The organism is Lachnoclostridium sp. An14, assembly GCF_002160755.1.
Taxonomy (GTDB): domain Bacteria; phylum Bacillota; class Clostridia; order Lachnospirales; family Lachnospiraceae; genus Lachnoclostridium_A.
This window is the reverse complement of sequence record NZ_NFLE01000005.1, coordinates 57,672-115,342: the sequence shown is the minus strand read 5'-3', so window position 1 is coordinate 115,342 and position 57,671 is coordinate 57,672. Positions and strand designations below refer to the sequence as shown.

The following is a 57,671-nucleotide window of genomic DNA, read 5'->3' as shown; positions in this document are numbered from 1 at the left end:
AATTATGAATGGCATGGCTGAACGGTTACATTTTCTGCAAAAAAAGGCTGAAATATGTATTGACAGACCGGGACAGATTGGATAAAATACAATAGTATGTTTACATTGAACTGTCCGTGTCCAGGTTTCGATGCAAACCGAAGATTAATGAAAATGAAAATAATTGGAGGTGTACAGATTGGCTAACATTAAATCCGCTAAGAAAAGAATCTTAGTAAACGAGACGAAGGCTGCTAGAAATAAAGCTATCAGATCCAAAGTAAGAACTGCTATCAAGAAGGTAGACGCTGCTATCGCTGCTGGTGACAAGGCTGCTGCACAGGCTTGCTTAGTAGCTGCTACCGCTGAGATTGACAAGGCTGAGACCAAGGGAGTTTACCACAAGAATACGGCATCCCGTAAGGTATCCCGTCTGGCTAAGGCTGTCAATGGCATGGCTTAAATTATAGACGAGAGAATATGAATGAGGACTCTTATTCGCTGGTGTGACGGATAAGAGTTCTTTTTTGTGTTATGGGAAGTTTCTTTCCCTGTTGCGCAAAAGGCTCCGGCGGAATGCCTGTTCTCCGCAGTGAAAAAAGGTCGCTGGCTAAAATGGGGACTGGGCGCTCTACGGTTTCCTGAACCGAAGGGTTTTCCCAGCGTTTTTCCCAGACTCCTCTGGCCCAAAAACCAGCGGCCGTTTTCTCTCCTGCCGCAGCGCATCGGCGCCGCAGTATATTAACGCCGCGGTACATCTGCATTACGGTGCATCTGCATTGCAGTATATCAGCATTGCGGCATATCAGCATTGCGATATATCAACATTATGGCATATCAACATTACAATATATCAACATTGCAGCATATCAACCACGCAACGGATCAACAACGCCGCCTATCTGCGCGCCGCCGCTTAGCAAAGCCGCAGTTTATCAGCCAATCTACTGAGTCATCGCCTCCAAAAACCACAGCGTTTTCTGATAATGCTCCAGCTGTTCCTCCATCATAGCCACCAGTCCATAAAGCCCTTCGCTGTCCGCCTGGGCGCGGATGGTTTCCGCCTGCGCCTTCATCGCTCCCATATCCTGCTTTACCACATCCAGCGCCTCCACGGAACGAATCACGGCAGAATCCAGCTCCTGGATCGTAGCTGTCTCCATATATGCTTTCATAGAGGCCAGGGGGAACTCCCCATTCATCTTCAGGCATTCCGCCACGGAGTCCAGCGTCCCCGCGAAACCGTCATACAGCGTCTCCAGATATTCGTGAACCGGCTTAAAGTCTCTCCCCACCACATTCCAGTGCAGGTTGTGCAGTTTCACGTAAAGAACTGCCACGTTGGCCAGATACTGATTTAATGCAGCTGTCATCTCTTTTTTCATGTCTGATACCTCCTGTGTAAATGATGAACTGTTTGTTGTTTTTAGTTAGTTGTTCCTAACTTATCATTTACTATACCATGGGAGCGACTATTTGTAAAGCAATTCGGGGAAAATAGAGAGTCCGTCTCCCTTTTTTTAAAATGAGGGAAAACAGATGAGAAAAATGAGAACGAAGAAAACGACTGCGTCAAAAACCAAAGGCCCACCGATGAGAAAGGTAGCCGCCGGTTTTGCCCTCGCTGGCGCGCCTTCTATCTGAGGCAAACTGCCAGGATTTATTTTCCCGTTTCAGCCGGAGCGCCGGCGCCTGGCCTGTCAAAGGCAGACCGCGGCAGCCGTTTCCGGCGGGAGAGGGCCTTCCCGCCGTCTGCCATGCCGGTCAGCGGTATTTTTTCGCGATTAAAAGCTCCACTGCCAGCCGGTCCTGCAGCCTTCCCGACTTTACCGCCTCCTCCGACGACACGCACAGCTCCACATAGGAGAGGATCTGCTCTCTGGTAAAGGCCCTGGCCTGAGGCATGGTCCGCCCCACCACAAAGGGCTGCATCTTTAACTTTGAGGCGATGGAGGATTTGTCCAGCCCTTTTCCCATCAGCTCCTTCACCTGCAAAATCTGGTTGAACTGACGGGCGATCAGGTACAGGATCCTCATGGGCGGCTCCTTGAGGGTCAGCAGGTCCTCGTAAAGGTCCATGGCTTTCTTCGTATCTCCTCCCACGATCGCTCCCACCATCTCAAAGATCTTGCTGGTGACGTGAACGGTACAGATGGCACGCACATCCTCGTCCGTCACCACCTCCCGGTCTCCCACATAGCTCACCAGCTTTTCCAGCTCCATGCGGATATTTTCCATATCGTCCCCGGCGGAGGCCAAAAACAGATCCATGGTCCGCCCGGTGATCCGCTTTCCGTCCTTTGCCAGGATCCCTCCGGCCCAGCGGGCCAGCTGGGAGGCGTCCTGGCGGGACAGCTCCGCCGCGTAGCCCAGCTCCTTCACCTTTTTATAGAGACGGTTCCGCTTGTCCACCTCCGACTCCACAAAAACCATGCAGGTGCTGTCCGGCATCTGGGGCAGATAGCTCACCAGCTCCTCCCCGGCGGCGCTTTTAAAAAATCCCGTATCCTCCAGAAGGATCAGGCGGCGGTCCGCAAAAAAGGGCATGGTGTCCGCCAGGTTCATGACCTCCTTCACATCCACGTTCTTTCCCTCGAAATAGTTGTAATTCATGGTATCCCCGCCGGTAATCCCGTCCTTCAGCCGGTTTTTATAGCTTTTTTTCAGAAAATCCTCCTCGCCAAAGAGAAGATACGTCCGTTTAAAATTCTGTTCCTTTAAATCCTTATTCAGCGTCTGCATCTGCCATTTCCTTTCTAAAGGGATGGATCCGGATCCGCGTTCCGTCCGTCCACACCGTCACCGCTCCCAGTTTTGCCGTTTCCAGAAGGCGGGCTCCCGTCTGCTCCAGCCGCTCCACCGCCTCCGGAGCCGGATGGCCGTAGGAGTTGCCCTCGCCGTAAGACAACACGGCAAAGGCCGGACGCACCAGCTCCAGAAATTCTTCGCAGCTGGAGGAGGCGGAACCGTGGTGGGCAGCCTTCAGCACCGTCACCTCTCCCAGTTTCGCCCTGGTGTCAGGACGTGCCGCCATCTCCCGCTCACACTCCTCCCCCGTATCCCCGGTAAATAAAAAAGAGGCGTCTCCGCAGTCCATCCGCAGGATCAGGGACTGATCGTTCCGGTCCGGCGGTGGCTCACTGTCCCGGTAAGGGTAGAGGCAGGAAAGGCTCATGTTCCCCGCCTGCAGCCCATCCCCCTGAGCCATCTGCGCCACCCGGATTCCCTTTTCTTCCGCCAGACGGGCCAGCTGCCGCTGGGCCTCATCCCCGGCCCCCAGAGCCGGTAAAATCAGCGTATTCACCTCCACAGCGCCGTTTTCCAAAAGCTCCTTTAGCCCGCTTATATGGTCATTGTCACAGTGGCTCACCACCGCATAATCGACGCGGCGGATTCCCTCTGACAGCAGAAACGGCTCCAGGATCTGGACCCCCACCTTCTTTTTATCCGTGCTGCCGCCGTCCAAAAGCAGGGTGACGCCTTCCGCCTCCACCACCATGCCATCCCCCTGACCCACGTCCAGGTAAGTGACCCGGACCCCTCTCTCCGGCAGGGGAAAGAGCGTCAGAAACAGGACGGCCGTCACCGCGGCAAAGCCCAGTTTCTTATGTTTCATCCGCCCGGCGTTCCAGGCAAAGAACGCCAGCAGCGCCCCGTAGGCCGCCACCTGCCAGAGCGCCGGACGGCCGATCACCAGACGGTTTCCAGGCAGCTGGCCGCAGAGGCCGCACAGAAACTCATAAAGTTCCAGAATGTAACAGCCGCTCCCGATACAGACCCGTCCCAGAGGCAGGCAAAACGCCCCCGTTCCCAGACACAGCAGGCCGGAAATCATGGCGTAGGTCATCAGAGGGATGACCAGAAGATTCAGCAAAATCCCGTAAGGCGGATAGACGAAAAAATGATACAGCACCGCAGGATAGGTGGCCAGTTGCACCGCCAGAGAACTCACCGCCAAGGCTCCCAGCCGCCCTTCCCAGATCCCGGCCCTCTCCAGGGCCTTTCCCAGGACGCCGATGCCTCCCACCGCCAGAAAAGAAAGCTGGACGCCTCCCTGAGCCAGCGAAAGAGGCTCTCTCCAGGCAATCACCGCCCCCGCCAGCCCCAAAGCCGACGGCAGGTCATACACTCTCCCCAGGCAGCCGGAGCCGACGGAAACCAGAAACATGATCACCGCCCGCTGGGTGGAAGGAGAAAAGCCAGTCATCAGCCCGTAGCAGGCCATCAAAGCGCCGCCGGCGGCGGCCGCGCCCCGTTTTCCCGCTCCCAGCCGTCTTAACAGGCCGTACAGCCCCATCCCCAGCATGGACACGTGAAGGCCGCTGATCGCCAGCAGATGGGAAATCCCATTCTCCTGGTACAGGGCGTAAATCTCGTCGGGAATATCTCCCTTCATCCCCAAAAGCATAGCCTTAAAAATCCCGGCCTTCTCCCCGCCGCAGGCCTCCAAAATCCGTGCGCAGCCTTCCCGCAACTGCCCCAGGACTCTCCGCAGGGGATTTCCTCCAGGCAGCTGTCCCCACTCTTTTGCCGACAGTTTCCAAAAGCTGCCGCGGGACTCATAGTAATCGCGATAGTCAAACTCTCCCGGGTTCGTGGCCGGGCTGTACTGGCTGTACCGGCCGGCGGCCCAGACGCGGTCGCCGGCCTGAAACCGCGGCTTTTCCTCAAAAAACACCGATACGGTGCCCACCGGTTCTCCGCCGGGCTCCAGGCGGCAGCCAGTCAGCTCTGCCCCGTAGCCGCCGCTCTTTGCCTCCAGGCTCTTGACGGTGCCCGTCACCCGGCTGCCGCTCTCCGGCGCCAGATTCCGTGCCGTTTCCGCCTGCCTTCCAGCCATTTCCGCCCGGAACAGGCCAAAGGCCACAGAAAGCGCCAAAAGCAGCGCCCACAGGCTCTGTCTCCGTTTGCAATCCCAGAGAAGTTTCAGCAGCAGACCGGCTAAAAGCACCGCCATCTCCGCCGTACGCAGGGCCAATACCTCTCCAAGTACCAATCCCCCTGCCAAAAATACCAGCGGCCGTCTGATGGTTATTTTCCTCCTATATAGTCCAGGTTTCTCTCAAACTGGGTGTCCAGAGAGATAGAATCCCGAAATTTCACATTTCCCGAGCCATTTACGGAAATCTGCACCCGGTTGATCCCAGCGGCCTCCGCCAGGGAATTCACAATGGAATAGATGGGGATGTAATCCGCCACCGCCAGGGTTCCGCTTCCGCTCAGGAAATCCTCGTCAAAATTGATATAGCACACGTTGTCATTTACGGAGACGTTTAGCAGCTCCGTAGTGGGCGGAATGGTGGGACAAAGGCGAAACGCCTCCGGCCCGGCGATCAGCTCCTCCAACACCAGCTGGGCCATGGAGGTATTTACATTGTGTACCACCTCCCTGGTCTCCGGGTATAAAAGTTCCCCCTTCTCGTCTGTAAAATACAGGGTCAGAGTCGTTTTCTCATAGGCGTTCACGTCGCTGATGCTGTCTATGAAATCGTTTCCGGAAATGACTCCCACCGGCTGCCCCTTAGAGTTCAAAAGCGGCTGCTCCCCGGCGAGAATGCTGATGTAGTTCACGCCCTCCGCCTGAGTGAGCGTCCTGGCCAGAGCCGCCCGGCAGAGGATTTCCTGATCCGCCTTCATGCTGTTGTAGGAGTCGCTGAAGGTAAGGTATACCACCGTCTCCTCCCGATGAAAGCCGCGGTACTCCACTTTTTCCGGGATCGCCGACTGGCTGTCCAGCTCCTGGGGAACAGAACGCAGCTGCCCCATTAACTCCTCCACCAGCTGATCCGTGTCCGTGGTCTCCGTTTGGTACGCATTGGGCGTGAGCCTGGTCCCGGACGCGTCCAGGTAGTAAATCCAGTACTCTCCGTCCTCTCTCGTCCCCGCAGGAGCGGATTTCCTTCCGCAGCCGGCGGCCACGCAGGCCAGGAGGAAAAGAAGGCAGAGAACCGGCAACCATATTCGCTTTTTCTCCATTCTCATCTCCTCCTCTATGAAATATAGGTGAGGGGAACCTGCACGGTAAACACAGTCCCCTCCCCCTCCACACTGCTCACCTGGATGGTGCCGCGGTGCATCTGAATCACGTTTTTCGTGATGGCCAGACCCAGGCCGGTGCCTCCCGTCTCCCGGGAGCGGGCCTTGTCCACCCGGTAAAAACGCTCGAAAATCCGGGACTGGAACTCCTCCGGGATTCCGATGCCGGAGTCTGCCACCTTAATGGTAAACAGCTTGTGATCCGCATCCAGGGTCACCCGGACCCAGCCGTCCTCCCGGTTGTACTTTACGGCGTTTTCCACCAGGTTGTTGAGCGCCAGGGAAATCTTTACCTCGTCCACCTCGGCGGTCACCTCCCGGATCGTCTCCAACGTCAGCTCGATGTTGCGTTTTTTCGCGATGGGCCGCAGCCGCTTTAAAATCAGCTCCAGCAGGCTGCCGATATTGACCTGGCTGATATTCATCACCTCTGCCGCCGATTTGTCCATCTTTACCAAAGAGAGAAGATCGTCGATAATCTTGCTCTCCCTGTCGATCTCGTCAGAAATATCCACCATAAATTCCTGGTACAGCTCCACCGGGGCATTCTCCATGGACATGAGGGAGTCTGCCAGCACCCGGATCGAGGTGATGGGGGTTTTCAGCTCGTGGGACACGTTGGAAACAAACTCCTGTCTGGAATTGTCCACCTCCCGCAGCTTGGTGAAAGCCTGGCTGACCGCCGCGGACATCTCCTTCGTCTCCTTATAGGCATCCACCTGGATCTCGTCCATATCCCCCGCCGCGAACCGTTTTAATGCCCGCCGGAAATCATAAATCGGGCCCATATAGAGCCGTACGGATGCCAGGATCCCAATGACCATAAGGATCAGGGCCATTCCCTCAAACATGGTCGTTTTCTCCCCTACCATGTTCGTCAGGCTCAGGATGGGGGCCGTAGAGGCCGTCACCACCATAACCCCGTCGATGGCCCCGTTTCCCGCGCGGTAAACGGGAAAGGTCTGGATGATATAATGCTTGTCCCGGTTGTATTTATTGCTGCTCTCCCCGCGGAAACAGCGGAGGATTTCCTCGGAAATATAGTATTTCCCCTCAGACAGGTTAAAGGTATCCCGGACAATCCGGTACGTCCCGTCCACAATCACAATCCGGCCGTTGAACACGTCCGCCAGCACATCCATCTGGCTGTCCAGGATCGTGTCCGTCACCTCCCCGTTTAAATAGCCCGACTGGGTCAGGCGGTTACTCAAAATCAGGGACTGATTCTGGATCTCCAGCGTCCTGGCCTCGATCTGATTCTGGCGCAGGGACGTCAAAAGCAGCCTCCCCTGAAGAAACATGGGCAGAAACCCAATGACAAACAGCATGATGACCAGGGGCGTCCTCATGCTCACTGTACGTCTGAATTTTTTCCACATACTTTAGCCTTCCAGCATTTTTGTGCAGGCCACGGCCAAAGCGCCCGGGCCTATGTGACAGGCAACGCTTAAGGACAGGGGATCCGCGTGAATGGGCGCGCCGGGATACAGCTCTGCCAGCTCCTGTTTCAGCTCCTCCGCCGCATCAAAATTGGCCGTGTGGGCGATCTGAAGGAAGGAATGGCGGGCCTCCCCGTCAGAGAAACGCTCCTCCAGGTCTTTTTTTAAGGCCGAAAGCATAATGGTCTTGGCCTGTTTCATGGTGCGGGCCTTGGCAAAAGCGTCCAGTTTCTCTCCCTGGATGGTGAGCACCGGCTTGATCCGCAAAAGGGTGCCCAGAGCAGCGGCCGCAGGGGTCACCCGTCCGCCCTTTTTCAGATATTTCAGAGTATCCACCGTAATGTAAATGCTGGAGTCATACCTCGTCTCATAGAGAAGGGACGCGATCTCCTCCCCAGTCTTTCCTTCCTCCGCCAGCCGCTTGGCATCCAGGGCAGACTGCCTCTGGGTCACGGAAATACGGTGGTTATTCACCACAAACACCTTTCCCTCATAGTCCTGGGCCAGCATCATAGCCGTCTGGCAGGAGCCGCTTAAGCCGCTGGACATGGGGATGTGGACAATCTGGTCGTACTCCTCAAGTAGCCTGTCCCACAGGCCGGTCACTGACTCCGGCGTAGGCTGAGAGGTGGAAATATCCGCCCCTTCCGCCAATTTCTCATAAAACTGTTCCTGGGTCAAATCTATATCCTCGTAGTACGTCTGCCCGTTAATCATGAACGGCATGGGAACCACAAAAATCCCTTCCTGTTCCGCCTGCCGCTGGGTAATCCCGCTGTTGCTGTCGGTTACGATCGCAATCTTCATTTCCCTTCTCCTTCCTGTAAACTGCCCCATACGCCGGCGGCGGTCAAGGGCATACCTGAATTTCATTTTAGCTTATTTCCTGAGAAAAGGGAAGTGTAAAATTCCGGAGAAACAGGAAGATAGGATGGACGAACCCACCGGTTTCAGAGTATAATGGGAACACCAGCTCATTGGAGCGGAAAAGGGGGAGAACAATATGCCTTATTGTCCAAAATGTGATATGGAATTTGTAGAGGGAGTGACGGTGTGCACCGACTGCGGCCGGCCGCTTTTCCCAAGCCGGGAGGAGGCCATGGCAGCCCAAAAGCAGGAGGAAGAAATGGCCGGGGAGCTAAAATCCCAGGCTCTGGCTGCCGCCCTCACGGCCTCTGAAGGGAACACCCGGGAAACGCCCCGCGTCCACGCCTACGTAAAGAAATCTCAGAAACGGGAGGATCTGAAATCCTCCGCCGCGGCCTTCGCCCTGGTAGGCGCCGCGCTGGCCGCCGCGTCCCTGGTGCTGTGGACCGGAATCTTAAACGTCTCCATCTCCGGGGCGTCCCGGATGATCGTGCAGTGCATGACCACTGCCATGGCCGTAGGCTGTCTGCTGGTGGCTGTCCGTTCCTTTCAGTCCGTAAAAACCGTGGCCGCCCAGGTGGACGAGGAGGAGGCCCGCACAAAAGACATCATTGACTGGTTTTCGCGTACCTACACCGGGGAAACGCTGGACGGGGAACTGGGTGCGGAACGGGAGGAACTGTCACCGGAGGAACTGAGCCTGAAACGGTTCGAGCTGATCCAGGATATTCTGGTCACAAACCACGACCTGCCGGATCCTTCCTATGTAGATGCCTTAAGTGAGGAAATTTACGGGAAACTTTACGAGGAACTGTAATTGAAAAAGTGTGCGCTTGGCAAACACGCGCGCCGGAGCGCGGCTGCGTCAGCAGCCATATTCCTCTGCGCGGAGTGCGCCTCCCGCCGGAGGCTTTTGTGTCATAGGGAACGCAGTTTCCTATGACATGAAAAAGTGTGCGCTTGACAAACACGCGCGCCGGACTGCAGAAATGCGGAAAACTGATGGGGTTTTATCCAGAATAACAGATCACCTTCCGGATGTCCAATAAAATTTTTATAAAATTAGCTTTTTATAAACCGGCAGGAAACAGCTGCCGGCGCCAAATGGCCAGGGAGCACGTTTCCCGTTTCCCTATCTGAAATGAAATCAAAACAATTTAAAACGGACACCTTCCCGGTATGTTTCTGGGAAAGTGTCCGTTTCTCTATGGTTTACCTGTCCGTTTCCGGCTCCTAGTAAAGCTTCGCACCTGCCGGGATCCGGCTGTCCACCATGAGAAGATTCAGGCCCTCATGGCCGTCCTCCTCGTGTACGGCAGAAATCAGCATTCCGCAGGAATCAATGCCCATCATCTTTCTCGGCGGCAGGTTCACGATGGCGATGCAGGTTTTGCCGATCAGCTCCTCCGGCTCGTAATACTCGTGAATTCCGCTTAAAATCGTGCGGTCCGTGCCGGTTCCGTCGTCTAAGGTGAACTGGAGCAGTTTCTTGGATTTGGGCACTGCCACGCAGTCCTTTACCTTCACGGCGCGGAAATCGGACTTGGAGAAGGTCTCAAAATCCACCATCTCCTCAAACAGCGGCTCGATCTTCACCTTGGAGAAGTCAATGGTCTCCGGCGCTGCCGCAGGGGCCGCTGCCGTCTCCGCCTTCTTCTGGCTGTCAGAACCGCCCAGACTCTTGAGAGTGGGGAATAATCATCAATTTATTTTCATAAACCACTTTTTTCGTTATTAACAACTTTTTTAGCTTTTCATATCAACTACAAATTTCCTATAAAATCGTTGAAATCTCTGCAATTCGTCGTATCACTGTCGTACTCTTCAAAATTTGTCGTACGCATAAAATCATAACAAATGGGGCTTTTTCTAAAATATATCCAATCTGGATAAATTCTCCATTGCCTCCATTTTTTTCTTATTAGTTACCTCCGCATAAATATCCATCGTTGTCTCAATATTAGCATGACCCATAATTGTCTGTAGTACCTTCAGGTTTGTTTCACATTCACAAAGCCTAGAACAAAACGTATGCCTTAAATGATGGCAAGAAAAGTGTGGTATTAAAATTGGCTCTCGATGCTCTTTTGCCGCTTTAACAATTTCTTCCGCATTGTGAGCTTCATATATGCGTTTAATCGTCCTGTTAATCGTTTGTGGATTATGAACATTGCCAAAACGATTTGTAAACACAAATCCGCTCATACCATCAATTTCTACATCACTAAATCCATTTTCCTGCTGTTCGGCATATTCCTGCTGCAATGCCTCATAAACAATATCCATCATAGGAATCGTTCGGATGCCTGCTTCTGTTTTCGGCAATGATATTGCAAAGGTACACATCGGATGGTCTTTGTACCTCGTGCTGTAATAAATTAAGCTGTGATTAATACTAATCAAACGCTTTTCGAAATCCAGATCTTCCCATCGAATTCCTATCGCTTCGCCTATACGACACCCTGTACCAAGCAAAAACTTAAAAATAGATGACCAGTGATTATACGTTATACTATTTTCTATATAATCCATAAAGGCTTTTTGCTGTTCTGGTGTCAAAGCATGTCTTACTCCATGATTTTTTCCTGGTAATTTCTTCACTTGTTTCATCACTCCATCACTCGGATTTATTCGAATAACATTATCCTTCACTGCCAATTGAAATGTCGGGTGCAACACCGTATGGATTGTATCCAATGTATTAAGCTGTAAGTTTTTATCCTTTAACAAGGTTTGATAAAACTGCAATACATCTGAATATTTTACGGCCGCAATTTTCTTTTTTCCGAACCCATCTCTTACAAAATGATTATACATATATATGTAGTTCTGCCTGGTCGTATCTCGAAGTTCCGACTTTGTTGACATATATCTGTCAAAAACAAAATTAATTGTCGCAGTCCCCGCCGTATATGTATCTAAACCATCGAGCTGGTCCCGGATAAGTTGAGTTTCCCGTTTCCGCAGTTCCAGAATGTCTTTGGAGTAGATGCTTCGCCGTTTTCCTTCCGGATCTGTATAGGTATATACGTATTTATTATCACAACTACGCTGCGTTTCGCCTTTTCTTAATACTCTGCCCTTATTGTCTTTCCTTGAACCGGCCATATCCGCTCCTTTCCAAGGAAAGGGCTTGCACTTGTTACTGTTCTGAGATTGTATCCAACTCGTATTGCATATCAATCCCTCTTAGCAGCACCTGTGATATAGTCATGTCATGTTTGGAGGCATAGTTTCTAAGCTTCGCTGATTCCTCCGCAGTCATCTTTAATCCAATAAAATTATTTTTAGGATTATCTGATTTTGGTCTCCCAGTTCTCGCCATCCTATGCACCTCCATCCATTACATGACTATTATACCTTTTGGTTAAACAGTAAGTCAATCACAATTTTTCATGCAAATCCTTTTCCTTATTCCTGCTCTATTTATCTCACACGGAATGATTCAAGATATTCGTCAAATACGTCTAAATCAACCAAAACCAATCGGTCAATTTTTAAAGTAGCTCCCGCGTCTTTTGCAAGCGTTTGAAATTTATTCATGCCCATACTATACATTTCGGCGCCGTCCTTATATCTGACAAGCCGTTTTTTGTTAATTGCTTTTGCGTTTCTCTGCATAATTTTATCCTCCTCTACTTTTAATCCCACTTCTGGACATAATGTCCAGAAGTGAAGGAATCTTTAACCTGTTTTCAATATTTTTTAATCCCGCATATTAAATCTTAGTATTCAGTTGTCAATGTACATATGCTTTAAAGGCCTTTCATAATAATAAATAGCGGCTGTTAAAGGGAATTTGAGAAATATATGAGATATTTTTGAAATTTTATCAAATTTTATCCTCATATAATGCCTCTACCGCCAGACGCATCCCTGTCATAAATCCCTGTACATAGGTTTCCTCTGCCATCTGCGTATCCAGCAAACAGTGGTTTTCACACATTTGATAAAATTCTTCTCTATGTTCTATCGGAATTAAATTTCGCATACGTTCCTGACAGTGAACCAATTCATATAAAAGTTCTTTCCCTCTAGCATTGAATTCTTCTGGGAGTTCCTGAAATAAAGAGTCCCCCCGATATAATTTTAAAATAGTTTCTTTATTCATTTTCTCGCCCCCGTAGCCTGCAAGATTTCTAGATAATTTTCATACCCATCCGGATCTGCCTCTTTTAATGCACTGTCCCGAAAGCGAAATTCCGGATAAACGCAGTAACCGCTTCGGCCCAGCACACCGGTCGGCACAGCCAGTCCATTTCGCACCAGCCAGGGCAGAATACTATCGCCGTTATTATTGGTATCTATAAATGCACAGTCCTTTTTACACTTTCCACCCAGATTTACCGTTAAGGTATTCCATGGTTCGCCATCTTCGCAGGTTATCATCTGAATAGCGAGATTTCCATTCAAATAGGAGCGAACCTGAAGCCTCACCGGGATGGACTTCCCATACTTTTCCAGAATCAAAGACTTTGTCATAATGCATTACCCTTTCTTACCGTTTTCCTTGTTTTCATTTGTTAAAAGACCAACTGCCATAAGCCGTATTGCCGTACCATATCCCTGACGGAACATTTCCTGGCTTTCCTCCGAGCTGTGCAGATTAACGGCAGCATTATATTGAAGGAAAAGATTCCATTGCTCCTTTGACAATGTTTTTTCTAATTTTCCCAGGGCAGAAAGAGTCTCTTGCCTGCCTTTTGCGAGACGGGTTGCTTTCGAAAAACCGTTGCTTTTCAATACCCTGTCATACAGCAGAGCAAGCAGTTCCTCTTCCTGGCTTTCTGTCGTAAAAGCAGCTGAAAAAGGCTGGATAAAAGAAACATTCTGCAGGTTTTCTAAAGTGTTCCCAATCCGTTCCAGCGTATCCAGCAATCTGGGAAGCTGGTGTTCAAAAAAACGTTTTCCTATTATTGTTTCATAAAATTCCATGGGCACTTTCCCTCCTTTTCTTATGCAGCTTTCCTATTAACAGACAGCGTATCCTCTGAGCAATTCTCTGTCTCTTCTGCGCACAGAACGGCTTCCATCAGATCAGCTTCCAGGACATCGGCCAGGAGCTGCCCACGAAGGCTTCCATTCCATATTTTGGACTGTTTTTTGCGGAGCTCTTTAAATTCCTCATTGCGGAGTCTTACACTGATCTGGGCTAAATGCTTCTCTTCCTCGGTTAAATTCTTTAAAATATGCTGCTGCCATTTTTTTAGGAAGGGCTCTGCATCTGCAAGTTCGGGTGTCTGTTCATCTCCTGTGGTTCGTTTCTGACGGACTGACCCTCCCGGTTCAACTTCAATCAGGTAAAAAGGTTCCTCCGGTTTTTCTTTCTTTCGCAAAAAAACAATATAGGATTCCTGCCTTTCAATCCGGCTAAAGTAATGTTCGCTCCAACTCGTACAAAGATCCAGCCGCTCTCCCTCTACAACGATATCCCGGACACCATCAGGAACGACAATCCGATACCGCTTATCTTCAAAGCGATACCGTTCCTTAATCGACTGGCAGATCCGGTCTACGTCTGGATATTTTCTCATAATACTCTGAATCCATTTTGCCGTGTCCACGCCTCCCAGCTTCGCAATCATATTGTTGTGGCTGGTTTTCAAATCCTTTGGCTTGAAAAAGATTTCCTCCATCGTATCCAGGCTTAATGATTCCGCCATGGTTAAATAATCCTGCCAGGTGGAAATCAGTTCTTTTGGAGGACGTCCGGCTATCAGACTCTGTTTACTTAAGTAGTGGTAAATCCGCTTTGGGGTCATGCGGTCCAGAATGAATTTCAAGTCATCCACAGAAATATCCTGTTTCTGAAACCATGAAATCATAATATCCGGAATGCCGCTTCCTATGGTGTCCTCGTACTTTAACCATGCCAGATACAGGTGATTTCCCTTGTTTTCCCTGAGCCTCCGCATCCTTCCTCTGTCTATCTCAAGCGATTTTGCCAACTCTTTAGATGGTGTAAACTTAAAAGTATTTCTCTCCAGTATGGAATTGGCCAGGCCATAAAGGCCTGCTTTTGTCACCTGTTCCAAATATGGATGGTCTTTCCATCTTCTGAGGTAAACATCCGGTTGAACTTTATCAGAGTATCGACACATAGATACCAGCCCGGTTCTGCCTATTGGATGTTTTTCCAAGGCCGGCAGATTTCTTTTGTAGACTTCTCCTCTGTAATCACGGAAAAGATCTTCTGAATTGCAAAACCAGCTGTAGGTGCGGAATCCTTTGATCCAACGGTATTCCCTTCTCTTATAATCACCAAAATAATATTCCTCAGCATTCCAGCTTTGATCATAAAGTACCCTGCGCTCCTCAAAATATCTGCACTCCGGATTTTCATATTCCCTCGGATAATACCAATGTTGGAGTTTGAACTGCCGCAAAACAATCCGTTCACCGCAAGGCTGAAGGATGTATGCCGTTTCAACCTTCGTATGAAACCGGCCGGCTTTTCCTCTGGCTTTGTACTGAATCTCATGTCCGCATTGGCAGCATCGCCCGATTCGGTTATGTTTTGGCTTCCCCTTAATAGGGACCATTTTCCTGCACCAGGTACAATAGCCTTCCTGCTGCTTCTTTCTGGAATATTCATAAAAAAGATAATGCTGATGCATCCCATGACGATCAGCCCAGGCCGTCCAGTCTTTTGGGAGTGGACGGATTTCAGCCAGTTCTTTGTCCCATGCATCCGTCTCCTTCTTATGTCGTTTCTCCAGCCTCTTTTCCATTACACTTTCCTGATACAACAGGATTCCATCTAATCCGTCCTTTGAGACATTCAGATAATCTTTCAGCATCTGATTGCTTTGGTCGTCCACAGCAAATTTTTTTCCATAAAAACCGCCCTGCCACGGCAGATTTCGTACACTTGCACTCCTCCAGCATTCCGCCGGGATGTCCCATGTGGAATATGTTATATTTTCCTGATCAATCAGGAGCAGAAATGCGGGATGAGGTGCCCCAAGACGAAGATCTCTCGTATAATAAAATCCCACCATGAGAATGCCCTCTTTTATCTGGCAGTTTATATGGATGTCATTTTTATATGTTTCTTTGACCGTGCGATACATTTTTTCCTGTTTGGGAATATCCTGCCCGGCTTCTTTTATCATCCGTGCATCGGCCATCAGCGGATATTTATTAAGCAGATATTTTTTCTTCATTTTCTTCACAGCCTCCTATTTCTTTCCCTGTTACGTCATACCAAATGTCAGGCAGAATTTCTTTCCCATCTACTACGAAAAGTCCAATTTCTGAAATTTCATTACTTCCGATCTCTTCTTTTGCCAATCCCAGAACATCTCCAAGTCGGCCGCAGGCATATGGTTCTTTGCCTCGGACAATGGCAAATCCATTCCGGGCCTCCCCTTTGTCATGGCTGACGAGGTAGTGTTCTTTGCTTTTTGGATGCTCCATCAAATAACGAAGACTGTGGGCAATAAATTCTTCCAGATTCAGCTGCTTTACCAGCTTTAATCTGGTACAGGAAATTTTACTGTCCTGTCCGTCTTCGTCAATATCCCCATCAGCCAGAACCATATAGTAAACAGCATGTTCCCAGCATCTATAATAGGACAGACAATCTAAGGGATTTTCTGCACAATGGAATCCTCTTTTTCTACAGTCCGCCGCCGGTTCCTGATTCCAGATACCTGTTTTGTACTGAAACCGGTGACCGCCGGATGTGCAGGATAAATCCAGATCAAATGCTTTATATGCGATAATCATGCTGCCTCACTTTCCTGATCCTGAAACTTCAAACCACCCCGTTCTTTAAAGCTGTAATAAGTGTCCGCACCTATGACTATGTGATCGATCAGGGAGATGCCCAGTAAATCTCCGGCAAGTTTTATCCGTTTGGTGATTTGTAAATCCTCCGTACTGGGAGTTGGGTCCCCCGATGGATGGTTATGGATACACAAAACGTGGGAGGCGTTACTTAAAATGGCATGTTTAAAGATATTCGGTACATCCACAATACAACGGTCGATTCCCCCAACCGCTACCACTTCAAACGCAACAGGAAGTAATTTTGCATCCAGAGAGAGGACGGCAAAGACTTCCCGATCCGACATATCAAAAATAGGCTGTACCATATCCTTTACTGCTGCAGGACTGTTAAGAGGTCCAACCCCGCACAAGCTCTTACCTGTTCTTTTCATTTGAATCTGAACAATGCTGACCCGTTCTCCAGATTTCAAATACTTCATGCTGTCAAAATCCTTATTATTTTTTTCTTGTTCCATCCCATCCTCCTAAGATTCATAGCAGTCAAATAAAGACAGCTGCTGCGGCTCCGAAGATTCCGCTTCTTTTTTATCCCGCTGTGAGCCTGCGGGCTGCGATACTGCTTTTTCCGTTGTCTTCTTGTTGGATTTTCCTTTTGTACTGGATTTATTAGCGGCAGATTTTTCCTTTCGCACAGTTTTTTCCCCTGCTTTGCGGAATTCCTCCTCTGCCTCTTTCCGCTCCTTCTCATATTGTTCTTTATCATCCAGAGCATAATATTCCTGTACCCAGCGATAGACCGTATCGTCCGGCACGGCAAATCCCATCCGGATACTCTGGTTCTTTTTCTCATCATCTACCATCTCCCATGCCTGTTCCATGAGATACTCCACGCATCGTTGTAAGGTCTTATGCGGTTTCAAAATCTGCTGTTCGACTGCACTTTTGCCGCACATACCAATCAGGTAAGCCCCAACCACATCTGCAAAATGAGGATCCTTTAACATAGCCATTTCATCCAGCAGCTTGCTTCTGGCAGTGCGGTACGTTTTCCGTATCGGTCCTCCATCTACAAGAAAATAACGTTTTCCGGAAAGGAATGCCTCTGTATTCTGCTTCGGGACTGCATATTTTTCCGCCAGCTTTTGCAGTTCTTCTCTCATGTCAAGCTGCCGGAGTTTCGCGGCAGTTTGATTTATTTCATAAATATCCGGAACATTCCCTAAAATTTTTTCAATCATCTCTGTATTCTCCTTTGTGAAAAGGCCGGCAGCAAAAATGCTTCCGGCCCTAAAATTTATGCAGCAGGTTCCAGCTCCTGCTCACGCTGCTCTTCTATCCGTTCTTCCTGCGATTCAGTTGAAGGATTCGCATTCTTTTTTGCCTCTCGTTCCAGAAGTTCTAAAAGAGCCAGAATGATTCCTTTACACCATTCATTCGGCCATTTTTCCATGTATGCGCGAATTTCTGAAACTGCCGCATCCCAATCAGAATCTGAGAGTGCCTTTCCACAGTATTTTTTGTAAATCGCGTAGCTTCCCTGCATAGCGTCCATATAAGGAATTTCCAATGCCTGGTTCAGATTGCCTAAAAATGCTGTCAGAAGAGGTTCTCCCTGATAATCATCTGCGAGGCGCTGGAGGCCAATGGCTTCCCCACCGCTGAAGAACAGGTACATGTCATTAAACAAGTTCTTGACTAACATCTGATAGCTCATGTTCTGCCTCCTTTACGATGCCTTTAACTGCTCAAAATCCATTTGTCCTTTCAGACCAGAATCCGTCCCCGCAGTCGTGCGCTTACGGTTCGCCTTTTTTCTGCTCTCCAGTCTAGTCCTGCAAAGATGAAATGCCATAGTCAAATCACGCTTTTGGATTTCTTTCTTGATAGGCAGGGCCTCCCCTTGCTCAATGGCCTTTTTTAACTGCGAAACACAGGAAAGCAGCTTCCCGGCATTTTCGTAATCCTTATCATTTTTGCGTTTCTTCATGGCAGGATAATGGAGTGCAAGCCACTGATAATCTGGGTTTTCCTGATAGGCATTCCAGATTTCTTCTGCCTGCCGCTTCATCTGCTCTGCGTTTGCCATATAGGATACGTCCATCTTTGGAGGCAGAGGAGCATAATAGTTTTCCGGATAGTCCTCTCCGGATGAACACTCCTTCATTTTCAAACGGAGCCGCTCTAAACCAGCCCGAAGGCGGTTTAAATATTCTCCATCTGTTGCATTAACCCCGGGCGCGCCCTGTTCTTTCCATAAAATCCACCGGTCAAACAAAATATCCATACGGCGGTCTAATTCTGCAAGCAGTTTGTCCCGTTCCTGCTTTTCATTTGCTATAACAGCTGCCCCACAGTATCCCTCACAGCATAAAAATTCCAGCGCATCATCCGATGTGACTGCGCCGCAGATATAACCGTTTTTTCGGTAACTGCATCCGTAGCGGTATCTGCCGGCTAATCGGCCGTTTAATTCTTCCTTTTTTTCTAAATTTGCATTTTTACAGGTCCTGCATGAATGTTTGTCCAATATCTCTCATCCTTTCTGCAGCGTTCTATGCTGCCATATCAATCCCTTCTTCCCTGCCAGTGCAATGCTCTGGAAACGTTTCATATAAATCCTTCCATTCCATCTGCCCGTCAATCTGTGATTCTGATTTTGAACCGCCATACAGCCACCAATGAAAAACAGCTTCTCCGCTGGTCCAGTTTCCGTCCGTTTTTCCTGCTTCCCGCCGAACCTGGACCATTCGCTCGAACGCACGGATATACGCTTTCTGATACCCTGGATAACGTTCAAACTCTCGCACACGATTTTTAAAGCTGGCCTTTGGGCAGCCGATACAGCCCAAACGTCGAAATCCCTGGTCATAGAGTTCACAGTATGGAACTTGATATTTCCGGATGAACAGCCAGACATCCTCCTCTGTCCAATCCAAAATCGGATTTAAAACCCGTTTGCCCTTCATCACGCACGTTTCAACCTGTCTCCGGAGCTCATCGTTATCACAATTCAGGTAAATTTCCTGCCGCTTCTTTACATTTCTCCCCAGAATTTCCGCAAAGCCGCGATTGGCCCTTCCTGCACTTTCCTGCCAGCGAACGCCGGTAACGGTAAAACAGCCCTCTCCACCGCATTCTTTTAGCACCTCGCAGCAGTACCGGGCTTTTCTGGTCGGCGGAATCTGTTTTTTTGGAATCAGCTGCCACATAGATAAAGCCGGCCGGTCTATCACTACCTGCGGATAATCCCGTCGGATAAATTGCACCAGCTCCGGCGGGTCCACTGTTGTCAGATGATGGTGGGCCTCAAAATGGATTCCTGCCATCTGCGCCAGTCTGTAAATCACCACGCTGTCCTTGCCCCCGCTAAATGCCAGATAATACCCTTTCTGGCTCATGCGCAGTGCCATTTCCTCAAATGTCTGAAAGAGTCGGATAGCACGGTCTACTTTTTCCTTTAAACTATCAAATAAACATAATTGCTCCATAATCTCCCGCCCTTTGCATAAAATTTGCTGCTTCGGACGGAAAAGCCATGCTTACGGTGTGTCTTTTTACGCCGCTTACCGCATAGAGTCGAGACGCCGGCTCACAGCTGCCAACATCTCTTGCGACAACCGGAATTTTTTCCGGCAATGAGAATCAGAAGCACGCTAGATCTGTAAAGGAATCTCCGCATATGCAATCCGGCGAATCTCCAGAATCTTTACGTTGGAAATCTGCCGGTAGGGATGGACCTTGTTAAAATTTGACACCCAGTCGCTTAAAATGATTTCCGCTTCTATGTCAAAATCCTCATGGTCCATACTGAGAAACAGGTATTTAACTGTAATCCGGTAATTCTGTCTTACTGTCAGATAAGCATACCGTATCGCATACAACGGAACCGATATTCTGGCTGTCAGCATTTGAGACGGATGAAGCTTTTTAAGAAGTTTCCGGTACACTTCTGTAGCCGGCAGTGTACCGCCAATCCCGACTTCATTAAATTGTGCCAAGTCTGCAAATTTGTGAATATGCATCGCTAGACCTCCCTACATACATATAAGTTCTTTTTTATCTCTTCGGTAAAGATAGGGATGGTCGGATAAAACTTCATCTGGGCTCAGAAGTGATGCGTTCACGTCACTGATTGCTGAACGAGCATTTTCGATTTCTGCTTCCGAACAATAGGGCCTCAGCAATACTTCATGAACGCTGCTGGGAATGATCAGCCAGTCACAGTCATACTGATTCGCGTATGTTTCCAGCACATCAGGGTACAAAAGTGCAGATGCACCATTCCATTCGAGTGCGTTTGTTAACGTGTAGAGAGACGTATCCACTTCTTCAGCTTGATTCATCTTTTCCAGCGTCAGAGTTCCATGCTCCTCCAAATACTCCTGTACTGAAAAAAATTTTGCCGGCTGCTGCTTTACCATATTGTCCAGAGCGATTTCGTATAGTTCGTGCGGTGTAGTATTCCATATACGTACGAGTTTATTATGAATCAATATACTGCCTGCCGGGTTGTATAAATAGAATACAGCCGATAAATCCAGATAAGGAATATGAGGCGTTGTTTTTAGCAGATATTTGCTCCGCTCGGTATTGATGAGTTTCAGATAGATTCTGTTTTTTACTCTCTCGAAATCAAAAATATCCATGGTAATTTGTTCCACCAAATCTTCAGCGATTTTCTCGTTTTCGCCAAGTGCTGCAACTAATTGATGGACTATGCCGCTCAAACCATCTTCGCAGTGATTATTCAAGTACCTTTCATAAAGCTTTTCCACGCAAAAACGAATGCCGGTCTGTTGTCCTGCTTTTCGCATAAGCAGTCCGAGGCTTTTTACATCATTCGGCTTCAGTACCGTGCATAATTTTACTTCTACATCGCTTGCCACTTGCTTTGTCACATTTTCCAACAGCTTTTCAGCAAACTCCTGAAGGTTCATCATTCTCTTCTTTCCTCCATTCTTTCAGTTTTCTCCGGACCGTAGACGGGTCGCAATTCAGGTATTCTGCAATTACCTCATTACTGTATCCTTTTTGTTTCAGTGCAATGAAAGTCTGTCGTTTGGATTTGAACTTGTCAGAATTACTTGATTGGGATGTCCCACAGCCACTCTGATTCCTTCCCCGTTCATACAAACTCCAGGCTTTGCTTGCGCCAACATTCAGGATAATCGCAATGAGAAGGCTGTAGCAGCCATCCAGGTCATAATGATTTCTCAAGTTTTTCTCTTCAATTAGATTCCTCCTTCCGGCCTTTTTTGCAATAAAAAAGACACCAAACTCCTACTTTAAAGTTTGATGTCTTTCTGATATTGGCACAAAGGCCTTATTTTATTTGTTAAAAAGCATGCTTCCGGTTTCCTGCCGGAACAAAAGTTGTTTGCGGTCGAAAGACTGCATAAATCAACTATCGCTCTTATTTTACCACCATATATTGTATGAGTCAATTTTATTTTTACTATATCATGTAAATTTATAATATTTCATTTATCGTAAAATCGTTTGTTTGATTCTAAGCATCATCATCTCCCCATTCGTAGGAAACATTGCATAAAAAGTTGCACTCTTATCTATTCATTTTCCATCCTTCGGCTTGTTCGCGGATTTGGATAAACTTTTTATAAGTACCTTCCTGTTGCAGCAGTTCCTTATGTGTACCTCTCTGAGCCACAGTCCCGCCATCAATCACAATGATTTGGTCGGCGTTCTCAATCGTGGCCAGGCGATGGGCAATCGTAATAATGGTTTTGCCATGTGTCAGGGCAGAAATAGCTTCCTGGATCAAATGTTCATTCTCAGGGTCAATGCTTGCTGTTGCCTCATCCAAGATAACAATGGGAGCATCCTTGAGCATTGCCCTGGCAATAGAAATTCTTTGCTTTTCACCGCCGGAAAGAGAAGAACCCCCTTCACCAATCACCGTGTCATATCCGTCCGGTAAAGCCATTATGAAGTCATGGCAGCGGGCGGCTTTTGCGGCGGCAATGATCTGCTCATCCGTAGCGTCCGGACTGCCGAATTTAATGTTATTCTTGATGGTATCCCGGAACAAATAGACATTCTGAAAAACCATGCTGATATTCCCCAGCAGACTATCGCAGGTAAATCTGCGAATATCCGTTCCACCAATGGTAATCGTTCCGCTGCCCACATCGTAAAAACGGGCAATCAGGTTACACAGCGTAGATTTTCCGCTGCCAGATGGCCCCACGATGGCTGTTGTGCTATTCTGCGGAATTTTGAAGTTCAGGTCATGCAGAACAATCCGGCTGTCATATCCGAAAGAAACATCCCTAAACTCAATATCATAGGTTGCCGGTTTTATGTCGGTGCCATCCTGGTCGATATAGTTTACATTTTCCAATGCTTCCAGTTTATTCATGGCAGAGTCCACAACTCCAAGCGTATGGGCTGCGTCATTGATATTCTCCACGCTGCCGAACATCACAAAAGAGAACAGGACAAACATCAGAAAGAACGCCATACTCATTTGTCCCTGCAATGCCTGCCATGCACAAATAAAGACAATTCCCATCGAAGCCAGTTTCAAGGCGAACAGATGCAAGCAGTTGAATGGAGTAAAGCCTTTCTCCACTTTGATATGAATATCTTTCAGATCTTTGCTGGCATTACGAAAGTTCTTAATAGAGGCCCCTTCCTGTCCAAAGGACTTCACAATGGAAAGCCCCCGGATGTATTCAATCGCTGCACCGGACATATCTTCCATTGCTTTATGGGTTGTTGCAGCGGTTTTTTCACTGTGTCTGCTGATCCCCTGCAAAGCCAGCGCCGAAAGAGCAACGCCGACAATGGAAATAACCGCAGCAACAGGGCTGAAGAAGATCAGACATAAAACGGTGGCAATAAACTTTGCGTATCCATTGATGACAACATCCACCATTTTCATACCCTGTAGTTCCAAAGTAGACAATTCCGTGGTAACACCTGCCAGAATGTCACCGACACTGTTCTGCGAAAAGTACCCAAGGGGAACCCGTTTCAGTACATCGCCCAAATGAATACGCTGTCCGGCGGCCACTTCATATCCAATGCTTTCCTGCAATATTGCCCGGAGATAAGAAAGCAGGAAGTTCAGTGCAATCGAGCCGATAATAATCCAAAGCGTTTGCCAGACTAAACCAGTATCAATCGCAGTATTCGTCCAGTATGCCTGGATCGCTTTATCCAGTGCGAATGCGGCTGTCATTGTAGGAATAACAGTAGACAAACTGCTGAAAAAGGAACACACAGAACCAAGATAGAGGCGGCCTTTATATTTACCGGCCCATCGGATAATGCGTTTCATTGACTTAAACATTGACAGCCACCTCCTTTTTCTCTCCCACAGACCAATTCTTTGCGCCAATATGTGCCTGCCACATATCCGCATAAAGCTGGCAGCGTTCCAAAAGTTCCTTCTGCTTTCCGCAGTCAACAATTTGTCCTTTCTTCAGAACGACAATCTGATCGGCGTTTTGAATGGTAGACAGACGATGTGCAATCACCAGCAGGGTCTTTCCTTTGGAAAGGGCCATGATGGATTTCTGGATTTTATCTTCGTTCTGCGGGTCAGTGAAAGCGGTTGCTTCATCCAAAATCACAATAGGCGCATTTTTTAGGATCGCCCTTGCAATAGCAATCCGCTGTTTCTCGCCGCCAGAGAGCCGCTTGCCAGCATCACCGGCCGGGGTATCATATCCTTTTTCCAGCCGAACAATAAAATCATCACAGCAGGCCGCTTTTGCGGCGGCATATACTTCCTCATCCGTAGCATTTGGATTACCCAGTCGGATGTTCTCTTTGAGAGAGCAGTTGAACAGGAAATTGTCCTGTGTCACGAAACTGACAAATTCGGAAAGCTGCCGGATGGAAAGTTCCTTGATATTCGTACCGCCGATGGAGATACTGCCGCCGGTCACATCCCAAAATCGGGCAATCAGCCGGGCCACGGTGGACTTGCCGCCACCGGATGGGCCAACCAGGGCTGTAAAACTTCCCTGCGGCATTTTTAAGCTGATGTCGTGCAGCACTTCGTTTTGTTCGGTGCCATCATAGGAGAAAGATACATCCTGTAAAACAATATCTGTGTGTCTGATCGGAACAATCTTGCCAGAGTCCGGCAATACAGACAGGTTCAGAAGTTCATTTGCAGCTTCTACTGCATACTCCATTGACTTTGCCTCGTTGATAAAAGTAGTAGCTTTCATCAGCGGGCCGATAATACTCAACGAAAGAATAATTCCCATCGCCAATTCAGCAGGCGTGATACTCCCGCTCTGCGTCAGCAGCAAACCGATGGGAAGGACCCCCAACAGAGTGGTGGGCATAATCGCCATCATCAGGTTCATTGTTTTCCAGGTGCTTTTGAACCATGCCAGAGTAAAATCCTTAAAGGACTTTACCGCTCCTACGAACTTTTCATAGGAACTGGTGCTTTGATTGAACGCCTTAACAACCTCAATGCCTTCCACATACTCAATAATGACATTGTTTACATGATTGTTTGCCTCCATATAAGCTGCGTACTGGCTGTTATAGTTCCGCATGAGAAAGAACATGGGGATCATAGCCAGAGCCGGGGCAATCAGAACTGCAAGGCCCAAACGCCAGTCAATCGCCAGCAGCCAGATAAAAATAGCAACCGGAAGGAGCAGGTTCGATGTCAGCTCCGGGATCATGTGGGCCAGAGGCGGCTCCAAATCCTCCACCTTGTCCATGATAATATTCTTCAAATACCCAATCCTTCGTCCCATTACTTCGCCGAGGGGCGCCCTCATCAGGCGATTTGCGATTTTCAGGCGGATGCCTTCCAGTATCGTGTAAGCGGAGATATGTGCCAAAATTGTGGAAATGCCAAAGCAGATAACACGGATCAGGTATCCGCCTACTCCCACCAGACACCAGAGCATGATGTTGTTCAAAGTAGCGGTCCGGTTAATGAACAGGAGCAAGATTTCATACACCGCCCAAAACGGAACAAAGCCTCCGGCAACACTTAAAATGGCACACAAAACCGAGAGGGTCATTTTCCCTTTGCAGGGACCTGCAAAAGAGAAAAGCGTTTTGACCCAATGCTCTTTTTGCTGCTTCATATCAATTCACCTCTCTCGATCAATTTAGCCAGCAAAGAAAAAGGGATGGTTAATCCTCGCTAACCATCCTTAATGCTATCATATTTCAATTTTTCTTTCCGCTCCACACGGCCTTTTTTATTCCAATCAGATAATTGATTTTCGATATTCCAGCGGCGTTTTCCCCATTGTCTGATGAAATGCGGACGCAAATTTGCTGGGACTGTCATATCCCACAAGTCCCGCAATCTCCGCCACTTTCAACGACTTATCTGATTTCAGTAAAGAGGCAGCATAGTTCATGCGATAGTTTCTCATGTATGTAAAAATCGGGCTGCCATATACCGATTTGAAACAGTTTTTCATAGGGGTCAGGGCAATATCAAACCGCCTGGAGAGTTCTTCCAGAGTATAGTTTTTGGTCAAATCCTGCGTCAGAAGTGCCTGGATTGCTTTGATTTTCTCAACCTGGCCTTTATAAAAATAGGGGCGCTCTTCTGTATGGCCTGAAAGTTCCAGTGCGTCCAGATACAGCAGCAGCTCCAACACTTTGATCTTGAAATAGTCCTTTTTGATTTTGACCGGCACATTGTAGAGTTCGGAAAAAATATGCTCAATGGCCGGTTCTCCTGGAATGACATAGGGTGTACGGTCACTGCAATACTTTTTCTGCAATTCATAAAGATCCACAGAAAAGCCATTCATAGAGGCCGGGATTTCTTTTGCCGCAGTCTCCATCTGAAAGCCAATAGAAATACCGTGGTAGTGACAAAGTGGAAATTCCACCTTGCCAGAATGATGGATGCGGCGATCCACCCGAAGATCGCCAGCCTCTAAATAGCTAAAGGCATTTTGGCCGACTTCCTGCTCAATGCGCCCTTCCCGGCAGTGGTCGATACAAAGCAGGTCCATATCTGTCTGGAAACCTGAAATGCACTCCTTCATGTGAAAATCATTATACATGAGAAATACACCGGGAAAGACATGATAGAGCGTCATCATGCCTTCACCAGAATTATCGCTTAAACGCATGACCTTACAATCATCTGACTCAATCAGGTTTTGAACATTGGGGCCGTAGTACATTTCCCGGAACAGTTCCGGCATAGACGCTACCTCCTTTCTTTGGAGCATCCCTCCATATCAAATATTTTATCACAAGTCCGGCCCAAAAACTCAAAATCATGGGAAACAATGATGATAACTTTATTTTCATCATTCAACTTGCGGATCATATTGCTTACTTCCAGCATACGATGATAGTCCAGCCCACTGGTAGGCTCGTCAAAGACAAGCACATCCTTGTCGGAGAGAATTGCGGTTGCCACCGCAAGGCGCTGTTTCTGTCCTCCTGACAGGGCCATCGGATGACGGTCTTTGAAATCCAGCAAATCAAAAGACCTGAGAATTTCTTCAATCCGCTCCGGCGGACAATCCGGCTGCGCCAGTTCACATTCGTTCCATACGCTGTCTGAAAAAAGCTGATGGTTCACATCCTGCATAACACAAAAGCCGGCCTTATTACGCTGTTTTGCTTTCAGTGTTTGTCCGTCCAGCCGGACCGTTCCATTCACTTCTTTCAAAAGCCCGCACAGGCAGCGTGTCATCGTCGTTTTTCCTGCGCCGTTATGACCGACAATCCCCAACACTTCCCCCCGTTTTGCAGAAAAGCCGAGGCCGCTGAATACCGGCTGCTTATCAAAGGCACAGGAAAGATTTTCTACGGATAAGCCTTCCTGCGCTCCTGGCGGATCGGCGGGAGGCAGCTCCAGCATAGGATGGACAAGACTTCTAAGCCCCATACTGATACGCTGCTCATCCGAAAGATTACGAAACTCATCCCCGGAAAATATCTGAACGATTTTCCCTTTTTGAATGAAGATTGCGCGGTCAATCAGGTCCATCAAGAAATATAGGCGATGTTCGGCAATAACAATCGTCCGTCCTTCTTTTTTGATCTGGATAATCTGCTGGCGTAAGGTGTCAATCGCGTCAGCATCCAGATTTGCCGTCGGCTCGTCCAGTACAAAAATAGATGGGTTCATGGCATATATAGAGGCAAACGCAAGACTTTGTTTTTCACCGCCAGACATGGAAAAAATGTTCCTTCCCAAAAGTGATTGAATTTTCAGGGCAGAAACAGTGGCCTCATATTGCTCTTTGATTTTCTTTGGTTCGACACCCGCATTTTCCAGACCGAAAGTGATTTCGCTGTCCGAGTCAATATTGAAAAACTGAGATTTCGGATTTTGGAACACAGATCCAACCTGCTCTGCCAGACGGTACATTTCTGTTTTCGGCACTTCCATACCGTTTACAATCGCCCGGCCGGATAAAGTACCGCCCTCGACAAAATGAGGGATTAAGCCGTTAATCAGTTTTGTCACTGTCGTTTTGCCACAGCCCGACTCCCCTGTAAGGACAACACATTCTCCCTGCTGAATATTCAGATCAATATGGGAAAGTGTTCCCTGCTCTTTCTCATATTCAAACGATACATCCTGAATTTGGATCACATGGAACACCTCCTTATCCCACTGTAATTGAAATCACACAGAAAGCCACACCTGCCGCCAAACATAAAAAATCCTGCACGCCGAACTTCATTTCAATCATGCTGGTCTTTGGCGCAGGATTTTCAATCCCCCGTGTAACAGCGGCCGCGGACAATTCTTCCGCTGTCGTTGTTGCAGAGATCATGGTCGGCACCAATAAGCACTCAATTTTTTGTACTCCATGAATATTACGGAGCTTCATGGCATCCCGGATATAGCCGGTTTCTTCTTTTAAGGCCGGAAAATACCGGACGGTTACAGACAAAGGAATAATCAGTCCCTGCGGAATATGCCATTTCCGAAGTGCAACCATCAATTCCCGGACGGGCGTTTTCTGTAAAACCATCGTACCGACAATCAAACAAGGGAAAATCTTTCTTGCATAAGATACAATGATCGTGAAGCTGCTGGCTAAAATTTTTGGCCCGTTTGGGAATACATAGTATTGCAGCGCCAGACAAATCCCAAATGCGATTGCCAGTTTGCCTGCGGATTTCCCACACCCGCAGGCAACGATCAGCAGGAGCAGAAAAACAACCCATGTAATTTCAACCCATAGGTCGTGCTGGGTAAAGGCCACAATATTTGCCAGCACCAACAAAAGCAATTCCGTCCGTGGATCGAACTTTAATGTATGTTTTTTGCCCGCCCCATTCATCACACAATTCCTGCCTTTACAAAGTGCTTTTTGAACAGACCTCTGGCAATAAATGCTCCGATGATACCGCCGATGATTGGAGCAACAAACAGAACGATTAACATTGCATTGGACGACAGAGCTTCAACTGCCGCAACATAATCAGCGGGCATTCCCTGTTCTGTAATCTGCGCCAAGAAATCGGCCTTAAACAACCAGATGGGAAGGGGAGAACCAACCATTCCCAGCGAAAAAATCACATAGGCAATCGAATTTCCCTTGAAGCTGTTATACTTAGTCACAGCTCGGACAACTTCGGCCAAAATACAGGTAGAAGCCATCGAGATCAGAATTACCAGGGTAAATTGTCCAGTGGCAAAATAGATAAGAGCAGTGATAAGCCCCATCAGGAAAACTGCACCCAGTTTTTGAACCTTTGCGACCATCAGCATAAAAGGAATGCCTGCAAACACAGCAATGAAGCCGGGCATCAGCATCCAAAGAACAGGGTGAATACCCCCCAGAAGCATGAAGGCAAAGTTGATGACAAAGTAGATTGCGGAAAAGATACCGATGGTAATGAGGTCTTTTCCTTTCAGTTTTTTGTCCGTACTCACTTCAGACATTGAACATTCCTCCTTTGGTTAGAGCACGCTAACTTGCAGACTTTTTGAAAGCGCCCTTCGGCGCTTTCCGTAATCATCATAGCAGACCTTAAAAATCTTTTCCGCTCCAATCAGTCTTTTTTATTCCAATCAGACTTTTTATCTGCTTTTCAACCAATAAAAAGGACGAGATTCTATTCATTTGAAGTTCATTTTGCATACTAATTCTAAAGAATTATATTGCTGCGATTCAAGAAAAACGTTCCAGATACGGGGAAAGACGTTTCTCAATCTCTTCCAACTCTTCTTTTGAGGCCGTTTCCAAATCGTGATCTGTTTCACCTATCACATCCAAAATGATCTCCTCACGCAGAGTTTGCAGCATTTCATCTCCAGTATGAATAATTTCCGGCGTATACATAATTTCATCTCGTTCTGGGCTGTAATGAAGAAGTACATATCCAAATTTTGTCCGGCACACATCAATAAATGGACTGGAAGCAATGTAGTCCTTAAATATCTCCAGTACATTTTCAACTGTTTTTTCCATAATAGCTTCACCTCTTATCATATATTCGCTTTTTATTCTCTACAAGCCTGTATATATTATGGGCAAAACATATGTTCGGCGTCAACATCAATCTTTTATTCTTTATCCCCAAACAAACTCAACTGAACCGGCTTATCTTGTTCTTCCCTCAGCCTCTGTTCCCGCAACCTGTCAAGCTCTTTCAGCCGTTCTTCGCCAAGCCATTTGTCTGCATGCACGCGGTCGATAGAATGCGGCGGTAAGTTCTCATAGCCTTTATCCAGTATTTTCTTCTCCAAGCGTTTCAACTTTATTTTCCTGGCCCGTGTCCTGCGCTCTCGTTTCTCCTGTATTTCCTGTTTTTCTTGATCTGATGCATGGCAAATCGTAATACCGGCCCGGATCTCTTCCAAATCCTGGAGTAAATCCCTGCTTTCCCGCTGCTCTGCACGTATGTTCAGTACCTCCACAGAAAAATCCCTGCTGTGATATTCCGCGAAAAATAATTCCCTGTGATACTGATTATATACCCGCCAATTAATTTCATCCTTACATAGTCTGGAATATGCTTTACAGATATCCAAACTGACCGGATAAGCCAATGCCCGAATTCCTTTCGTTATCCTGGTAAAGCGCTCTCCCTCAAACAACGTTCCATCTTTCGAGTAATCCCTTCCTGTTATTTTTAAATCATAAAAGACATTTCCCCGCTTTTGTTCCAGTTCTCTCCCTTTCATGGGGCAAAATCCACTGCAGCGAAAACGGGCGCAGTCTGCAGGGTCATATTCCATCTTCCAACAATCTTCAGACGGATCATAGCGCATTAACTTTTCACATGCTCTCCCATTTTTCTGCAAAATAAAGCTTAATTTTTGCTGATGAATTTCATCCTCTCGTATTTTTCGCAGTTCCTCCACGCTGCCTTCGTAAGAATACGGTTCTCCTGTCAGATGTACATTGCACCAATCCTTCAGTACACCGCTTCCCTCCCTTAAATATGGATGCCGTTTTTCGCAGTCTGTCCGTTTATATGGACAATGGATACACGCCAGATCATTCTCATAGGTCCAGTCAAGTCCCCTAAATGACATTGAACTCATTGCATGCAGGCCCTGTACCTGCAGGCCGCAGGGAGTTCGGAATGTCTGTTTATAGATCCACCATGGCTGGTAGGAAAATCCGCCATAAAAGTTATCCAAATCCTTTTTCCAGTCCTGTATGGTGACATAATCGGGATAATGTTCCGCTGTATATCCCTCGTTTAAAAGCCGCTTTGTCAGCTCATTGTACCGATATTTCATTTGTTCCTCCTATATGCCCTGACATGGTCTTATATCAAAGTAATGCTCCATCCGATTTCGTAAAGCCTCCACCGTCATATCATATTCTGCTGCAATGCAGCTTTCACAGCATGGATACCGATAGGTCAGTGTTTTGGATATACGTTTATCCCAGCTGTTAATCCTCTTTCCACAAATGTTACAAGATTCATTCAAATAACGGACCTTTGCCATACATGCACTCCCTCCTGTCTGCATAGAAAAAGGCAGAGTTTATTTGCTCTGCCTGATTGATACGCATCCTAATATTTTTAGAAAAGCGGCAAAGTCCCAAGTACTCTGCCGCTTTTCTTACTTTGCATGGAGAATAATTAACGCTTTTTATACGCATTCTCTATACGCCATATATTCCTTTGCCTCATCTTCAGTTAACGAGAACTTCTGCCGAATTCTCTTTAAAATCTCATCTTCCGGCAGTTTATCATCTCGATACACTTCAATCGTCCCATAAATTCTTCCCTTTTCAATCCCTTTTCTCTCAACGCCTTCACTAAGATTACACATGGCAATACCTCATTTTCTAAGTATTAAGCTATCTTAATTGAGAAATCATTTTGAAAAAAGATTATCCGGCCCAATTTGACTTAATACAATCAGAGCACCATGATTACTTTCCATCTTCGTGCGCCATATATTCTTTGGCTTCATCCACGGTCATTGTAAATTTTTTCTGAATCCATTTTAAAATTTCTGCTTCGGGCATTCCCTGGTCACGGTACGCTTCAATTACACCGTATATTTTTCCCCGCTGAATTCCTTGCTGAATCCCCTTTTCAATCCCTTTTCTCTCAACGCCTTCACTAAGATTACACATAAGCGACACCTCACTTTCTAAGCTTTGAGTCATCTTAATCAAGAAATCATTTTCTAATATATGACACTTTTCTTCCGGTTTCGTTTCGGTAGAAAGAAGCACGTTCAATAATCTTAAAACGCCGGCTTCATCCAAATCTTCCGGCTGGCCCAGACAAATCATCACTGCTGTCAGCAAATCGTAATTGCGCTTCTCTTCTTTTACCTTTCCAACAAGATTCTCTTCCTCAACATAATACCGCGTAATGGTATTCTCACGGTTTTTAGGAGGATTCATGCAAATCCAAATACTGTAGACCTTTTTGATCTTTTCGTAATGGGATTCTGTAAACTCTTTCCCATACTGGGAAGAAATCATCCTGCTGCAATAGTAAATCCCTCGTTTGATTAAGGGATACCCTGGATAAAAATCGTTTTGCGCCTCAATATTGATAATGAGCTGGATCAATTCCCCTGACACCGGGACCACTGCCCTGAAACGGATATCATAGGTTACCAGGCCCTCTGTCATGGTCACATCCTCTGTTTCCATGCCGGAAATCATTGGGTGATTATCAAGCTCCCCTTCATCTGGATTTACTGGAATATCCGCAACCTGAGGCTGTCCTTCGATGTATTTCTGAGCAATCTCATCAACATCAAAATTGCGGAATTCTTCCAGACAATGTTTCATGATCCATGCCAAAATAATCTTTTCAGACAACAGCCGTTTACATGCTGCGTCATAGTTTGCTTTATCGTCTGCTACACGGATATGTTTTGCAATCGTTGCTTCTGGCAAGCTGTATCATCTCCTCCGTTTTCTTTATCATATCATATTCTCTTGAAAGTTTCCACATTTTTACGGTGAACAAACAATGAACTCCTACCCCTATACCGTATGTCCGGTTATGCCGCCAGCTCCCCTTCCTGCAAATATTCCGGAATCTGCTGGATTTCCTGCTTCAGCAGATAGTACAAGCTGGTAAAGTTCCCAATCCGGTTCTGTCGGAAGGCATATTCCAGCTCAAAGGCTCGGATGTAGGCTTCTGCCCGTGCGAAAAGAGCAAACATATCCCGGTCGTTTAAGTATATTGAAACTTTCTTTTGACATTGATAGGTCCCCTTTTCGCAATAGCTTCCGCCATTGGCATTGTATGCCATGGTTCCAACTCCATTTTGAATTTCTACATACCATGGATACCTTCGGATTTCTCCCTGGCTGTCCAGATCATATCGGCTAATCGTCATCTTGCGCACAATACTTTGCCCGTTTTCATTCGGATCGCCAAAAATCTTTTCCTGATGGAAGTCAAAGTCCAACAGGTGGCTGAACAGTACGGAATAAATATACCGGACATCCTCCGGCGTTAAATTATCGGATACAGAAATTTTATTTTCTCCGGTGCCATTGCTGTAATCCAGCATATTGACACGGATTAAGGAGCGTTCCCCTCCCTCTGACTTTTCTCCGGACGCATGGATGTGGGCCGGGAAGAGCCTGGAGGACGGTTTCAGGCTGTCGCACAATTCCAGCAATGCCTTATCCGTCTTATATACCGCAATCTGCCAGGACTCCTCTTTGGACCAGTCCTTTTCTTTCTTTTCGTTCTGCTTCATCCGTTTCCTCCTTTAGCGCAAATAGGCCATTAAAAGTTTGCTCAGCTTTACCGGCATGGTCTCCAAATCAGAAATATTCAAAAAACCGTTCTGATAAATGTTCTCAATTAATTCCCTGTCTTCCCCGATTGCCGCAGCAAAGAGATGTATCCCCCTTTTTTCCAGGCAATGTTTCGTTTCAAGCAGGTCCTTTCGTGCCGGTTCCCCGGAATATCCTTTCCCATTTGGCTTACCGTCGGAAATCAGGATAAGGATTTTTACTTCCTCCTCCCGCTTTGACAGCCGCTCTCCCACATAGCGCAATGCCGCACCATCCCGATTGCAGCCAATGGTTTCCATTCCGGCAATCCGAACCGCATCATTTCCATCAATGGAGTCAAACTCCGCGTAGGAGCAGATATCCACGACTTCGTCCGCTGAAAAACAATAGGTATCGTGAGTACTGTGACCATATACCAGAACAGGAATGCTTAATGCCTCACAAAACCAGTAAAGCGCCAGCGCTGTCTTTCGTGCGTTCTCAATCCGTTCGCCATTCATGGAGCCGGAAACGTCCACTAAAACCGCAAATGCAAGGGAAGGCTCTTCCTCTGGAAGTAATTTCTTCTCAAACAGCTTTCCATCTCTTCGGTAGAGTTCTCCCCTGCTTAACCGTTTTCCCATGTAAAGGCCTTTTAAGGTTCCTCCTTCCTTCCGCTGCAGAATCTCCTCCGCAAGTTTTTCCAGGCGCTTTGCAGTATGCCTGCTCTCCCCAGCTATCCTATGGTAATTACGGAATGAATTTTCAGAAATATCAATCTCACGGTGAAACTGGTAACGACGGCCTGCATGGATTTTGTTTTGGGGAATGTCCTTTAGCTCCTCTTGAAGAACATTCTTTCGCTCACTCTCCTCCTCCCTGGCCTCCATAGAACTGGCCAGCTGGTTTAAGGCCTTTGGCAGGTCATTTAAGATGTTCCAAAGGTCGTTCCCCTTCTGATTGTCTGCTCTCTCATCGGTACCCGCTTGTTCCTTGCTCCCACTCGGATTCGGCCTTTGGGAATCCGCCATTTGTCCGTCCGGCACCTCGTTCTTCGTCGATTTCTTAATGGAAGGTGTCCCCTCCAGGCTTCCGCTCCACCCTTCTGGTGGTTCGGACACACTTTCTCTTTCCGCTGCTGCTTCCGACAAACTCACCCAGTGCACCTTGTCTTTCCAGTATTCATCCAGCCATTTTTGTAATTGTGCTGGATTGATTTGCTCTTTTTCAATCTGTGCGTCTGCGCTGTAAATCACCTTTTTTATATACTTCCAAAGCTTTAATATCAGCTGATTGGTGGCGTGGTAGCGGATATCCGGGTCATCGTTTCTGGTGGAATCGTCAATCCAGCGTTTACAGCGGTTCAGACAATTCTGATATCGCTTTGGATATGTTGCTTCTTCATCGGTTTTTCCAGCCCGCGCATAGCGAAAAATCAAGTCTATCATGATGTCAAGTTCGCTGCTGTCCGCCGCGTTTCGCTCCTGCAGGGATGGAATCTTACGGATGATGATTTCTGCATTCTTCTGAATTGCATTTCGCACCGTGCCGGGATATTCCCGGCACATAAACGCCTCAATATAGACGTCTTCCAGAATATTGTTCAGATGGGCCGCTATTTTCCGGATCCAGAATACAGCAACGGGATTTTTTTGCTCCAGATATTCCTTCATTTCTTTCCAGGCTCTCCGGTCTGCCGCGTCATGCTGCTCTGGAACCGCCGGGTAGCAAAGACCTTTTTGGAACCCGTTCACATACTGTGACCGCCGGTTAAAATCCGAGCAGCGAATATGACCGCATTCATGGGCAATCAGTCCTTCATGGCTTATGGCCCTTCCCTCCCTGCTGGGAAAAGTCAGGGAAATCGGATTCCCTGTATTCAGAGTAATCTGGCTCCCATCGGTAAAGGCAGCCTGGCTTCCCGGACTCTCATCATAAAAGATTACGAGTGTTACAAAAGGCTTTTGGCCCAACGCCTTTGCCAGGCGCCAGAGAGGCGCCCGGTAGGCTTCAGAAACAAATAGTTCCTGGTCTATAATCTGCTCTTTTCGGATTTTCAGCCGTTTCCTAAAATCAGCCGTCCTGTTTCTTGTATTCAAATTCTCCCTCCTGTTTATGCCGCCTGCATGATGGGCGTTTCATTCTTCTCCTGAAACTTTGTCAGAATCTGTGTTTTATAGATTTCATCCCGTTCTTCCTTATTTGGAGAGGCTTTTGCGATCACGGTATGCAGGGCGGCCTTGCACACATCCTTTTGAATCAGATAGGCCCAAACCCAGTCCTCATACTCCCGGTAGCCGCATACTCCGCCGGCGATCATTTCATTATGGCAATACTTTTGTATCTCGCATACGGTTTTCGCCATTTTTTCCAATAGCGCCTGATTGGCATTTCCTACCCGTTTTTGCACTCTGGCGACCATTTCTTCCGGTGTTAAGGGTTCAGAGTAGAGAATCATCCGCATGCGGGATAGGACCGATTCATTGAATCCCTTACAGCCCCGGTAATCCATGTTGGTGGTCAAAATAATCACCGTGTCCGGATTCCGATGCACAATCTCGCCGTTTGTAAGTGTAATGGCTGCCCCGTCATCTAAAAGGCCATTGAGTTTTACCAGGGTTCCTGGCTTTGAAATGACCGAAGGCTCCTGGATCTCAATCAAAGATGGCCTGCGGCATCCGGTCACAATGCTGGATTCCACTAAAACATAGTCTTTTTCCTTTTGCCCGCACTGGTAGCCCTGTTCGTACAGCGTTTTTAAAATTCGCTGAAATGCCTCCTCCTCTTTCGTTTCTTCCTCATAAATTCCGGTGACTCGCTCCAGAGCGGTTGCCGGATCCATTTTCATATCTTGAAACGATGGGAAAACAGCTGGAACAACCGAATCCCTGCGCCCCGTATTGGGAATCATGGAAGACACCAAATCCACTTCATCTGTGGCCTCTCCACAGGTAAAAAAGTAATAAGGGAGACCTAAAAGCTGCGCTGCCATTTTTGCGCTGGTAGTCTTTCCCGTGCCGGCCTCTCCTGCCATCATAAAGACCCGCATGGGGGTCTGGCAGACCGCTTCCACGATTTCCAGCGTTTCCGGGGAAACCTCATAGTTTTCCGGCAGTGCCGGCACCAACTCTTCCTCCGCTTTCGTCAGCGGATGGTTTCTTTTATATTTCCCGGCAATATCACGAATCGTAGGCCGCTCTTTTGTCTGCTTTTCCTGGAATACACAAAAATTCCCGTAATAAGTTTTGGTCAAAGCGTATTCGCCATTCTTCAACTTAGCGGCCGTGATAAACGGAAGATTGCCAGCCTGAAGGCATCCCCCGTCAAAGACCAGTCCCTGTCCCTTCAATGTTTCCGCGTTCTCAATTCTCCGATAAAAGTTATCGCAGAGGATAAATGCCGCACACATAGCCTTTTCCATGTCAGGATAGCCTTGTTCCATTTGTTGGCGGAATTGGCTAAATCCCTCCTCGCATTCCGAATCATAGCGGATTTCCTGTGTAATGCTGGCAAAAAGCAGCATGGTAAACAGTTCAGAGCCGGAAGCCCCGCGCTCTCCAATCTGCGGATAATGGATCAGCGTGGAACCAGATGCAATCATCCCATTCCAGGCTCCGCTTGCCGGTTCATAAACTAACAGATGGGTCTCTGAAACCCCGTTTTTTGCCCGCTCATGCTCCAGATAGCATCGTTTCACATCTCCATTCTGGATTTGCACACCAAACGCACCATTTTCTTTTCCCGTCAGGATGTTGACAGCATGCATAATGCCCTGAAGAGTTGCTGCGTGAAGCGTTGCCCGCTTTCCCTTGAACATGTGGTTATGCCTGGAGAGGCATTCAAATTCTGTTGTGTATTTCTTTCCTGTTTTTCCAATTTCCTGAGCAAATGGTTCCGGCAGATTCCGGTTAAAAGCCCAGTTTTCAAAAAGTTTAATACGTCCCAAATTTCATTCCTCCTATGCTGCTTTCCACTCCGGAATATATCCCTGCCGTTTGGCTTCCGCCTGGATCCGCTCCGCGAGCATGGTATTTCTCGTTCCAATATTCGTCCGGCTGATCGCAATCGCCAGAGCCGATTTGCTGCCTACCAGATGAACCCGCGCTTTGGCCCGTGTGATTCCCGTATAGTAAATATCCCGCCTTAACATAGGATAAAAGCACTTTAAAACCGGGAGTATGACAACCGGGTATTCCGCGCCCTGGCTTTTATGGACACTGGTTGCATATGCAAATTCCAGGTCTTCCAGGTCTTCTTCCTGATACATCCGTTTCTCCTCGCCGAAATCAACCTGCAGCTGGCGGTTCCCGTCCTTTCTCCGGCTGATTTGAACCACTCTTCCAATGTCTCCGTTGGATATGTTATCCACGTTCCTTGTCTGCATCACCTTGTCCTGTATGCGAAATGTCTGCCCACCAACGTTCCATTGTGCTGTATCCGCTGAAGCAGGGTTGGCAATCTCCCGGAGCATGCGGTTTAAAGCATTGACGCCGGCTTCTGTCTTTACCCGGTAAGGTGACAACACCTGCACCATATCCGGATTGCCTTCTGCCCTCACAAGTTCCGCCTGGTAAAGGGAGGCAATGATTTTTGCGGCCTCATGATCATCTTCTGCCGGATGGAACTGGAAATCATCACCGTAAATCAGAGTTCTTTGGCTGCGAATCATCCGGTCCGCATTCAGGATAATCCTTGAATCCTTTGCCTGGCGGAAAAACACATCCAGTACGGTCACCGGCACAATACCGCTGTCAATAATCGCCTTAAACACGGCGCCCGGTCCTACGGACGGGAGCTGATCCACATCTCCTACCAATACCAGCCTTGCCCCACTTCTTACCCGTGAAAACAGAATGCTGGACAGCCACATATCCGACATGGTAAACTCGTCGGCAATAATGAGTTCTTCCTCTAAAAGATCCTCACTGTCCGCTAAGTCAGAAAGGTCTTCCTCACCGTTTAAGTACATCGCCTTATGCAGAGTGAGCGCCGGTGCTCCGGCACTTTCAGAAAGCCGTTTTCTGGCCCGGCCGGTTGGCGCACACAGTAGAAAATCTTCTCTGCCCGTAATCCGTTTAAAGACCTCCAGAACCACGCGCAGCACCGTTGTTTTTCCCTTGCCAGGTCCACCGGTAATGACGGAAACATTGGATTGAAAAACCATCCGCACCGCATCTTTTTGTCTCTCGGAAAGGATAATTCCAAAGGCTGCTTGCGCTTCTTCCAAGGGCTGCTCAATATCTGGCTTTGCGGTTTCTGCCTTTAAAAGACGTACCAGATGATAGGCGGCATACAGTTCTTCCTGCCGGTTTCCCTTTAAAAATATATTAACACCGTCCGCAGCCAGCTCAATTTTCTCTCTGGCCATTTCATTTCCAATCCGCATAATTTCCGGCCGAGTAACGGAGTCTTCGGAAAATCCCTGATTAAGCAGCGGATAAGCCTGCTCAACAATTGCCGTACCTGGCAGGAACAGATTTCCTTCCTTTTCACCTTCCCGCAGAATATACCGGATTGCCGCCCGGATTCTTGCCGGGTCGTTGGGTTTAAACTGCCGGCTGGCTCTGGCTATGGGGTCAACGGTCAGAAATCCGAACCCTTTTACTTCACACAAGCGGTAAGGATTTTCCCGAACAATGGCGGCTGCATTGGCGCCAAAATGTGCCTGAATCTTTTCCGCCTTTTTGGGTGTTACCTGAAAAGGCGCCAGGCAGGCTAACAGTTCCCGAATACCTTCACTTTGCCAGTAAGATTCTAGGATGACAGAAAGTTTCTGTTCGGTAATTCCCCGGATGTCCAGAAGTTTTTCCGGCTCTTTATCAAGAACATCAAACGTCTGAACACCGAATCTTTTAACGATTGCCCGCGCGGTGACCGATCCAATTCCCTTCATCAAGTCAGAAGAAAGGTAGCTGATAATCCCGTCCTCCGTTTTTGGAAGAATCAGCCGGAACCAGGAAACCCGGAACTGTGGCCCCCATTTGGGGCTTTCCACCCATTTCCCTTCCATCTCAATCTCTGCATGGGCAATACAGGGCAGCTCTTTTCCAACTGCGGTAAATACTGAAGACATGTTTGACCGACCTGAAGCGGCACTCCTTACCATATAGCGGGCAACGGTATAGCCATTTCCCTCGTTTTTGTACAGCTGATGTTCAAATGTACATATCATCATGCCGCCTCCTCTTCCCGTCCCCAGGATAGACGAAGATAGCGTTTCTGCTCCATAACGGTCAGTCCATCTTCACGCATAAGTCCGGCAATTAACGCTGATAATTTTCCAGGATATCCATAAAATATCCCGATTCGCCGGAATCCCTTTGCTGTCCGATAGCTGCATATGCCATCGCTGCGAATCCAGCATCTGGTAACGCCGCGGCTGTTTAATTTTTGCACGATTTCATCCAAACGGCTCCGCCCTGTTTCGTTATACCAGAGCATAGCCGCCTCTTCCTCGGACTCCGAATCATTCTCTTCCTGCTCATTCACATGATTTTGTTCTGAAGCTTTGGGCCTGTTTGTTTCCTCTGGTTTGTCCCATGTGCTTTCAATTTCTTCCTCTTTTTGTGTAACACTGCCGTCCTTTTCCCTCTCCAGGCGGATTCTCCACCCCTTTCTTACAAACAGGTGATAGATCAAAAACGGTACCGTAAGGGATGCGCCGCTGACCAGGATTGCCAAAAGAATCGGTGCGGCAAACTGCAGGATAATACTTCCCAGGGCACAGCCCAGAAAAATTGCTGCCAGAGTTTCAATCTGTTTGATATTCATACCATTCTGCTCCTTTATTCGTTTCATGTTCTAAAAAGGCTGCCAAAATGAATCCATTCTGGCAGCCGTCGGTTTTTCCTTATTTAGTTGAAGGGAAGTCCTTCATCCGCACCCTGCGGGATATCCATAAAGCTTTCCTGTGCGCTGGCTGCGCGTGCGGCCGGCGCGGCTCCGGTCCGGCTTCCGGCTGCTCCTGTGGGGCGTGCTGCACCTCTTCTGGGAACAGTGCCTCTCTGGGGAGCCGCATTTCTTTGAACTGGTGCCCGGTTTCCGGCATTCGCTGTCCCCTGTGCAGGAGTCCTTCCCGCTGCCTGCCTGGTATTCTGCCGTGCTGGCGATGCTGCCTGTCCGGGCTCCGGCTGGCTTCCGTTTCCGCCAGCCTCGTTCCGGCCATCCGCAAAATCAATATGCTCCGCCCGCAGTTCCATCCCATATACTCGATTGCCGTCTTTATCCGTATAGTTATTGTTTTGCAAGCGCCCGCTTACAACAATCCGGATTCCCTTTCCAAGATAACGCTCTACAAACTCTGCCCGTTTGTCGAAGGCAACGCAGGTAATGAAATCTGCATCCGCTTCATTTTCCTTCTTCGTTCCTCTCCCCACTGCCAGGGTGAACCGTGCAATGGGCATCTGGGTTTCTGTTGCATACCGGATGTCCGGCTCTCTGGTAAGTCTTCCTAAAAATGTACACTGATTTAACGCCATGTGTAGTTCCTCCTCATTTTGTATGGTCATTGTTTGGTTCCTAAAAGTTCTTTCTCAAATTCCGGAAAAAATTCCGTGAATACTTCCATATACCGTTTAAAGCCATCCTCGTTTAATGGAGCTTCCAGGGAAGCTTTCGACCAAAGGATCGCTTCCTCCGCCCTTACATGATAAGGACCTTCGCGGAAGGTTCCATAATTCCAATGTGGTATGGACGGCTTTACAATTTCCGCCAGTTCCTGTTTGGTACGTGCCTGCGTAATCATCCGGCTTTTATCAATCATAATGATGAGCACCAGAAAAAATACAATCGAGTCCTGCAGATAGCCATACACCCGTCGGTATATCGTGTCCAGTGCGGCATATGCGGCTGCTTTCACTGCGGCAGTCTTTGCTTCACCCTTCGCCAGATCTTTACGTGCATGGCGGTATACTGCTTCCAGCAGCAGCCGCTCTGAAAAATTCATTTTCCCGTTCCTCCTTCCTCTTTCTCTGGCAGTACAGCCAGTAATCATCAATTCCTTTTAATCCTCCTCTCCAGATATGGTTTTCATCAAAATCCCAGATTTTCCGCACACAGCGAAGGTTCAGACGGCCGCATATCTCATAAAGGTGCCTGCAGCCCTCCTGGATTTGGGCTCGTTTCTGTGCCTTTTTTTCGCAGATTTCCAAAAGGCTCTGCACATTTTGAGGACAGGTATGGCAGACCGGCTCCTTATAATCGCTCCGACAGGATACATCCATTAACTTATCCATATCAAAATATTCCCAGACTTCCTCCAGGCCGTTCTCTTTTAATGTCTTCAGCGTTCGCTCCATTTCCTTATATTGGCTGACGCCGGGCGTACCGAGAAACGAATAGCCAGACATGGCATGGGCGATGGTCGCCTTTAAAATCCCTTCTGTTACGCAGACAATTTTGCTGTTTGGGTCTCCTAAAAAAGTCACCGGGCTCTTGCTGCTGGTCCCCTGATTTCGGTTGTTGCTGCTGAACCACAGATATTTCCGGCCGTTATACGGCTCATCCAGACGGATTTGAAATCCGGACAGATTTTGGTCAAGCCCATAAACCGGACAGAGGAAACCTCTGTTTTTCCGAAAAAAAGCGGCGTCCCAGTTTCCGCGGCCATTGAGGAAAAATCCCGGTATGCCCTTTAAGGAATATCCTTCCCGCATCAGCCTCCGCGCAAGTCCCTCCGTTCCGGAAACCGGTGTGCTGCAAAATCCATAATCGGAAATCCGCTTTTCCGTTAAGCCCCGTTCCAGGAGCTTCTGCCTGTGAAAGCCAGATAACGGCAGCAGTTCCTGCAGACGGCGATAAACCTGGTCCAGCTTTTGAGGCTCGGCAGGTCTGGCCTCCACACAGGAAACCGCTTCTTGCTGCGTTTTTTGCGTGACTGCATAAGTTCCACCCAGCAGAGCCTCCTTAATCTCCCGGTAGGCCTGCCGGTACCGGTCCGCACCATAAAGGCCTCTTACATCCGCGTACAAGGTCAGCATATTTCCGCTGGCTCCGCATTTAAAGCAGTGGTAGGTGTTTGCCGGCTCTCCGCCTTTAAAAATACGGAAATTCATCTTCCCCCGCCGGTCGCCGCAAAAGGGGCATACCACGCCAAAGGCATTTCCTTCTGAAAGCCGTTCAATTCCTAAAAGGTCCGCAACATCGGAAATCGTAAATTCGACCTTGTACGGGCTGATAAGACAGACCTCCTATCTTTTACGCAGCCATGGCTGCCTGAAGCAGAATTCTAGCACCCTGGCGCATAGTCTCGTCTTTTCCGCGATAATCATGGGCTAGCCACTCTAACGTTTCGATTCCATCTTTCTCCTGCGCAATACGGCCAAGGGGCCAGTTCCGGTAAGTACCACATCGGCAGATGACCTGACTGGCTTCTTCCACCGTCATGCCATCCTGCTGGCTGGCTGCTGCTGTTTTTGGAAGCTGCACCATGCGCCCGCTTTCTGGGCGAACCTGAGAACTTGCCGGAGGAATGAATTCCGACCGTTTCACCGGCTTTTCAGCGTTGACGTTACTGGCAGTTTGCGCATCTTTTTGGGACGGTTTTGTCTGCGTCTCCCTGTTGGAACCTGCAGTACCGGATGGCATAGAAGCCCCCTTTATGCTGGAGAGGCCGTCCGTTATCTCTGCCCTCTTCTGGGGTGTGGCCGTGTTGCCCGCAGCAGCTGCCGGCTCTGCATCTGAAAAAGGTATTTCTTCGTCTTCCACAGTCTGGAATTCACCCAGATCTGCCGTTTGTCTCTCTTCTTCCGGCTCCATCTGTCTGTCATAGTTTTCATTCGCATACACTTCATCCTCACTTTCCCCTGTCTGATGTTCAATATCGTCAATGACCGGATGGGAATACAGATCCGGGTCCTCACCGCTTGCTCCCTGATCAATACAAAACCGGTTCAGCAGATAGTATTTCAGCGCATAGGTCCATGCGCTCCCTTTTGCCTTATCCGGCATTTCATGGGTGCCAATGGCATGGATGGTCCTCTCATCCATATCCTGCGGGTCATCCGCGTTAACCCAGCGCAGCGTCAGATCCACCTCATACATCCAGATTTGTGACTGGGCCAGATACTGCACATATATCGGATTACCACGTTCATCCGTTTTCGTGGCCTTTTCCGACAAGATATCCAGATTGACCCCATATTTGTTCAATGCAGGCGTCAGGTACAGGAAAATGTCATCAATCTTGACAAAGTCATAGCTGACCTCCTCACTGTAGGTTTTCTTTGTCAGTGCCGGTATCATCTTGCGGATTTCAACCATTTTTTGCTGCAGCGACAGCTTTCTGCCACATGCCGCCTGTCCGTTCTGTTTTTCCATTTGCGGCTCCTTTCTTTTTTGCCCGGTCTTGATAGGCCCCGGTAATTTTCTTGATTTCTTTGTTTAAGCAAAGCGCCGTTTCCTGCACCAGTCTCAGATCTGCTGTCTGAAACAAAGCCCGCTGGAACTTTGCTAAAATTTCCGGACGGTTGATGAGGCGCTCAATTTCCTGAAACATCGCCTGCTTATCTTCCGTAAGGATATAACCGTCCGCCCCCTGAAACAGCAGTGTTTTGATATACAGCTCTCCTAAATCACGGATTTCTGTTAACAGCCGCCGATACCCTTCCCGGTAAGTTGTTCTCAATACGTCCATAGGAACCTTTTCCCGGTTCCGTTTCAGTTTCCGAAGGGCTGCGGCCAGTTCCAATTCCAAAAATAATTGTTCGGATTTTGCCAAAACATTCCCCCTTTTGCACGCCTTACGTTTGCCGCTCCATTACCCGGCTTTCTCTTCCTTTATGTAGAAGCTGAAAGAAGTCGTGGTTTTTCCATACTCCTGATAAATATCTGGATGAAGCAGGCGCATGGCCTCCAGCTTGTTTTTGGGGATAGAAGTAATGACCCGTTTGGTATAGCCCGCCTGATAAGAAACACCATCAATTTTAATCTGCCCTATCTGGGCGTCGTCTAACGCGCTCCGGATTGGCGCGGTGATTCCTTTAATCTGCTTTTCCAGATTTCGCGAGAGGGCATCTGCTTCTTCCTTTTTCTCCTTCAATTTCAGGTAGGTAAGAATGTTAGGTGACAGTTCTCTGGAGAGCTCTACCGTCTTCTCTTCTCGTATCTGCAGCTGCTTTTTCAGGCTGTTGATCACAAGGGAAGAAGGTTCCGTGTACTCTGGGGCCTGTCTTTTTAAAACAAACTCATTCCAGAAATAGGCTTCCTGCTCAATCAGATCCGCCTCCTGTTTTAAATCCCGCTCAATCTTCCGCATTAGGAAGGTATCCTCGCTGTTTCCATGAAGGCAGAGGAAAATGATGCCTTTGGTATTTGTTACAGCCGCATAGTGCCTTCCCTGCAGTTCATAATGCAGTGGTACATTTCCATCTGCCCACTCATCCATCCGGTAAGAAAATGAGGTTTTGCATTCCACCACGTAGATGTCTTCCCTGATTTTTACAAAATAGTCTACATCCGCCAGCATAAACGGATAAAATGGATGGCGGAACATCTTCCGTACCGCATAGGGCTTTAATCCTGTCTGCCGCATAAAGATTTGTACCACCAATTCTTCCAGCCGTTTCCCGATTTCCAATGCGACCCAGTTTTTCTCTGGTTCATCATGGGATACACCCTCTGCCTTTTCCAGATAGAGGTCCCGTGCTGTTTTCCAGGGAGAAACACCGCAGGCGGCTGCCGCATCACTGCCGCCGATTCCCTGCCGGCGGTACTGCAGCCATTCCTCATTAGAAAGTGCGGTAATATCCGAAACAAAGGTTTCCGGCTCATAATTCAAATTTAATTCCATGTATGTGTTCTTTCTGCCTCCTTTTTTCTCACCGGTATTCTCCCGGAAAATCGTAGTCCTCAAACCGCAGACTTAAACATCTGGCCACCATTTCCTCCAAATCAATCAGGTTTTTAGCAGATTGATTTTTGCACTGGGCAAAGAATACCGCTTCGCAGATTCCGCAGTACAGTTCATATCCGTTCGCTTTGCCGGTCCCGTGCGTCGCCCGGAAATGCTCTACGGTCTGCGTGATTAGCTGCTTTCCAATCCCCACTTTTTTCATCGTCCCTTCCATCGCACTGTCTGGGTAATGGATTTCCAGCTGAAACAGGCGCTCCAGATTCTTTATGGATTCCTGATAGCAGGAAAAGATTTGTGTCAGGTTTCCGAAAAATTTCTCTACTGTCGCCCCATTTGTGTGCTCCAGCTTGATTTCGCTTCCCAGAATCAAGGGACGTTTATAGGGGCCTTCCTGAAGAAAACAGCAGATATTTGCCCCACTGGAAGCTACATCTGAGGACTGTACGCGGATACAGGCAGAAAGTTCTTCCGATGCCTGTTCCCCATACTGGAGCAATAAATCCCGGTAAGTATCCAGAAGTTCCGGCTCCTGAAGCTGCCAGGCCGCGGTCACCAACTCATGGCTAAAATAGCCCGCTGAGAAAACAACCTTTCCATAGCTTTCCTCTAAATACAGATTGGCCGCTTCAAAAATCTCCGGCATGGGAAGCACGGCATAGTCTTTCGGGTCTCCTCCATGGACCGCACGGATTTTGCCTTCCTGAAGCCGCAGCAGAGCCTGGCCGGAGGTCACCTGCAGGCAGTCGTTTAGCACACCGGCGAATGTCGGCCGGTCCATATCCTGCAAAGCATTTCCGTAAATCCTTGCCCGGTTCTGCAGAGTTTTCATGGCCGTTGTTCCTAACGGATAATCCATACCATCGGCTTTGATGAAAAGCCCGGTGTTTAACCGGGTATCATTTAGGAGCTGCTCACCGTCCTCTGCCTGTTTCATTTTCCTGCAGGCAGCCGGATTCATTTCCGCTGCTGTGAGATAAAGGGAATCCGTAGGGCAGACCATCCAGTCTGCCCTCTCCTCAATCTCATCCAAAAAGCTCATAAATTGGGAACGATCTGCAAAGTTTTTTGCGAAACTGTCCTGCACATACATAGCCCCACCTTCCTATACCTGAAAGAGGACGGAAGTAATGTGACCGTTCCTTACGACAAACTCAAATCCGTCCTGATACAAATCATACAGTTCTTCCAGTGAAATCAGGTCTCTTCCCGCGTTTTCCCATTTTTCCTCGTTCATCATTCGTTTTTCCTTCCTTTCTCATGCTGATTTTTATCCAAGTGGGAACTTTTCCCATGGAATACGCTGTTCTGTTTGCTCTAATTTTTCTTCATTCCAACGGTACCGATATACATAATCCGTTAAAAAAGGCCTTTCCTCTACATTCGATTTCCAGATCTGTTCTGCAATCCGCTCCACAATCTGTGCGTTTTCCAGATATAAATGCTCCGGAAATAAATAGCACTCCATTTCCGTTCCAAGTATCATCATCACATCTTCATTCCAGCGGTTTGCAACAAATCCCAGGACACCGGGATACAAAATGCAGTTTGCCGCACTGCGTTCACCAAACAGGCCAATGACCGGGAAAATACTTTTTGCCGTCCGCCTTAGTTTTCTGCCTGCATAGAACAATTCTTCGTGCCATTCCTGATGAAACACGCTCCACACGCCGTCCTCATCTCTTAATTTTATTGCATAGGGAAATTCAAGCCTGGGCGTATTGTACTGGGCTGCTTCCATTAATTCCTCAGCTGTAATTCCCCAGGATTCCATATCTTCGTTGTTGATCATGCGAACGTACCGCTCTTTTCCATCCTGGATTACAATTTGAAACACGATTACCATTTCATGGAAGGTTTTGTATGGAATATGCGGCAGCGCTTCCTGATACTCCTCGCGGCTTACCAGAGAAAAGACGATTTTGTCTTTGACCATGGACAACTCCGAGCCATTTAAGAGTACTGTCCCCAGTTGCTCCCGCTTTTTCTGATAATCCTGCTCCAGTATTGCTGCGGTTTTCTCTGCTCCCCTGCAAAGCAAATAAAACTGAATCTTTTTGGCGTTTGGGTACAGGATGATTCCCTCCTGTTCTCCGTCTTTGATGATTTTAAATATCACTTCCTTTCTGTCCCCTTCTGACGGTTCAATCTGGTAACCGTCTCCCATCCTCTGCCGGAATGCCTGAAGCAGTACTTCCGTGCGGTTGATTTCTTCCCTGTTTTTTCTTTCCAATGTCTTCTCCTTTCCTGTTTTTGAGCAACAAAAAAAGACACCAGAAACTCATAAAAATTTCTGATGTCTTCCTTAAAGTACAGACAAACTCTGCCTGTTCTGCTCTGATACAAGGCCTGCGCCTGAAAATTAGCTTCCAGCATCTGCTGGAACAAAGATTGTAATATGGCTTTTGTTAAAGCGCATAGAAATCAATGTCATATTTATGATACCACTATATGTTGTGGTTGTCAATTTTATATTTTCTGTATAATGTGCTTTTGAATGTTTTATATATGCTTGTGATGGTTCTATTTCTTTAAGTTATTAATTGGAAATGACTTAAACTCCTCACGCTCTTTCGTTGCCATCTTTCCAATGTAGTAATCTGCCTCTTGAAAGTTTTGAAGTAATATACAACAACATGCTAAAACTAGATTGTCGCTTGAATAGGCAGCTTTGATTTTTAATAAAGTACCTACTTCACAGTCAGTTATTGATTGTCCTTTACGCTTATTAATTTGCAATCGATTTACAATCGCCGATACACCAGGGATTCCGTCCAATTCTAATTTATCAATTTCCCCTTGTAGTTCATCTGCTAGTCTCAATAAAGCAGGATTCGAATTATTATCATAGGCCAACAATATTTCAAGGATATATCGAGTTAGCTGTTCAGCATAAATAACTGAACTATCTTGAAATTTCAAAACTGACTCCTTTATTGCCGACACATTTAAATTATCAATTATAGACAATCTGTCATGTTTAAGTACCTCAAAAAATGGAGATGCCCAAAAAAGTTCTCCTGATTCATCTATTTCATATCGTATACCTATTTCTGGCATAGAAAAGGGATTTTTAATTTTAAATTTTCCATTTTCTCCTTTTAAGCAACAAACAAGTAAGTTTATATTTGCAAATTCTAGCATACCAATTCCAGGATCTCCACCAAAACTATATGGGACTTCCTTAGCATAATTGGTAGCGTCGATGAATGCCCGGATTTTTCCCCAATCCTTATCTTTAATTTCTCCAAAAAGAAATTCTTTTTGGACACCATAAGTTTTTAAAGCGTTTTGTAAATCCTGATAAAATTTAATCATGTCCTGAATACTTTTCAAACTTATACTATCACCATTGGAATTTTCAAATAATAGGACATCTGGTTGAATACTGGGCTTATTTGATGCCAAATATTGTATAAATTTCAGATCTCTTAATCGTTCTGATAATTTGTCAGAGAACGTAAACGTTACCTTTTGCTTGCACAAAGAAAGTATTATATGATTTCCTATATGTATTTCCTCATTACCACTATCATCAAACATTGTAGTAATGCCATCATACAAAACTTCCCCATCTACAATAATTGGCATATTCGATTCTCTTTTAATTACTGCGATCTGTATTTTTCCAAGTGCAACATCAATATTAAAGCCTGGAGGTTGAGTATAGATATATGTGGGATGTGACAGCATATAATTGATTGCCTCTCTGTCTCCAGTTGCAGGAATACCGCCATATCCAAATGATAAAGGAATAGATTTTGAATCTAATTCTCCCGTGGAAAATTTCTCAATCATATTTATATCTAACTGCGCTTGTCTTTTGGAATGGTAAAGAAAATCCTTAAATATTCCATATACATCCATCGGCTTCTCTTGTGGAAGCTTTTTTAATTTGATAGGTTTTGTGGGTGGTAAGGAGGAAACACCTTTCAACAAAACGTACAAATCTAATGGTAATAACGAATTATAATATACTTTTCCGCCATCATCATTGCAATATACCACAAAAAAGATAACCCCATTACTTTTTATATAATTGTTCAAATCTTTCGTAGATACATAAAATTTTACAGTATCATTTTTAGGAATCTCATCGCACCATTTTCCCTTAACCTGTACAGATACGATTCCGTCTAATGTCGATTTTGAAAATCGATCTGAATGGTATACTTCAACTGTCCCATCCCACGAAAGCGTCTTATCATTTTCAGTGATTTGAGCTTTTAATCTATGGCATCGTTGCAGTGCTGGCTTCAAAATATTAATAGATTGACTTTCAATAATAGAATTATCTGGTATATTTTCCATGACTACACTTTCCTTCTACTACTTGTGATTATATCATTCATGATGCCCCAAAACACTTCTCTTGATATTTCTTATATTATCACAAATTGTAACTATTGAAAATCATCTTTCACATAGACCTATTTAATTCACTTCTTCCATACCAATAAAAATCCCATTCCAACTATAGAAACGATATTGTTTCCCTTTCATGATACCGTATCCTGCAGGAACCAGCAGTTTCTCTTCGTTACCAGTTTCTGTCCTAATCTCAACTTCTACCCACTTTCTCCGCATTTTTTGGTATTTAATTTCTACAACTTTCCCCTCCGTCACTGAATACTGCCGTTTTAACAAAAACCTAAGCGAATAACTAAGATGGATTCCCAGCCCAATCACGCAGAATATCGTCAGCCTTAAAAATCCCTGCCCCTCTTGTATCGTTTCCATCGCGGTTCCAACAACCAAAATCACCAGAATACCTGCTGCTTCCAGCCATATCCGCCTTAGTAGGACAATGGGAACGGTTCCTAAAGATTCTTTAAGGCTCAAAAACACTTGCTGAAGCGGGAAGCCTTTCCTTGATTGCCTGGTAGACAGACTCCATCTCCTCCTTTCGATACCCAAATGGCCGAATATGAAAAATGGGGCCACTTTGCTTTCCACGCAGCAATACCAAACTCTTTCCTTTATCATGGAATTGGACGTAAAACCCATCTTTCCTGCTACTCCATACAATCTGTTCTATTTCGGATAAAAAAATTTGGCAGGTCTCGTACCGCTCCTGCCACTGCGGCTGCCGGACCAGCAGACAATCTTGCCGTACTTCTAAAAAGCACCCTGTTAAGGGCATAATCCTCTGTCCTAACGCCCGGTACCGCCATACCAGAACAACAATGAGGCAGACCGCACACACGACACCGCCTGCCACATACCAGTTCTGATTTATCACGCCCAAAAGGAATACAAGGGAGCCGATTAGACCGCAGGCTGCAATCAGGTAGAGGATTCGTTCCTTCTGGTCCATCCTCCGATACATGGCTTCCTCTGAAGGTTCAAAGCGCATATCATTTCCTCCCTTCCGTCAGTTCCTAACATTTACAGGCCGCCTCCAAGTCCTGGAGACGGCCTGCTGTATACAAACCCTTATGCTGCTTTTTTCATCTTTGTATCCTTTAACCGAACCTGCATGAGTCCAATGGCCTTGTCACACAAGTCAGCAGAAAAATATCCGATATGGGTATCCTCATAAGAAAGGCCCAGCCGGACCGCCAGCCATTGGTAGACCGCATCCCGGCCCATTATCCCCTGCTCTATGATCTGGTTCAGCAAACGGTGGGCCAAAATCCGCTTATGGCGGAGTTCGCCATCTGCCAGCGTACCTTTTGCCTTTCGGCTGCCTCTGACTACCCCTACATATGCGTCACATTCCGGATAGCCGCTGCACACATACAGATTTTCTCCCGGATTGATATTCTTTTCTCCATGTACATATTCTGCAGGCCGCAGTACCGATACTCTGCCGCAGTAGGGACAGACCGGTGCCTTAACCTTTTCCTTCCCTAATTTCTGGTAACGGACTCTCGCCTTCTGATTTCTCAACCGCACATCCTCCCTTCTTCCTAAATACTATTGTAAAAAAACGCCTGTTTCATTTTCAAGGGCAATTACGAAAAAAATGATAAAAAATTTTTGCCTAAGTATTGCCTGTGTTTCTAAAAGCGGGAAAGAAGCGAAATGCGCCTCTTTCCCAAATTATTCTGCGTATCAGGCATTGGTGGTTGATTTTTGTTTCCGTTTCCGGTAGTATAAAAAGCCTCCCGTACCCGCGCCGGCAGCTGTGACGCCGACCGCCGCAATCACAGCGGCAGCGCTGCCGTTCTTTGGTGTGTAAATGCCAATGGCCTTCATAGTATAGGTAATGGTTCCATCTTCCGCTGATTCCTTCGGTTTATAGGAAGCAAGGTAACGCACCCCAGGCTCCTCTTTAAATACAGCTGTCCCTCGATAGGTAATGACACAATCCCGGACCAGCTTTTCTCCGGATACCACGGCATCCCGGCAGGTTATCCCTTCACTGTCCTCATAAGGTTCTCCGGCCCACTCCGCATTGTGAATCCGGTAGTTTTCCGGCTCCGCTTCAATCAACGACAGCAGAAGCTCCTCATAACCGGTAAAATTCAGGTTCTCTTCATCCAGCATAAATACCTGGTCCCCCAGCCAATATCCATCGATGCCGTACTCGTGAAAAGTTACGGTAAAAGAAAAGTTATCTTCCCACCGCTCCTCTGAAAAGTTCTGGGAAGCAATGGAGGCTATTGCCTCCATGCGCTGTCCCGTTGTATCATCTGTTACAGTCACCGAAATCTGCGATGGTATGACATCTTTTGCCTCCACCGCTTCATAAGTCACCGTTTCTTCCACGGTTTCCTCGTGGGCTTCTATGGTAGTTTCCTCCAATGTGCTCTCCTGCAGCTGATAGTCCACACCATCCAACTGGATTACGTCCTCCGGCTTTTTCTCTTCCGCTTTTTCCCTGAGCATCGGCGTTCCTGCAATTTCCAGCGGAGAGCCTGCGCTGCCGCCGTCCTCGTTAATGACTTCGGTCTGAATCTCTGACAGCCGGTACGTCACGCCGTCCCGCTCCAGTTCCTTTTCAAACAGTTTTTCCGCCTCATCCGAGTCCGGATTCTGGGTGGTGTACTGCCGTTCTTCATAAAGGTTCTCGATTTTTTCCTCCGCAGCCTGTGCATTTCCAGCCGGCAATCCAACCATCAAGATGGATAAAATCAGGAACATTCCCACTTTTTTTCCTCTCTGCTTCTTCCTGGTATTTCTTGTTTTCCAGTAATACAGCGCTAGGCCAATGATACCCGTAGCAGAAGCCAGCCATACTGCAAGAAGAAGGGGCAGATTACTGGTATCTCCGGTCTTCGGAACCGAAATCAGATCCTGAATGGTCACATCGCCCTCTCCCTTCCGGTCAGTTTCATAGGAAGCGGTAATCCGCCCATAATGTTTCTGGTCCTGAATGGTACAGTCTCCAACGATACTGCCGTCTTCAAAGACCGTGAAGGAGAAGATGGTCTCATTTAGCTCATAGCCATCCGGGGCCACTACCTCACGGAAATAGTAGGTTCCCGGCGCCGGCGCTTCAAAGTAGACCTTTCCATGCTCGTCACTGACTCCCTCGAAAATCTTGTTCCCGTCCTCATCGGTGATTTCAATCTGGGCTCCCGGCAGTTCTTCCGCCGTTGTCACGTCTTCTTTGGAGATGATGACCGTACCCGGCTGATAGTTGGGAATTTCCCGGTCCCCTTCTACAGCGCCGGAAGCAGTCACGGTAAATTGGTAAACAGTATCGTTTAAGTAATAACCCTCTGGCGCTTTGGTTTCCTTGAAGGTGTAGGTCCCTTCGCCTGGCTTCTCAAACCGAACGGTCCCGGACGGACCGGTCACTCCTGTAAAATAGACACTGCCATCTGGCCGGTATACCGTTATTTCCGCGTTTGCCAACCGCTCTCCGGTCTTTCCATCCACCTTGTAAAGCTCCATATAGTCGGTTTCCGAACCGGGATTGTCTCCTCCGCCTCCACCGCCGCCGGAATGGGTAATCTTATAATTCTTCACGGCAAACTCCTGAAGGTCTTCTGTGTCCAGAATCTCAATCTCCTGGGGTTCCATCTTCCGATAGCCAGAAGGCGCTTTCACTTCCCGGATGATGTAGGTTCCTGTAGGAAGTTTGATGAAATGCTCCGCCTCTTTGGGCTTTGACTCCCACTCCCGGATAACTTTGCCATCCGCTTTCCAGACCAGCTGCAGGATAGCTCCTCCAAGAGAGCTTCCATTGGAGTTTGTCTTTTCAATCTCCACCTGGATTGGCTGATTTAAGACCGTAAAGGACTGTTGTGACTCTTCTGCCCGAACTTCGATGGTGAGTTCTTCCATGGAAGCATATCCTTCCGGTGTCTCCACTTCCCGGATTACATAGCTTCCAGCCGGGATTCCGGTAAAGGTAACTGGCTTTCCGTCTGTTACCCACTCCTGGATGACGGTTTCATTTTCCGTCCCCGCATCACGAATCAACTGCAACTTTGCGCCGATGACCGGCGTGTGCTCTACTCCATCCTCTTTGGTAAATTCCGTGACGATCTTCTCATTCTCCAATGTGATGACCTGCTTTTCTTCCTGTCCGGTCACCTCAAACCGCACCTCCTTTGCGATGGCATAGCCCTCCGGCGCTTCCACTTCCTGCAAGAGGTAAACGCCTTTTGAAAGGCCTTTGAATACCTCCGGTACGCTTGCGCTTACCCATTCCCGGATGACTTCCCCATCCGACTCCCGCACAAGCCGCAGCTTCGCTCCGGAAAGAGGTTCCTTTGTTTCCTGGTCTATTTTTTCTATCTCCGTTATGAGCTTCTGGTTTGTAACCGTAAAGGTCTGTACCCCTGTATCATTTCGAATCTCAATCTCCATCGGCTCCGGCAGAAGCAAATACCCATCTGCAGCTTCTACCTCTTTCACCTGATAGGTTCCCGGCGTCAGACCGCGGATTACTTCCGGCTCTTTTGCAGTAGTCCACTGGTAAAGTACCATTCCCTCCTGGTCCAACAGCTGTAGCACGGCTCCGATGACGGGTTCTCTGGTTTCCTGGTCTTTTTTCTCAATCCGGGTTTCCGTTTGCTCATTTTCGATGGTAAAGATCTGTACCCGGTAATCCTTTGTGATGGTGATGGTGACAGGCTCCTTTAAAAGCTGGTAGCCGTCCGGCGCTTCGATTTCCGTAATCTCATACTCTCCGGCGGGAAGTCCCTGGAATACCACGGTTCCGGTTTCATCGGTCACCCACTCTTTGATCAGCTCCCCAGTTTCTTTCCGTACCATCTGAAGCTTCGCTCCGGCCAACGCCTCATTGGTTTCCCCGTCTACCTTGCGAATCTCGGCTTTGGTATCGTCGTCAAACATTTCCACATACGGGATTTCTTCTGCAGTCATGTTCTCCTTGATGGTAAAATAGATTTTTTCCGCTTCCAGATATCCTTCCGGCGCTCTCGTTTCAATCAGGACATACTCACCTGGTTTCAGGTTCCGGATCTCATGGGGTTCTGTGGTCGATACCCAGCTGTCAATCACATCTCCTTCTACCTTCACCGTCTGACCGTCCTCATCGATTGATTCTGTCACTGGCCTTACTTCCAGATGGGCCCCGGGCAGCTCCTCTTTATCGGTCAAGGTCTTTTTGGAGATGATGACCTTGTTTGGCTGGTCGGCTGCCTTATAATGGAACACAATCGTATCCTTCCGGTCCGTTGTTACATTGAACTGGAACGGATGGGCCTCCGGCTCCAGCAGATATCCATCCGGTGCATCCACCTCCTGCACCTGGAAATAGTACAGGCTGACAGAGCCATCGGTGCCAACGGAGCCAATGGGAACCTTGCTGCTAACTGCCCTGCCATCGTCCCCCGTAATCAAAATGACCGCCGTGTTTGTATCCAGGTTGGTAAACTTAAACCGGGCTCCGGCTAACGGCTTGTCCGGCTGCTCTGCATCGGATTTCACAATCTCAATCTGTCCCAAAATCAGTTCATTGACCAGTTCAAACCGCTGAATGCCTGCCTGTTCTGTAATCGTAAAGGGAAGTTCTGCCGCCCTGACATATCCGAAGGGCGTCTGCTCCTCTACAAAGTAATAGTCCCCGGCCTGTGGTTCTTCAAGGGTATGCGGTCTTAAATTCCCTGCCTCATATCCATCCGGAATCAGCCCCTGTTCTTCATCTCTTTGGGTATAGCGGCCATCAGAACCGGATATCCAGCGGTCCACCAGATAAGATTCATCGTACTCCATGGCAGGAATAAGTTCTCCGTTCTCATCATAAAGGAAGTTGCCTTCCGTATCCGTAAGATACAAAAGATTTCCGTTTTCATCCTTCATTTGATATTTCACCAGGCTGCCGTCCTCTGCGGCCCGGTACACTGCTAGGGTTGCCCCTTCAATCTCTTTTCCTCCGGCTACATTGACTTTAGACAGCAACACCTGGATTGCTTCATCCTCCATCGTAATCTGCTGGACCTCATCCTTTGAACCTACGTCCCGCACCAGAATATACATGGGATCTGCCAGTGCATAGCCATTTGGTGCCTGCTCTTCTACCAGGACGTATTTCCCGACCGGCAGATACTCAAACCGCTGGGCACCGGTCTCTGTTACATAGGTGATCGCCTGCTCCGTTCCCGGCACATTTAGGATCTCATAGTCGTAAGCCAGATAACTGTGGCCGCCCTCGATGGTAACCCAATGGGCGGTTTCCCGTACCTGACTGCCATCATTGGTCTGCCACTCGTAGATTTTCTGACTGGAATCGTATCGGATGTTCCCTTCTTCATCATAGAGCGGTTCCCCTTCCTCATCTAAAAGCGCAGGATATAACGCAAGAGTAGCCGGATTCTCGCTGGGAAGGACTTCTCCTGTTACCGAATCCACTTTATAAAATTCAATGGCCGTATGGTCATCCTCCATCACGAAGGATTGAACCTCACCGGTCTCTTCGATGATGACCTCTACATCCTCCGAGGTCACATAGCCGGCTTTAGTCGGTACCCTGGTCTCCCGCAGGATGTAATCCCCCGGCATGATGTGGTCGATCCAGTGGGGGGTATTGCCATCGGATACCCAGTTGGCCGCAATCACCGGTTCCCCAGCGGTATCCAACAGAATTTCCAGGTGCCATCCCCGGTCCGTATCGTCATAGACCCGGTACGCCTCATAGAGGGTCAGCTCTGCGCCTGCAATCTCCTCTCTGGATGTCATATCCAGTTTGGAAATTTCCAGCTTCGTGTAATCGTCTTCCATTGTAAATGACTGCATCCCGGAAGTATCCTTTACCACCAGGCCGATTGCCATGGACTGTACATAGCCGTCTCCAAGAGGGGCCGCTGTTTCTTCCAAAATGTAAGCTCCCTGAGGAACTCTTGCAATCTCCCAGGCGCCTTCATCGGTGGTAATCCATTCGTTCTCTACCCAGGTTACGCCGCCGTCCTTATAGTAAATGGGCAGTCCATTTTCATCCACTACCGGCTGTAGGTCGCTGTTGATGGTCTGCTTTCCGGTTTCATCCGTATAAACGTCCACAGACTGGGAGATGATCTTATCCCCATTTTCATCTAACGGCCAGACAATGATATTTCCCTGTTCATCCGTCACATAGGCCATTCCGGTTTCAGAATCCAGCATGCAGATCCGGTTGCCCCAGTCATCCAGACCGTAAAGAATACCGGTTTCCTCATCATACTCGGTTGGGTCATACTCTAAGTCAAAGTACCAGAGTGCTGCCGGAGGATTCTTTTCCTGGGTAATATCCCATTCTGCCTTCCCCTGTTCATTGGTTCCTGTCTGCCGGATGTCCATGCTGTACCCGGTTTCATAGGCGGTAATCCCCGTTACGGAATCAAACAGGTTCCGTTCAACCTCAACGCCTTCGTATTCATGTTCCCCGATCTGCTTGACAATCAGGCCTTTATATAAGGTCAGGGTCGCATTCTCCACATAAACCGGCTCAGAAGAAACTTCCAGTTCCTTTGTCACATACCCGAATCCGGCAAATTCCCCGTTCGGAAGATATTGAAGTTCAACATCACCCCGGTTCTTTAACTGCTCTTCGTCCCCTTCCACCCGGTAAGTAATAGATTCCTGCTGCTTTTCCAGCTTGTGAATTTCCACATGGGTGGGCTGGTCCTTGACTACGATCTGGTGCATATCCTCCACAACGGTCTTACCGTCGGAACCGATGGGACGGATATACTGGTATTTCACCGCCTGGACCTTCTTTCCGGCGTCTCCGTCCTCATAATACTCCACCTTGTCGCTATACACCGTAAAGGCAATGGGTTTGGATTTTACATAGCCTTCCGGAGCTTCCACCTCCACCAGCACATAAGCGCCGGCGCCCAGGGGCTGGTAGGTTTCAATGTATCCTACGCATTGCTTCTCCGTGGATACCGTTCCATCCGGATGCTCCACCTCTCCGTCCCGTATGGTGGTATAGGCCTTAAAGACCCCGACTTCCGCGCCGGACTCGTCCTGCATCACAATCTGCTCACTCTCATTGTAGAGGGGAATCCCGTTCTCATCGAACAGGATATTACCAGTTCCAGTCACATTGTCTGAGCCGTCTCCGGAAATATCTCGTTTCGCTGCATAGATCTTAAAGAGCGCTCCTTCATGGATGATGTTTTCTCCTGTTTCGGAGTCAATCTTCTCAATTCGCAGTCTGGAACTGTAAAACTCATTTTCCACATCTTCATTGGCGTAGGA

At 47.7% G+C, this 57,671-nt stretch carries 53 protein-coding genes and 1 pseudogene (1 of these 54 only partly in view); 2 read left to right on the top strand and 52 right to left on the bottom strand.

Features of this window, described 5'->3' with window-relative positions:
- The first annotated feature begins 178 nt into the window (after nt 1-178).
- A complete protein-coding gene (rpsT, locus tag B5E84_RS04760; protein ID WP_087219968.1) occupies nt 179-442 on the top strand; it encodes a 30S ribosomal protein S20 in 264 nt (87 codons plus the stop codon).
- Between the two features lie 481 nt (nt 443-923).
- Here the strand turns inward: rpsT and B5E84_RS04755 are convergent, their stop codons facing one another.
- The 6 genes from B5E84_RS04755 to B5E84_RS04730 form a co-directional block, all read right to left on the bottom strand.
- Nucleotides 924-1,364: a Dps family protein gene (locus tag B5E84_RS04755; RefSeq protein WP_087219965.1), complete on the bottom strand. Its 441-nt coding sequence runs from the start codon at nt 1,362-1,364 to the stop codon at nt 924-926.
- A 379-nt stretch (nt 1,365-1,743) separates the two neighbouring features.
- Complete coding sequence (gene holA / locus B5E84_RS04750) at nt 1,744-2,721, bottom strand: DNA polymerase III subunit delta (RefSeq protein WP_087219962.1); 978 nt, start codon at nt 2,719-2,721, stop codon at nt 1,744-1,746.
- A complete protein-coding gene (locus tag B5E84_RS04745; protein ID WP_087219959.1) occupies nt 2,705-4,957 on the bottom strand; it encodes a DNA internalization-related competence protein ComEC/Rec2 in 2,253 nt (750 codons plus the stop codon). Before B5E84_RS04745 ends, holA begins: the two co-directional genes overlap by 17 nt.
- 53 nt (nt 4,958-5,010) lie before the next feature.
- A complete protein-coding gene (locus B5E84_RS04740) occupies nt 5,011-5,955 on the bottom strand; it encodes a GerMN domain-containing protein (RefSeq protein ID WP_330374173.1) in 945 nt (314 codons plus the stop codon).
- A gap of 14 nt (nt 5,956-5,969) precedes the next feature.
- Complete coding sequence (locus tag B5E84_RS04735; protein WP_087219953.1) at nt 5,970-7,394, bottom strand: sensor histidine kinase; 1,425 nt, start codon at nt 7,392-7,394, stop codon at nt 5,970-5,972.
- Between the two features lie 3 nt (nt 7,395-7,397).
- Complete coding sequence (locus B5E84_RS04730) at nt 7,398-8,261, bottom strand: DegV family protein (RefSeq protein WP_087219950.1); 864 nt, start codon at nt 8,259-8,261, stop codon at nt 7,398-7,400.
- 196 nt (nt 8,262-8,457) lie between these two features.
- Here B5E84_RS04730 and B5E84_RS04725 point away from each other — a divergent pair, with 196 nt between their 5' ends.
- On the top strand, nt 8,458-9,138 hold the full coding sequence (locus tag B5E84_RS04725; protein ID WP_087219947.1) for a hypothetical protein: 681 nt from the start codon (nt 8,458-8,460) through the stop codon (nt 9,136-9,138).
- Nucleotides 9,139-9,554: 416 nt separating this feature from the next.
- Here the strand turns inward: B5E84_RS04725 and B5E84_RS04720 are convergent.
- The 46 genes and pseudogenes from B5E84_RS04720 to B5E84_RS04495 all read right to left on the bottom strand — a co-directional run.
- A pseudogene (locus B5E84_RS04720) lies at nt 9,555-10,019 on the bottom strand (hypothetical protein); the annotation flags it as partial.
- Between the two features lie 171 nt (nt 10,020-10,190).
- Nucleotides 10,191-11,429, bottom strand: a complete 1,239-nt coding sequence (locus tag B5E84_RS04715; RefSeq protein ID WP_087219941.1) for a site-specific integrase — start codon at nt 11,427-11,429, stop codon at nt 10,191-10,193.
- A gap of 34 nt (nt 11,430-11,463) precedes the next feature.
- A complete protein-coding gene (locus B5E84_RS04710) occupies nt 11,464-11,646 on the bottom strand; it encodes a hypothetical protein (protein ID WP_087219938.1) in 183 nt (60 codons plus the stop codon).
- A gap of 101 nt (nt 11,647-11,747) precedes the next feature.
- Entirely contained in the window at nt 11,748-11,942 is a 195-nt protein-coding gene (locus tag B5E84_RS04705; protein ID WP_087219935.1) for a DUF6462 family protein, read from the bottom strand.
- 211 nt (nt 11,943-12,153) lie between these two features.
- Entirely contained in the window at nt 12,154-12,432 is a 279-nt protein-coding gene (locus tag B5E84_RS04700) for a DUF6809 family protein (protein ID WP_087219933.1), read from the bottom strand.
- On the bottom strand, nt 12,429-12,803 hold the full coding sequence (locus B5E84_RS04695) for a DUF4313 domain-containing protein (protein ID WP_087219930.1): 375 nt from the start codon (nt 12,801-12,803) through the stop codon (nt 12,429-12,431). The genes B5E84_RS04700 and B5E84_RS04695 overlap by 4 nt, the downstream gene beginning before the upstream one ends.
- A gap of 6 nt (nt 12,804-12,809) precedes the next feature.
- The gene (locus B5E84_RS04690; RefSeq protein WP_087219927.1) at nt 12,810-13,256 is read right to left on the bottom strand and encodes a DUF6809 family protein; all 447 of its coding nucleotides are present in this window, start codon (nt 13,254-13,256) and stop codon (nt 12,810-12,812) included.
- A 20-nt stretch (nt 13,257-13,276) separates the two neighbouring features.
- Nucleotides 13,277-15,487, bottom strand: a complete 2,211-nt coding sequence (locus B5E84_RS04685; RefSeq protein WP_087219924.1) for a PcfJ domain-containing protein — start codon at nt 15,485-15,487, stop codon at nt 13,277-13,279.
- Nucleotides 15,465-16,052, bottom strand: coding sequence for a DUF7666 domain-containing protein (locus B5E84_RS04680; protein WP_087219921.1), 588 nt, complete (start codon nt 16,050-16,052; stop codon nt 15,465-15,467). The genes B5E84_RS04685 and B5E84_RS04680 overlap by 23 nt, the downstream gene beginning before the upstream one ends.
- Nucleotides 16,049-16,570: a JAB domain-containing protein gene (locus tag B5E84_RS04675; protein ID WP_087219918.1), complete on the bottom strand. Its 522-nt coding sequence runs from the start codon at nt 16,568-16,570 to the stop codon at nt 16,049-16,051. The genes B5E84_RS04680 and B5E84_RS04675 overlap by 4 nt, the downstream gene beginning before the upstream one ends.
- Before the next feature lie 9 nt (nt 16,571-16,579).
- A complete protein-coding gene (locus B5E84_RS04670; RefSeq protein ID WP_087219915.1) occupies nt 16,580-17,293 on the bottom strand; it encodes a Cas9 inhibitor AcrIIA9 family protein in 714 nt (237 codons plus the stop codon).
- Between the two features lie 56 nt (nt 17,294-17,349).
- Complete coding sequence (locus B5E84_RS04665; RefSeq protein ID WP_087219912.1) at nt 17,350-17,769, bottom strand: hypothetical protein; 420 nt, start codon at nt 17,767-17,769, stop codon at nt 17,350-17,352.
- Between the two features lie 12 nt (nt 17,770-17,781).
- Nucleotides 17,782-18,582 carry a hypothetical protein gene (locus B5E84_RS04660; RefSeq protein ID WP_087219909.1) on the bottom strand — a complete coding sequence of 267 codons (801 nt, stop codon included), beginning with the start codon at nt 18,580-18,582 and terminating at the stop codon, nt 17,782-17,784.
- Between the two features lie 25 nt (nt 18,583-18,607).
- Nucleotides 18,608-19,543, bottom strand: a complete 936-nt coding sequence (locus tag B5E84_RS04655) for a phosphoadenosine phosphosulfate reductase family protein (protein ID WP_087219906.1) — start codon at nt 19,541-19,543, stop codon at nt 18,608-18,610.
- Between the two features lie 165 nt (nt 19,544-19,708).
- Complete coding sequence (locus B5E84_RS04650) at nt 19,709-20,077, bottom strand: hypothetical protein (protein ID WP_087219903.1); 369 nt, start codon at nt 20,075-20,077, stop codon at nt 19,709-19,711.
- Nucleotides 20,078-20,089: 12 nt separating this feature from the next.
- Nucleotides 20,090-20,995, bottom strand: a complete 906-nt coding sequence (locus B5E84_RS04645; RefSeq protein ID WP_087219900.1) for a DUF5688 family protein — start codon at nt 20,993-20,995, stop codon at nt 20,090-20,092.
- Nucleotides 20,970-21,188 carry a helix-turn-helix domain-containing protein gene (locus tag B5E84_RS21475; RefSeq protein WP_442911390.1) on the bottom strand — a complete coding sequence of 73 codons (219 nt, stop codon included), beginning with the start codon at nt 21,186-21,188 and terminating at the stop codon, nt 20,970-20,972. Before B5E84_RS21475 ends, B5E84_RS04645 begins: the two co-directional genes overlap by 26 nt.
- A gap of 430 nt (nt 21,189-21,618) precedes the next feature.
- A complete protein-coding gene (locus tag B5E84_RS04635) occupies nt 21,619-23,370 on the bottom strand; it encodes an ABC transporter ATP-binding protein (RefSeq protein WP_087219894.1) in 1,752 nt (583 codons plus the stop codon).
- Nucleotides 23,363-25,144: an ABC transporter ATP-binding protein gene (locus tag B5E84_RS04630; RefSeq protein ID WP_087219891.1), complete on the bottom strand. Its 1,782-nt coding sequence runs from the start codon at nt 25,142-25,144 to the stop codon at nt 23,363-23,365. The genes B5E84_RS04635 and B5E84_RS04630 overlap by 8 nt, the downstream gene beginning before the upstream one ends.
- A gap of 126 nt (nt 25,145-25,270) precedes the next feature.
- Nucleotides 25,271-26,230, bottom strand: a complete 960-nt coding sequence (locus B5E84_RS04625) for a helix-turn-helix domain-containing protein (protein WP_087219888.1) — start codon at nt 26,228-26,230, stop codon at nt 25,271-25,273.
- A 5-nt stretch (nt 26,231-26,235) separates the two neighbouring features.
- Entirely contained in the window at nt 26,236-27,639 is a 1,404-nt protein-coding gene (locus B5E84_RS04620) for an ABC transporter ATP-binding protein (protein ID WP_330374171.1), read from the bottom strand.
- Nucleotides 27,640-27,652: 13 nt separating this feature from the next.
- Nucleotides 27,653-28,336, bottom strand: coding sequence for an energy-coupling factor transporter transmembrane component T (locus B5E84_RS04615; protein WP_087219882.1), 684 nt, complete (start codon nt 28,334-28,336; stop codon nt 27,653-27,655).
- Nucleotides 28,336-28,941 carry an MptD family putative ECF transporter S component gene (locus B5E84_RS04610; protein ID WP_028088165.1) on the bottom strand — a complete coding sequence of 202 codons (606 nt, stop codon included), beginning with the start codon at nt 28,939-28,941 and terminating at the stop codon, nt 28,336-28,338. Before B5E84_RS04610 ends, B5E84_RS04615 begins: the two co-directional genes overlap by 1 nt.
- Before the next feature lie 229 nt (nt 28,942-29,170).
- On the bottom strand, nt 29,171-29,470 hold the full coding sequence (locus B5E84_RS04605) for a hypothetical protein (protein WP_087219879.1): 300 nt from the start codon (nt 29,468-29,470) through the stop codon (nt 29,171-29,173).
- Nucleotides 29,471-29,565: 95 nt separating this feature from the next.
- Nucleotides 29,566-30,750 (bottom strand): hypothetical protein, encoded by a 1,185-nt coding sequence (locus tag B5E84_RS04600; RefSeq protein ID WP_087219876.1) that lies wholly within the window; start codon nt 30,748-30,750, stop codon nt 29,566-29,568.
- A 360-nt stretch (nt 30,751-31,110) separates the two neighbouring features.
- Nucleotides 31,111-31,293 carry a hypothetical protein gene (locus B5E84_RS04590; RefSeq protein ID WP_087219870.1) on the bottom strand — a complete coding sequence of 61 codons (183 nt, stop codon included), beginning with the start codon at nt 31,291-31,293 and terminating at the stop codon, nt 31,111-31,113.
- 103 nt (nt 31,294-31,396) lie between these two features.
- A complete protein-coding gene (locus tag B5E84_RS04585) occupies nt 31,397-32,383 on the bottom strand; it encodes a hypothetical protein (RefSeq protein ID WP_087219865.1) in 987 nt (328 codons plus the stop codon).
- A gap of 107 nt (nt 32,384-32,490) precedes the next feature.
- Nucleotides 32,491-33,201 carry a hypothetical protein gene (locus B5E84_RS04580; protein WP_087219862.1) on the bottom strand — a complete coding sequence of 237 codons (711 nt, stop codon included), beginning with the start codon at nt 33,199-33,201 and terminating at the stop codon, nt 32,491-32,493.
- A 12-nt stretch (nt 33,202-33,213) separates the two neighbouring features.
- Nucleotides 33,214-35,319, bottom strand: coding sequence for a VWA domain-containing protein (locus B5E84_RS04575; protein ID WP_087219860.1), 2,106 nt, complete (start codon nt 35,317-35,319; stop codon nt 33,214-33,216).
- Between the two features lie 14 nt (nt 35,320-35,333).
- Nucleotides 35,334-36,938 (bottom strand): hypothetical protein, encoded by a 1,605-nt coding sequence (locus B5E84_RS04570; protein WP_242963294.1) that lies wholly within the window; start codon nt 36,936-36,938, stop codon nt 35,334-35,336.
- 240 nt (nt 36,939-37,178) lie between these two features.
- Complete coding sequence (gene recD2 / locus B5E84_RS04565; protein WP_087219854.1) at nt 37,179-39,392, bottom strand: SF1B family DNA helicase RecD2; 2,214 nt, start codon at nt 39,390-39,392, stop codon at nt 37,179-37,181.
- Nucleotides 39,392-39,991 carry a hypothetical protein gene (locus tag B5E84_RS04560; protein ID WP_087219851.1) on the bottom strand — a complete coding sequence of 200 codons (600 nt, stop codon included), beginning with the start codon at nt 39,989-39,991 and terminating at the stop codon, nt 39,392-39,394. The genes recD2 and B5E84_RS04560 overlap by 1 nt, the downstream gene beginning before the upstream one ends.
- 83 nt (nt 39,992-40,074) lie before the next feature.
- Nucleotides 40,075-40,698 (bottom strand): single-stranded DNA-binding protein, encoded by a 624-nt coding sequence (gene ssb, locus B5E84_RS04555; RefSeq protein ID WP_162612804.1) that lies wholly within the window; start codon nt 40,696-40,698, stop codon nt 40,075-40,077.
- Between the two features lie 26 nt (nt 40,699-40,724).
- Nucleotides 40,725-41,165: a hypothetical protein gene (locus B5E84_RS04550; protein ID WP_204248537.1), complete on the bottom strand. Its 441-nt coding sequence runs from the start codon at nt 41,163-41,165 to the stop codon at nt 40,725-40,727.
- Nucleotides 41,113-42,273, bottom strand: coding sequence for a primase/helicase family protein (locus tag B5E84_RS04545; RefSeq protein ID WP_242963293.1), 1,161 nt, complete (start codon nt 42,271-42,273; stop codon nt 41,113-41,115). The genes B5E84_RS04550 and B5E84_RS04545 overlap by 53 nt, the downstream gene beginning before the upstream one ends.
- Before the next feature lie 142 nt (nt 42,274-42,415).
- Nucleotides 42,416-43,537 carry an ERF family protein gene (locus B5E84_RS04540; RefSeq protein WP_087219842.1) on the bottom strand — a complete coding sequence of 374 codons (1,122 nt, stop codon included), beginning with the start codon at nt 43,535-43,537 and terminating at the stop codon, nt 42,416-42,418.
- Nucleotides 43,473-43,853 carry a hypothetical protein gene (locus B5E84_RS04535; RefSeq protein ID WP_143469172.1) on the bottom strand — a complete coding sequence of 127 codons (381 nt, stop codon included), beginning with the start codon at nt 43,851-43,853 and terminating at the stop codon, nt 43,473-43,475. Before B5E84_RS04535 ends, B5E84_RS04540 begins: the two co-directional genes overlap by 65 nt.
- Nucleotides 43,854-43,976: 123 nt before the next feature.
- On the bottom strand, nt 43,977-45,008 hold the full coding sequence (locus tag B5E84_RS04530) for a YqaJ viral recombinase family nuclease (protein WP_087220043.1): 1,032 nt from the start codon (nt 45,006-45,008) through the stop codon (nt 43,977-43,979).
- A 28-nt stretch (nt 45,009-45,036) separates the two neighbouring features.
- Nucleotides 45,037-46,161, bottom strand: coding sequence for an endonuclease III (locus B5E84_RS04525; protein ID WP_087219836.1), 1,125 nt, complete (start codon nt 46,159-46,161; stop codon nt 45,037-45,039).
- A 12-nt stretch (nt 46,162-46,173) separates the two neighbouring features.
- Nucleotides 46,174-46,308, bottom strand: coding sequence for a hypothetical protein (locus B5E84_RS21215; RefSeq protein ID WP_275533077.1), 135 nt, complete (start codon nt 46,306-46,308; stop codon nt 46,174-46,176).
- Between the two features lie 30 nt (nt 46,309-46,338).
- On the bottom strand, nt 46,339-47,301 hold the full coding sequence (locus tag B5E84_RS04520) for a DUF5688 family protein (RefSeq protein WP_087219833.1): 963 nt from the start codon (nt 47,299-47,301) through the stop codon (nt 46,339-46,341).
- Between the two features lie 290 nt (nt 47,302-47,591).
- The gene (locus B5E84_RS04515; RefSeq protein WP_087219830.1) at nt 47,592-49,379 is read right to left on the bottom strand and encodes a DUF4365 domain-containing protein; all 1,788 of its coding nucleotides are present in this window, start codon (nt 49,377-49,379) and stop codon (nt 47,592-47,594) included.
- 123 nt (nt 49,380-49,502) lie between these two features.
- Entirely contained in the window at nt 49,503-49,910 is a 408-nt protein-coding gene (locus tag B5E84_RS04510) for a hypothetical protein (protein ID WP_087219827.1), read from the bottom strand.
- Nucleotides 49,900-50,424, bottom strand: a complete 525-nt coding sequence (locus tag B5E84_RS04505) for a hypothetical protein (protein WP_087219824.1) — start codon at nt 50,422-50,424, stop codon at nt 49,900-49,902. Before B5E84_RS04505 ends, B5E84_RS04510 begins: the two co-directional genes overlap by 11 nt.
- A gap of 80 nt (nt 50,425-50,504) precedes the next feature.
- Nucleotides 50,505-50,960 (bottom strand): zinc-finger-containing protein, encoded by a 456-nt coding sequence (locus B5E84_RS04500; RefSeq protein ID WP_087219821.1) that lies wholly within the window; start codon nt 50,958-50,960, stop codon nt 50,505-50,507.
- Between the two features lie 165 nt (nt 50,961-51,125).
- Nucleotides 51,126-57,671 carry the 3' portion of a SpaA isopeptide-forming pilin-related protein gene (locus B5E84_RS04495; RefSeq protein ID WP_242963292.1) on the bottom strand. It continues 4,602 nt past the right edge of the window, so the window shows 6,546 of its 11,148 coding nt (coding positions 4,603-11,148); its start codon lies off the right edge, out of view; the stop codon is at nt 51,126-51,128.

Coding starts and splice junctions, on each gene's coding strand:
- B5E84_RS04755 (WP_087219965.1), bottom strand. CDS start 1,364: ATGAAAAAAGAGATGACAGCTGCATTAAATCAGTATCTGGCCAACGTG.
- holA (WP_087219962.1), bottom strand. CDS start 2,721: ATGCAGACGCTGAATAAGGATTTAAAGGAACAGAATTTTAAACGGACG.
- B5E84_RS04740 (WP_330374173.1), bottom strand. CDS start 5,955: ATGGAGAAAAAGCGAATATGGTTGCCGGTTCTCTGCCTTCTTTTCCTC.
- B5E84_RS04735 (WP_087219953.1), bottom strand. CDS start 7,394: ATGTGGAAAAAATTCAGACGTACAGTGAGCATGAGGACGCCCCTGGTC.
- B5E84_RS04730 (WP_087219950.1), bottom strand. CDS start 8,261: ATGAAGATTGCGATCGTAACCGACAGCAACAGCGGGATTACCCAGCGG.
- B5E84_RS04725 (WP_087219947.1), top strand. CDS start 8,458: ATGCCTTATTGTCCAAAATGTGATATGGAATTTGTAGAGGGAGTGACG.
- B5E84_RS04715 (WP_087219941.1), bottom strand. CDS start 11,429: ATGGCCGGTTCAAGGAAAGACAATAAGGGCAGAGTATTAAGAAAAGGC.
- B5E84_RS04710 (WP_087219938.1), bottom strand. CDS start 11,646: ATGGCGAGAACTGGGAGACCAAAATCAGATAATCCTAAAAATAATTTT.
- B5E84_RS04705 (WP_087219935.1), bottom strand. CDS start 11,942: ATGCAGAGAAACGCAAAAGCAATTAACAAAAAACGGCTTGTCAGATAT.
- B5E84_RS04700 (WP_087219933.1), bottom strand. CDS start 12,432: ATGAATAAAGAAACTATTTTAAAATTATATCGGGGGGACTCTTTATTT.
- B5E84_RS04695 (WP_087219930.1), bottom strand. CDS start 12,803: ATGACAAAGTCTTTGATTCTGGAAAAGTATGGGAAGTCCATCCCGGTG.
- B5E84_RS04690 (WP_087219927.1), bottom strand. CDS start 13,256: ATGGAATTTTATGAAACAATAATAGGAAAACGTTTTTTTGAACACCAG.
- B5E84_RS04685 (WP_087219924.1), bottom strand. CDS start 15,487: ATGAAGAAAAAATATCTGCTTAATAAATATCCGCTGATGGCCGATGCA.
- B5E84_RS04680 (WP_087219921.1), bottom strand. CDS start 16,052: ATGATTATCGCATATAAAGCATTTGATCTGGATTTATCCTGCACATCC.
- B5E84_RS04675 (WP_087219918.1), bottom strand. CDS start 16,570: ATGGAACAAGAAAAAAATAATAAGGATTTTGACAGCATGAAGTATTTG.
- B5E84_RS04670 (WP_087219915.1), bottom strand. CDS start 17,293: ATGATTGAAAAAATTTTAGGGAATGTTCCGGATATTTATGAAATAAAT.
- B5E84_RS04665 (WP_087219912.1), bottom strand. CDS start 17,769: ATGAGCTATCAGATGTTAGTCAAGAACTTGTTTAATGACATGTACCTG.
- B5E84_RS04655 (WP_087219906.1), bottom strand. CDS start 19,543: ATGGAGCAATTATGTTTATTTGATAGTTTAAAGGAAAAAGTAGACCGT.
- B5E84_RS04650 (WP_087219903.1), bottom strand. CDS start 20,077: ATGCATATTCACAAATTTGCAGACTTGGCACAATTTAATGAAGTCGGG.
- B5E84_RS04645 (WP_087219900.1), bottom strand. CDS start 20,995: ATGATGAACCTTCAGGAGTTTGCTGAAAAGCTGTTGGAAAATGTGACA.
- B5E84_RS04635 (WP_087219894.1), bottom strand. CDS start 23,370: ATGTTTAAGTCAATGAAACGCATTATCCGATGGGCCGGTAAATATAAA.
- B5E84_RS04630 (WP_087219891.1), bottom strand. CDS start 25,144: ATGAAGCAGCAAAAAGAGCATTGGGTCAAAACGCTTTTCTCTTTTGCA.
- B5E84_RS04625 (WP_087219888.1), bottom strand. CDS start 26,230: ATGCCGGAACTGTTCCGGGAAATGTACTACGGCCCCAATGTTCAAAAC.
- B5E84_RS04615 (WP_087219882.1), bottom strand. CDS start 28,336: ATGAATGGGGCGGGCAAAAAACATACATTAAAGTTCGATCCACGGACG.
- B5E84_RS04610 (WP_028088165.1), bottom strand. CDS start 28,941: ATGTCTGAAGTGAGTACGGACAAAAAACTGAAAGGAAAAGACCTCATT.
- B5E84_RS04605 (WP_087219879.1), bottom strand. CDS start 29,470: ATGGAAAAAACAGTTGAAAATGTACTGGAGATATTTAAGGACTACATT.
- B5E84_RS04600 (WP_087219876.1), bottom strand. CDS start 30,750: ATGAAATATCGGTACAATGAGCTGACAAAGCGGCTTTTAAACGAGGGA.
- B5E84_RS04590 (WP_087219870.1), bottom strand. CDS start 31,293: ATGTGTAATCTTAGTGAAGGCGTTGAGAGAAAAGGGATTGAAAAGGGA.
- B5E84_RS04580 (WP_087219862.1), bottom strand. CDS start 33,201: ATGAAGCAGAACGAAAAGAAAGAAAAGGACTGGTCCAAAGAGGAGTCC.
- recD2 (WP_087219854.1), bottom strand. CDS start 39,392: ATGATATGTACATTTGAACATCAGCTGTACAAAAACGAGGGAAATGGC.
- B5E84_RS04560 (WP_087219851.1), bottom strand. CDS start 39,991: ATGAATATCAAACAGATTGAAACTCTGGCAGCAATTTTTCTGGGCTGT.
- ssb (WP_162612804.1), bottom strand. CDS start 40,698: ATGGCGTTAAATCAGTGTACATTTTTAGGAAGACTTACCAGAGAGCCG.
- B5E84_RS04550 (WP_204248537.1), bottom strand. CDS start 41,165: ATGAATTTTTCAGAGCGGCTGCTGCTGGAAGCAGTATACCGCCATGCA.
- B5E84_RS04545 (WP_242963293.1), bottom strand. CDS start 42,273: ATGAATTTCCGTATTTTTAAAGGCGGAGAGCCGGCAAACACCTACCAC.
- B5E84_RS04540 (WP_087219842.1), bottom strand. CDS start 43,537: ATGGAAAAACAGAACGGACAGGCGGCATGTGGCAGAAAGCTGTCGCTG.
- B5E84_RS04535 (WP_143469172.1), bottom strand. CDS start 43,853: ATGGACGTATTGAGAACAACTTACCGGGAAGGGTATCGGCGGCTGTTA.
- B5E84_RS04530 (WP_087220043.1), bottom strand. CDS start 45,008: ATGGAATTAAATTTGAATTATGAGCCGGAAACCTTTGTTTCGGATATT.
- B5E84_RS04525 (WP_087219836.1), bottom strand. CDS start 46,161: ATGTATGTGCAGGACAGTTTCGCAAAAAACTTTGCAGATCGTTCCCAA.
- B5E84_RS21215 (WP_275533077.1), bottom strand. CDS start 46,308: ATGATGAACGAGGAAAAATGGGAAAACGCGGGAAGAGACCTGATTTCA.
- B5E84_RS04515 (WP_087219830.1), bottom strand. CDS start 49,379: ATGGAAAATATACCAGATAATTCTATTATTGAAAGTCAATCTATTAAT.
- B5E84_RS04505 (WP_087219824.1), bottom strand. CDS start 50,424: ATGCGCTTTGAACCTTCAGAGGAAGCCATGTATCGGAGGATGGACCAG.